General features: G+C 40.1%; 31 protein-coding genes (2 of these 31 running past the window's edge). 11 read left to right on the plus strand and 20 right to left on the minus strand.

Annotation, left to right across the window (positions count from 1 at the left end):
• Positions 1–397, minus strand: the 5' portion of a protein-coding gene (locus tag Q0983_RS00895) for a family 43 glycosylhydrolase (protein ID WP_299547322.1). It extends 611 nt beyond the left edge of the window; 397 of the gene's 1,008 nt are visible here — the first part of the coding sequence; the start codon lies at positions 395–397; its stop codon lies beyond the left edge, outside the window.
• 563 nt (positions 398–960) lie between these two features.
• Between Q0983_RS00895 and Q0983_RS00900 the strand changes: the two genes are divergently transcribed.
• From Q0983_RS00900 to Q0983_RS00915, 4 genes are all read left to right on the plus strand, one after another.
• Positions 961–3,708 (plus strand): right-handed parallel beta-helix repeat-containing protein, encoded by a 2,748-nt coding sequence (locus Q0983_RS00900; protein ID WP_299547325.1) that lies wholly within the window; start codon positions 961–963, stop codon positions 3,706–3,708.
• Entirely contained in the window at positions 3,705–4,412 is a 708-nt protein-coding gene (locus Q0983_RS00905; RefSeq protein ID WP_299547328.1) for a hypothetical protein, read from the plus strand. Before Q0983_RS00900 ends, Q0983_RS00905 begins: the two co-directional genes overlap by 4 nt.
• A gap of 117 nt (positions 4,413–4,529) precedes the next feature.
• Positions 4,530–4,793, plus strand: coding sequence for a hypothetical protein (locus tag Q0983_RS00910; protein WP_299547333.1), 264 nt, complete (start codon positions 4,530–4,532; stop codon positions 4,791–4,793).
• Between the two features lie 272 nt (positions 4,794–5,065).
• Positions 5,066–6,727 carry a sulfatase-like hydrolase/transferase gene (locus Q0983_RS00915; RefSeq protein WP_299547336.1) on the plus strand — a complete coding sequence of 554 codons (1,662 nt, stop codon included), beginning with the start codon at positions 5,066–5,068 and terminating at the stop codon, positions 6,725–6,727.
• 14 nt (positions 6,728–6,741) lie between these two features.
• Here Q0983_RS00915 and Q0983_RS00920 read toward each other — a convergent pair whose 3' ends face one another.
• The 16 genes from Q0983_RS00920 to Q0983_RS00995 form a co-directional block, all read right to left on the minus strand.
• Entirely contained in the window at positions 6,742–10,950 is a 4,209-nt protein-coding gene (locus Q0983_RS00920) for a two-component regulator propeller domain-containing protein (protein ID WP_299547339.1), read from the minus strand.
• Between the two features lie 252 nt (positions 10,951–11,202).
• A complete protein-coding gene (locus Q0983_RS00925) occupies positions 11,203–12,519 on the minus strand; it encodes a glycoside hydrolase (protein ID WP_299547342.1) in 1,317 nt (438 codons plus the stop codon).
• A 14-nt stretch (positions 12,520–12,533) separates the two neighbouring features.
• Positions 12,534–15,419 carry a T9SS type A sorting domain-containing protein gene (locus Q0983_RS00930; protein ID WP_299547344.1) on the minus strand — a complete coding sequence of 962 codons (2,886 nt, stop codon included), beginning with the start codon at positions 15,417–15,419 and terminating at the stop codon, positions 12,534–12,536.
• A gap of 2 nt (positions 15,420–15,421) precedes the next feature.
• Positions 15,422–16,642 (minus strand): family 16 glycosylhydrolase, encoded by a 1,221-nt coding sequence (locus Q0983_RS00935; protein WP_299547347.1) that lies wholly within the window; start codon positions 16,640–16,642, stop codon positions 15,422–15,424.
• A gap of 142 nt (positions 16,643–16,784) precedes the next feature.
• On the minus strand, positions 16,785–17,987 hold the full coding sequence (locus Q0983_RS00940; RefSeq protein WP_299547350.1) for a right-handed parallel beta-helix repeat-containing protein: 1,203 nt from the start codon (positions 17,985–17,987) through the stop codon (positions 16,785–16,787).
• A 10-nt stretch (positions 17,988–17,997) separates the two neighbouring features.
• The gene (locus Q0983_RS00945; RefSeq protein ID WP_299547353.1) at positions 17,998–19,830 is read right to left on the minus strand and encodes a sulfatase-like hydrolase/transferase; all 1,833 of its coding nucleotides are present in this window, start codon (positions 19,828–19,830) and stop codon (positions 17,998–18,000) included.
• 226 nt (positions 19,831–20,056) lie between these two features.
• Positions 20,057–21,889, minus strand: coding sequence for a sulfatase-like hydrolase/transferase (locus Q0983_RS00950; RefSeq protein ID WP_299547357.1), 1,833 nt, complete (start codon positions 21,887–21,889; stop codon positions 20,057–20,059).
• A 33-nt stretch (positions 21,890–21,922) separates the two neighbouring features.
• Positions 21,923–24,085, minus strand: a complete 2,163-nt coding sequence (locus Q0983_RS00955) for a hypothetical protein (RefSeq protein WP_299547360.1) — start codon at positions 24,083–24,085, stop codon at positions 21,923–21,925.
• Between the two features lie 192 nt (positions 24,086–24,277).
• Positions 24,278–25,888 carry a sulfatase-like hydrolase/transferase gene (locus Q0983_RS00960; protein ID WP_299547363.1) on the minus strand — a complete coding sequence of 537 codons (1,611 nt, stop codon included), beginning with the start codon at positions 25,886–25,888 and terminating at the stop codon, positions 24,278–24,280.
• A 64-nt stretch (positions 25,889–25,952) separates the two neighbouring features.
• Positions 25,953–26,282 (minus strand): hypothetical protein, encoded by a 330-nt coding sequence (locus Q0983_RS00965; RefSeq protein ID WP_299547366.1) that lies wholly within the window; start codon positions 26,280–26,282, stop codon positions 25,953–25,955.
• Positions 26,283–26,443: 161 nt separating this feature from the next.
• On the minus strand, positions 26,444–27,841 hold the full coding sequence (locus tag Q0983_RS00970) for a c-type cytochrome domain-containing protein (RefSeq protein ID WP_299547369.1): 1,398 nt from the start codon (positions 27,839–27,841) through the stop codon (positions 26,444–26,446).
• Positions 27,842–27,891: 50 nt separating this feature from the next.
• The gene (locus Q0983_RS00975) at positions 27,892–28,803 is read right to left on the minus strand and encodes a twin-arginine translocation signal domain-containing protein (protein WP_299547372.1); all 912 of its coding nucleotides are present in this window, start codon (positions 28,801–28,803) and stop codon (positions 27,892–27,894) included.
• A 4-nt stretch (positions 28,804–28,807) separates the two neighbouring features.
• The gene (locus tag Q0983_RS00980) at positions 28,808–30,298 is read right to left on the minus strand and encodes a DUF1501 domain-containing protein (protein WP_299547374.1); all 1,491 of its coding nucleotides are present in this window, start codon (positions 30,296–30,298) and stop codon (positions 28,808–28,810) included.
• The gene (locus tag Q0983_RS00985) at positions 30,295–32,910 is read right to left on the minus strand and encodes a PSD1 and planctomycete cytochrome C domain-containing protein (protein ID WP_299547377.1); all 2,616 of its coding nucleotides are present in this window, start codon (positions 32,908–32,910) and stop codon (positions 30,295–30,297) included. Before Q0983_RS00985 ends, Q0983_RS00980 begins: the two co-directional genes overlap by 4 nt.
• A 127-nt stretch (positions 32,911–33,037) precedes the next feature.
• A complete protein-coding gene (locus Q0983_RS00990) occupies positions 33,038–35,044 on the minus strand; it encodes a beta-L-arabinofuranosidase domain-containing protein (protein WP_299547380.1) in 2,007 nt (668 codons plus the stop codon).
• A gap of 16 nt (positions 35,045–35,060) precedes the next feature.
• On the minus strand, positions 35,061–36,473 hold the full coding sequence (locus Q0983_RS00995; protein ID WP_299547383.1) for a sulfatase-like hydrolase/transferase: 1,413 nt from the start codon (positions 36,471–36,473) through the stop codon (positions 35,061–35,063).
• A gap of 168 nt (positions 36,474–36,641) precedes the next feature.
• Between Q0983_RS00995 and Q0983_RS01000 the strand changes: the two genes are divergently transcribed.
• Positions 36,642–38,258: a tetratricopeptide repeat protein gene (locus tag Q0983_RS01000; protein WP_299547386.1), complete on the plus strand. Its 1,617-nt coding sequence runs from the start codon at positions 36,642–36,644 to the stop codon at positions 38,256–38,258.
• Between the two features lie 550 nt (positions 38,259–38,808).
• Here Q0983_RS01000 and Q0983_RS01005 read toward each other — a convergent pair.
• Genes Q0983_RS01005 through Q0983_RS01015 form a run of 3 tightly spaced genes read right to left on the minus strand, consistent with a single transcriptional unit; the run spans position 38,809 to position 44,611 of the window.
• A complete protein-coding gene (locus tag Q0983_RS01005; RefSeq protein WP_299547389.1) occupies positions 38,809–39,873 on the minus strand; it encodes a 6-bladed beta-propeller in 1,065 nt (354 codons plus the stop codon).
• Between the two features lie 5 nt (positions 39,874–39,878).
• On the minus strand, positions 39,879–41,321 hold the full coding sequence (locus Q0983_RS01010; RefSeq protein WP_299547392.1) for a DUF1501 domain-containing protein: 1,443 nt from the start codon (positions 41,319–41,321) through the stop codon (positions 39,879–39,881).
• Between the two features lie 11 nt (positions 41,322–41,332).
• Positions 41,333–44,611 carry a DUF1553 domain-containing protein gene (locus Q0983_RS01015; protein WP_299547394.1) on the minus strand — a complete coding sequence of 1,093 codons (3,279 nt, stop codon included), beginning with the start codon at positions 44,609–44,611 and terminating at the stop codon, positions 41,333–41,335.
• A gap of 85 nt (positions 44,612–44,696) precedes the next feature.
• Between Q0983_RS01015 and Q0983_RS01020 the strand changes: the two genes are divergently transcribed.
• The 6 genes from Q0983_RS01020 to Q0983_RS01045 form a co-directional block, all read left to right on the plus strand.
• Positions 44,697–45,905 (plus strand): hypothetical protein, encoded by a 1,209-nt coding sequence (locus Q0983_RS01020; RefSeq protein WP_299547397.1) that lies wholly within the window; start codon positions 44,697–44,699, stop codon positions 45,903–45,905.
• Positions 45,906–46,198: 293 nt separating this feature from the next.
• Positions 46,199–49,330: a DUF1553 domain-containing protein gene (locus tag Q0983_RS01025; RefSeq protein ID WP_299547400.1), complete on the plus strand. Its 3,132-nt coding sequence runs from the start codon at positions 46,199–46,201 to the stop codon at positions 49,328–49,330.
• A gap of 17 nt (positions 49,331–49,347) precedes the next feature.
• Positions 49,348–50,787 carry a DUF1501 domain-containing protein gene (locus tag Q0983_RS01030; RefSeq protein ID WP_299547403.1) on the plus strand — a complete coding sequence of 480 codons (1,440 nt, stop codon included), beginning with the start codon at positions 49,348–49,350 and terminating at the stop codon, positions 50,785–50,787.
• 264 nt (positions 50,788–51,051) lie between these two features.
• A complete protein-coding gene (locus Q0983_RS01035; RefSeq protein ID WP_299547406.1) occupies positions 51,052–54,120 on the plus strand; it encodes a type I restriction endonuclease in 3,069 nt (1,022 codons plus the stop codon).
• A gap of 29 nt (positions 54,121–54,149) precedes the next feature.
• A complete protein-coding gene (locus Q0983_RS01040; RefSeq protein WP_299547409.1) occupies positions 54,150–55,775 on the plus strand; it encodes a class I SAM-dependent DNA methyltransferase in 1,626 nt (541 codons plus the stop codon).
• Positions 55,765–57,671, plus strand: partial view of a restriction endonuclease subunit S gene (locus tag Q0983_RS01045; RefSeq protein ID WP_299547412.1) — the 5' portion only. Its footprint extends 25 nt past the window's final position; the window shows 1,907 of its 1,932 coding nt (coding positions 1–1,907); its start codon is at positions 55,765–55,767; its stop codon lies off the right edge, out of view. The genes Q0983_RS01040 and Q0983_RS01045 overlap by 11 nt, the downstream gene beginning before the upstream one ends.

Below are 57,671 nucleotides of genomic sequence, written 5' to 3' on the forward strand. Positions count from 1 at the left end.
CCTTATAATGAAACTTCGTTAGGGTCTCTTTAAAATTTGTATCTGATGATACGGCATGAAAGGATGCATACTCCCCTTCATGAATACTTCCCTTTAAAGGTTTTACATCAACTAAAGGATGCGTTATCCCAAACACATGCCATTTACCTGCCTCATCTTTTATAAAAGCATGGTCATTGGGCACCCATTCGTCGTACCATTTCCCTTCTTTTAAATGCTTGGTGTCCGGACCGAAAAAATAATCACCATCCGGTTTATAGATCCAAACAAAATTATTGGACTGCTTAGGGATTAACACTTTTTCTTCCACTACATTCTCGCATTGAAAAAAAGAAAGGGAAACAGCTAAAAAAAGGCTAAGTCTTAAACTTCTCATATAAAAATTACTGGTTTTCATCTGTTTATTTATGTTGCTTTTTGATGGTCTGATGTCATTCCTCATTGAATATAAAGGTTAGTATCGACATCCTTTTATGACGCATTTCAAAATATAAATCTCCTGGTCGACTTTATTTAAAATAAAGCAACAGTTGCATTATACAACTCGAAATTAATAACTTATCTAAGATTAATAAGACACATATCAATTGAAAAGCATAGGAAATGGTCAAAAGATTGTCCTTTGGGCAAAATTTAGATTAACTGATATTGAACATTATCCTTCCAAACAACTAATTAATACCAAAAAAGACTCCAGTTACATCGAAGCCTATTGATATCATGTCATCCGACTTCATTAATTCTCACCTCTCTTATTGTTGTCATATTTCTCGCAGTATTATGTAGCTGTGTACATATATTCTAACCTTATAGACTTATGTTCTACAATAGAAACCAACTACATTTTAGTTTTGCTTAACGATTGAACCTTATATCCGTAAAAATATTTGGTTTTCTAAAAAAACAAAGTGATGGGTTATCTGCAATGACACCAGTCACATGTGAAAAAGTAAATAAACTATGCTAGAAAAACTTAAAATTAATAAATCGATAATTTCAATACTCACCCTGTTTATATGCCTTGGCTCTTATGCAAAAGATATTTATGTTGCTAAAAATGGTGATGATAATAACGATGGGACCATAGATAATCCCTATTTAACCATTTCTAAAGCAGCAAGTGTGGCCGTGGCAGGTGATGTGGTCTATATAAGGGAAGGCACCTATGAAGAAACTTTAGCTCCTGCAAATTCCGGAACTCCCGGAAATCCGATTATTTTCCAATCCTATCCGGGAGAAAAAGTCATTATTTCAGCTATGCAAGCCTTATCCGGGTGGACCCAAGATAGCGGTTCCATTTATAAAACAACTATTCCCTTTACTGATTTAGGGCAGGATAACTTCGTTGTAAATGACAAAACAGCTTTAAATTTAGCCAGATGGCCTAATAAAACAAGTGACGACCCATTTGCGCTTAACTCCCTTAGAAATACCGGAGGAAGTAATGGCGATGTAATTAATGGTGCTTATTTAACAGAGTCTACAATTCCCGGAATAGACTGGACCGGAGGTGCCCTTTGGTTCTACGGAGACAGACCCGGTTCCGGTTGGTTGGCCTGGAAACGTACAATTACCAGCAGCTCTGCCGGAAGAGTTAATTTTAACTTTACCGCCACCGATACCTGGGTAAGAACCTTTCATCCACCGGCCGATTTGGGGGATTTCTATCTGGAAGGTGTAAAAGCTGCTTTGGATTATGAAAACGAATGGTACTATGACAACAATACTAATGAATTATTTGTTCAACTACCCGGAGGTGCTGCTCCGGAAGATGGTAAAGTACATATGCGCAGGCGTCGTGAAGCCATAAACATAAAAGATAAAAGTTATATCCAAATTAGAAATTTAGCTGTTTATGGCGGCAATATTAATATGGAAGATTCTTCTACATGGCAAGCTAATGGAAATAACCGCACCACTAACAATGTGCTTTACGGGGTTTCGGCATTTTATGCCAACCATACGCAAGGAGTAACAGACGGATCCCGAACTGGAAAAGCATCTGTTAAGGTTCAGGGATCTAATAATACTGTTGAAAAATGTGAAATTGCCTTTAATTCCGGAGCGGGATTAGACGTTAGAGGAAACGACCATACGATTAGAAATAATTACATCCATGATTTTGATTTTTTAGCAAGTTATGACGGCCCTTTGATTATCAGAGGAATACGTAACACACTGGTAGAGCGTAATACAGTTTTTAATGGAGGTAGAGATGCCATTCAATATAACGGAGACAGTAATGAGATAGCTTACAATGATGTTTACAAAAGTAATCGCTTAGCAGATGACTGTGCCTTATTTTATACGGTTGGCCCAAGAGAAGCACTGACAGAAATTCATCATAACTGGTTTCATGATACAGATTCTCCGGGAACCAAATACAAAGCAGCAGGCATTTATTTAGATAATAGTGCTTCAAAATATTTAGTGCATCACAATGTAGTTTGGAACACGGAATGGACAAACATTCAAATAAACTGGGATGGAGCGGATATTGAAATCTATAATAATACGCTTTGGAACGGATCTGAAGTCATGGGTGCATGGCATAAAGAGGGTACGCAGTTCACCAACGTAAAAGTTTGGAATAACTTGTCTGACGACGATAATTGGGAGCCTCAGTCTGATAAACAAAATAATTTAACGGTTACAGCCGATGTTTTTGTTAATGCCTCCAATGGAAATTTCCAATTAAAAGCAGGAGCTTCACCTATTGACCAGGGTAGAGAGATAGCAGGTATTACCGATGGCTTTAATGGTGCTAAACCAGACGTTGGCGCATATGAGAATGGAGGTAATAATTGGACCGCCGGAATTGATTGGGAGCCACTTTATAGCCCGACAGGGAATGGATGTTACGGATTACCGGGCGAAAATTGTATACCTTTTGATCCGAATGATGATGATAACGACGGTGTTGCTAATGCCGATGATTTATGTCCTGATACCCCATTAGGAAGAACCGTTGATGTTGATGGTTGCGAGATTTTTACCTTGGCTGCCGATAATTTCAGGGTCAAAGGCATGGGTGAATCGTGTAGAACCAGTGATGATGGTGCTATTTCAATTACTTCTATAGAAACAACGCTTCAGTTTACAGCTAAAATCACAGAAACCGGCGCAGAAAAGGATTTCACCACAAGCGTTGAGTTTACAGATTTAAGTGCCGGTAATTATACAGTGTGCATTACTACTACAGCCGATGCCAATTACGAGCAATGCTTTTTTGTAACTATTGTAGAACCGGAAGATCTGGCGGTAGTTTCAAAAATTGATAACTCTAAGAATCAGGTGACTTTAAATTTAAGCGGAGGCTCTACCTATAGTATCAATTTAAATGGCGAAATAACCTATACAAAGCGAAGCCAAATAACACTGAACTTATCAAAAGGTTTAAACAACCTTTCTGTAAAGGCAGATAAAGACTGTCAGGGGCAGTATGACGAAATGATACAGGTATTTGATGACATAACTATTTTCCCTAATGCAGTAAAAGATCATTTTACCATAGCATTTGCCAATGAGGTAAAATCATTGGTAAATGTTCAGGTAGTTTCAGCAACAGGAAAAGTAGTGATCAATAAAGCACAGCCAGTAACGGGTCAAAGCATAACCATAAATACACAGTATTTAAGTGCAGGTATGTATTTTGTATCTATAAAAGGCCAAAACATTAACACCCAATCTAAAATTATAAAACAATGATATATAGTAAATATTTAAAAGGAAGTTTATTAATAATACTACTAGCCCTTTTTAGCTGCAGTGGCGGTGGTGGAAGTGATGATGGTGGAGAAACAAAGATTCTTCCTCCGGAAGCGGCAGTCTTAGTCTCTCCGGAAAAGGATGAAGAGTGTAACCAGGGGAATGTGGTCTCTGATACAGAAAGCAGAGTCACATTTCGATGGAATGCGTCTGCAAACACTAATAACTATACACATGTTTTAAAGAATTTAGATACTGATGTTACTACCGAACAAAGCACGGCCACTACATCAATAACCTTAACAATTGGAAGAAATGTGCCTTATTCCTGGCAGGTTATATCTAAATCTAATAAAACGACTACTACCGCAACCAGTGAAACGTGGAAGTTTTATAACGCCGGTGAAGGTGTAGAAAATTATGCCCCGTTTCCGGCAGATTTAGTAGAGCCGGCTATGGGATCCGAAGTGCCATCTCCGGTTACGTTGAGTTGGAGTGGTAGTGATATTGATGGTGATATAGCTTCTTTTGATGTGTATTTGGGTACGGCCAACCCACCAACTACCTTACATGCTAACACAACAAATATGAGTATAGCGGACATAGCATTAAATGCCGATACTGTTTATTACTGGCGTGTCATAACTACTGACGAGGGTGGTTCTAATTCGCAATCACCGGTTTTTGAATTCAGGACAGAATAGCTGTTTCAGTCAGTTTGCTTTGAGGGAACATTAGCATGGTAATGTCTTCTGTCCGGGCGGACGTTAACAATGACGAGATCAACGAACACCTTTTGGTTGGTGAATGGATGCCAATAATTGGAGCGAAGTTTAAGACCTAAGGCCTTTGCCAAAGGAAATATTGGAGACCTCATTGGGCCAAAAGGCAAATCCGATTTTGGAATACGAGGTGCAAGCATTTGCGAACATCCTTTTGGAGGCAAAAACGAAAAACTCATCCCTAAGAATTTACCTGTTGACTATTCAGAAAGCTGTTATTTTGTTCCTTACATGGTAAAGGGCATTCAAAGTATTCAATTATCAAATCACAAAAAGGATCTAATCACAACTTCCAACAATTAAGAATTCACATGGCAAATTGACTATCAGCACATCTTCCATATGTATTGAAGGCCCCAGCCAATTGCCTCTTTTCCTTACAAAATGTCGGCAATAACAATGTATAGCCTTGCGAAAGCACATTAGTACTAATAATTTAGACATTAGTTTTAGTAGCCAACTCCATTCACTTTTAGCTTTGTTTAAAATCATTTTTTGAGCATTCCATTTTTGAAGGCTCCATCAATGAAAACAAAGTAATGAACAAAACACATAATTGTTGATCCTATAAGGGCATGCTAAAGCACATAATCACCATATTAATCCTAATACTTTTACTTGGTTCCTGCAGTAAAAAAGAAGCAGCGGTCATTAGCAAAAAGCCCAACATCCTGTTCATTATATCTGATGACCATACCACCAAAGCATTAGGCGTATACGGCGAGCGATTGGCCACTTTGAACCCAACCCCGTCTTTAGATAAACTGGCCAACGAAGGGATGGTATTCACCAATTGTTTTGTAAACAACTCCATATGCGTTCCCAGCAAAGCTTCCATTTTAACAGGTCAATACGGCCAAACCAACAAAATACTGGCCCCCGAAAACACCTTAAGTTCAGATAGGCAATATCTACCCATGGAAATGAAAAAATTAGGTTATGAAACAGCACTTATCGGCCATTACGATTTTACCGCTACACCTAATTTTGATTATTATAACATCTTGGCGCATACCGGAAATCAGGAATCCAGTTTTAATCCCTGGTTAACCGAAAATAGCCCAAAGTACAGTCCCGGAACCGATTATATGAAAAGGAAGCAATATAAGGGGCATAGTTCTGATGTTATAACGGATTTAGCTATAGATTGGTTAAAACATAAAAGAGACCCCCATAAACCGTTTATACTATTTCATCAATTCAAAGCAGCGGAAAACAATTTTGATTTCGCCCCGCGCTACAAAGACTATTTGGACAATTCCTATGTTCCCGAACCAGCCAGTTTATATCACAATGGAAATAACGGTTCTATAGCCACCAGGGGCAAAAATGACTCCTTAGTGCACCTAATAGGCACCTCACTGTCCGGTAGAAATAAAGGAGATCTTATCTGGACCAGAACTCCAGATACCTCCCCTACCGCATCTAATACCAAAGTCCAATCCACCGACACTTTTATTGATAATGAACACAGGCACCAAACTTACCAGGCATACACTAAAAATTATTTGCGGTATATCAAAGGCATTGATGATAACGTCGCCCGATTGTTATTATATTTAAAGGAAGCCGGTTTGGATGAAAACACCATAATCATTTACACCAGTGACCGGGGCATCATGCTTGGAGAGCACGATTATATTGATACGTCCTGGATGTATGAAGAATCTATTAGAATTCCATTTTTCATAAAATACCCTGAAAAAATAAAACCGGGTCTTAAAACCGATGCCATCGTCAATAATACCGATTTTGCCCCAACCATAATAGAGTTGGCAGGAGGCGCCACTCCCGAATACATGCAGGGGCATAGTTTCAAACACATTCTGGAAACAGGCGAAGAACCTAAAGGTTGGCAGCAATCCACTTATTATAGAAATTGGACGCATATGACTCCCAACCACAATAACCCTGCACATTTTGGCATAAGAACCAAAAAGCACAAACTCATTTTCTTCTACGGAAAAGACAGGACCAATGGTAACAACCCAAAGCACCAACAACATAAGGATAGTTCAAAAAACAAAACAGTTGCGAATACGCCCGTAGCCTGGGAGCTCTATGACCTAAAAAAAGATCCCGAAGAAATGAATAACATATACTATAATCCGGAATACAAGGATATTATCAGCGATTTAAAAAAACAATTGATCGCAAAAAGAAAACAGTTAAATGAAGAGGATTTTGAGACTTTCCCCCACATTCAAAAGATAATTGATCAACATTGGAATGATTAAAAGCCTCTAAAGATTTACTCTTCCTTTAAGTCCTCTTTTAAATCCGGGACTGATTTTTGCGAATTTTTCCCCACATATTCACTAGGCACCACACCAAACTGTTTTTTAAAGCATTTAGAAAAATAGGACGCGGTATTAAAGCCCGTCATAAACATAATTTCCTTAACAGAGTAGTCACTTTGTTCAAAAAGCTGAACCGCTCTTTTCAATTTAATATTCCTTACAAACTCACTTGGGGAAAGCCCTGTAATTTCTTTAAACTTAACGAACATACCACTTCGGCTATGCCCCATTTCTTTTACCAGCATTTCCACATTAAAATCAGGATTCATCATGTTTTCTTCCACGATATTAATAGCTTTTTGAAGAAACTTTTCGTCCATGGTCGTTACGGTGACCTCTTTAGGCTGCAGGTTTATCTCCCTGTTAAAACGTTTTCTTAAATCGTTTCGTTGCTTTACGATATTTGATAGTTTTAGCTCAAGCAGTTCTATGTCAAAAGGTTTGCGTATATAATCATCCGCACCAACTTTAGCGCCCTGGATTTCACTTTCCTGGGAGGACTTTGCCGTTAACATGATTACCGGTATATGGCTTGTATCAATCTGCGTTTTTAAAGTTTTACATAATTCATAACCATCCATGACCGGCATTAAAACATCTGTTAAAATGATACTTGGTTTTAGTTTATTGGCCAGTTCCAGCCCCATTTTACCATTATCTGCCTCAAAAACCTCATAGTCCCCGGATAGTGCATCCTTAATAAAACTTCTGATTTCGTCATTGTCATCAACAACCAATAAGACCGGGGACGATGATTTTCTATTTGAAAAATCCTGATCAATAAGTTCATCATTAAAGCTTATGGCTGCTATCTCAGATTCTGAGGACCGTACAAGAAAATCAACATCATCAGCTGTTTTAATTACAATTTCAGGAATATCGGCATAAGCCTCTTTATTCATAGGTAGCTGTACTGTAAAAACAGTTTCTACATGGGGTTCACTTTTAACATCTATGGTCCCCTGGTGTAAAAGCACTAAATTTTTAGTAAACGAAAGTCCAATGCCGGCCCCTTGTTGTTTTTTCCTTTCGGTACTATTCTCCGTATGGAACCTGTCAAAAATGCTTGCGATCCTGTTTTCTGCAATACCACTGCCATTGTCCTTAACCTTAATGACCGCATAATCTTTATCGTCAATAGAAATATCTACCTCAACCTTACCTCTTTTCCCTGTAAATTTAAAGGCGTTCGATAATAAGTTAAACATGATTTTCTCCAGGGCATCATGATCAAACCAGGACGCTATGGTTTCCTCTTTGGAATACACATTGAATACAATGTCCTGTTTTTGTGCTAAAAACTGAAATGGCTCACAGATTTCCTTCACAAACCCCAGTAAATTGCTTTTCCTTAGAACCAATTTCATTTTCCCCTGATTAAGTTTTCTAAAGTCCAGCAATTGATTAACCAATCGCAACAGGTATTCTGTGTTTTTATACATCCGCGTGTATTGCTTTTGAACGGCTTCTTCATCCAGATTACGGCTGTTTTTACGCAAATACTTTAAGGGGCCCTTGATCAGCGTTAAAGGGGTTCTAAACTCATGGGAAATATTGGTAAAAAACTCGAGTTTCATTCGGTTCAACTCATCATTTTTTTCTTTCTCCATATGTTCCAATTCCAACTGGTGTTTCTTTGTAGTTTTGATAATGGTAAAGCGCCTGTATACTAACAATAAACCAATAATAAATAATGAGTAGAGGAGAAATGCGAAATTGGTTTGCCAAAAGGGCGGTTTGATACGTATTTTAATCTGTGATGGTGCTGTTCCCCAAACACCATCATTATTGGATGCCTTTACTTTTAAGGTATAATTACCGGAACTTAAATTGGTATATGTAGCAAAACGCTTACCCGCACCGGTATAAACCCAATCTTCATCAAACCCCTCCAGCATATAGGCAAACTTGTTCTTATTGGGTGCGGCAAAATGCAGCGCTGCAAATTCAAAAGAAAAGCTGTTTTCATTATACTTTAGCGTTAGTTCTTGTGTTTTACTTATGACTTTGTCCAGTACAACCCTTCTATTAACGACCTCGCCTACCCCAATCTCTTTGTTCGAAATTGAAAAACTTGTTATTATAGGTTTGGCCTCAATATCATTATCAATAATATTTTCAGGAAAAAAGGCATTAAAACCGTTTACGCCACCAAATAGCATTTCACCATTGGATTTTTTTAAACAGGCCAATTCCTGAAATTCATCACTCTGCAAACCATCATTTTCGTCATAATTTTTAAAGGTTTCTTCAATAGGATCAAACTTGGAAAGCCCTTTATTGGTTGACAACCAAAGGTTACCGTCTTTATCTTCCAAAATCCCCTTGATAACATTGTTTGGTAGGCCGTCAATATCTAAATAGACCAAAAATTTATCGGCTTCTCCGTTAACACCCGGAATGTATTTGTTAAGTCCACCACCAAAGGTCCCTATCCAGATGGTGCCATCTTTACTCTCATAAAGTGACAGGATATAATTATGACTTATGCTATTCGGATCATTTGGTGCTTTTCTATAAACCTCAAATTTCGGATCTTTATTGAGCGCTTCATCCGGAATAAGTTTTGACAACCCATTACTGGTAGCAAACCAGATATTCCCATGGCTATCCTGTAAAATGTCCCGTATAATATTGCTGGAAATACTGTAAGGATTATTTCTATTGTTTACTAATAAGTCCTTTTTATAACTATTTGAATTTTGGTAATAAGCCCATCTGTGCAGGCCTTCATCATAAGTTCCTATCCACAAATTCTTATGACGGTCTTCCAATAACGAAAAAACGCTACTCCTAATTTCCTCGATCCCTATGATCCCTTCAGCATCCACCTTTAACGGATCCGTAATATCCAATTCAAAGAGCCCGGGAAAAGCTTCGGTCCCAAGTAACAATAGCTTTTTATTGTTCCGTTCTATTTCTATAATGTCAAAGGGCTTGGAGGGGCTGTTAAATTTTATAAAACTGTATTCGGATGCGCCTTCCTTTTGCTTTGGAAGCATATTTAATCCGCCCCCTTCGGTACCAATCCATAACGTGCCATTGCTATCTTCGTACATGGACCTTATTTTATCGTAGCTCAGACTCTCCTCGGCACTGGTCTTTTTTACATGTACAAACTGTTTTCTATTGGGATCCAATTTATTGACACCACCCCCGTTGGTTCCTACCCATATGATACCTGTTCGATCTTTATATAAAGACTTTACGATATCCTTAGTAAGACTAAAAGGATTTTTCGGATTGTACCTATAGGCCTCGACCAAAACCGGAAGGTCATTATTGGGAGCGTTATCAAAAAGCCGCAAACCTGAATTAGTACCAACCCATAATCTATTGTCATCCACTAACAAGGAACCACAAAAGGCACTATTAACGAACCGAACCCTACCTGAAGGCTGATTTAAATTAAGCTTATACAGTCCAGACACTGTCCCCACAAATAAATTACCACGCCCGTCTTCCGCTATACTTCTAACAGAAGTACTCGACATCCCAACGTCCTGATTCACCAGACGCAGATAGGTACTACCATCACTGCGCTCAGATAATTTATATAATCCATAGGCTCCTCCTACCCAAATATTATTTTTGCTGTCTTCAAAAACTGTATAAATAAAATTGGCTATATAATCCGTAGAATTTTCCTGGTCATTAAGGGCAAAGCGTTTAAAAACCACTTCCTCCTCATTATGAAAACCGGTTAAATCCAACAAATTCAGGCCATCCTTGGTACCAACCCATAACCTGTTCTTACTGTCTCTATAAACATAGCTAACCTGATTGTTGCTAAGACTTTTCTTGTTACCGGATTCGTGCTTAAAATGGGAAAACCGCTCTAAAGATTGATTAAAACAATTTAAACCTTCACCGGTAGTCCCGATCCATAAATTCCCATTGTCATCACTGGTTATAGTAAAAATTAAATTACTGGTTAGACTATTGGGGTTGTTACGTTCTAAGTTATAAATGGTAAAGTCATATCCGTCATATTTGTTAAGGCCATCATGCGTCCCAAACCACATAAAACCTTGATGATCCTGATATATACAGTTTACATCGTTTTGGGACAATCCATTTCCTGAGCTTATATGCTCGAAATAAGCTGAATTTTGTGCGAAGATTTTATAGTAGTTGCATACTAATAGTAAAAAAAGCACTAAACAAACCTTTGTAACATTCTTTTCCATTAAATATAAACGCAATATAATTTCTATTTTCTCAAAGGTATCAAATATTACAAATAAATGTATGTTATTGCACAAACTCCCTAAAAAAATGCACATATGTACAACATTTAGACCTTAAAAGCATTATGAGGATTTAAATAAGACAAAAAAACAACCCTAAACACGTTGTGCTTAGGGTTGAAACTTTTTTACAGCTAACGGGTTATTTTAGTAACCTTTAGACTACTCTTTTAGTTCTTTATTGGCCTTAGTTATTCTTTCCCGTTGCTCTTTACTTAAACCATGTCTGTACAAGGTTTCTATTTTAGGTTTATTATGGTGTCTTTTCATTCTGGGGTCGTGAACATCCAGACTGAGGTCACAATCAAATCTCAATAAGACGGCATGATTTTTTTTCCAATTGCCATGAGGCACTGTAAAATGGGATATTCCCCAGGTGATACCTCTTCCGTCTGTGGTATTTGTAAATACATCAGGAATAAATGGTCCTGCAGCATCCGGCATCATTTCCACAGTAGCGGCCACATCAAAGTTCACCCAATCCTTAGCATATTGAATGGTGTTCATCTCATTCCCATCCCTTATAGCAAATGCGGCCACTCCTTCTTTAAAAGGGAACAGAGTTGTTTCATGACCGGAATTCATAATAGGATTCAAGGGGTGCTTTTCAAATGGCCCAAGCGGATTGTCAGCTATAGCTAATCCATGCATACGTACCGTTTGTGTGGTATCACTTCTTCCGAAATCTGATTTGTAATATAAATAAACCTTACCGTCGTGGACCATAGGATATGGGTCATGAATGGAATATTGGTCCCATTCCCCGGGTGCTCCATTAGGAATCACATCTTTATTATAGGGTATCCATGGCCCATCCGGTGAATCGGCATACGATACAGCTACCGGACAATTATCACCGCCATTTTTACCCGGAGCTACGGAAAATGCCTGATAATATAAATAGTATTTCCCTTCCCAAACTAAAATATCAGTAGTTGTTACGGAACGATGTCCAAGGTTTGGTTTTTCAGCCCGAGGCACAGCTACGCCCTGCTCTTCCCATGTAAATCCATCTTCTGAGGTTGCGTAAAAAATATCGGCTAAATCCCAATCTGCCGAAGGAATACTATCGCTACTTAAATGGGCATTTGACACCCCTACAGGTGCTGCCGATGTTTCACGATGTGTGTACCACATGTAGTATTTACCATTGGCGAAAATCACTTTGGATGGGTCCCGACGTGTAATAGTGCCATCACCACCATTATAATCAAATCCCTTAAGCCTGGTATATTTAAATTGTGTAAACAACTCATTGGTTTCCTGGCGAGGCCCCATATAAGCATCATAATTTCTTTCTAATGCTGCACTTAAAGGACGATTAGGTTTTGTTTCAGGCAACATATAAGGGAAAGCACCTTCAACCTTCTCTTCATTCGAGCTTGTTTCTTTTTTCGCATCTGAACATGACACTATAAGGCTGATAGCAAATAGTATCAAAACAAAGGTTTTCAATTCAAAATTAAAATTAAATGTCATGATTAGTTTAAGTTTTAGTTCTTAATGATTTTGAAGTTCACTGGTTTATCCAACAATAATTTTGCAAAATACATGCCTGAGGTCTTTCCGTTTAGATTAAGCTGAATTTCCCCGGAATGAATGATATATATTTCTGAAGATATTAATTGCCCACGGATGTCATAAATTTCTATTGGAATGTTACCTTCCTGTATTGGTAAAGTAATTTTAAACACTCCCGATGTTGGATTTGGAAAAGGCCTAACATTTGAATAAAAATCAACAGACTGTATTAACTCGCCTTCGCAATCTTTATCTGTTTTCACTTTTACCGTATCCCCTTGATTTACATGAACCGCGAAAGATGGCGACATGGTTTCCAGAACTTGAGAGTTATTTATCCATACTTTATAAGGTGCTGTTCCGTTTGTTACATTTACCGCAAGTTGATTACTTTTTAAAACAGATTTTAGAGTTATCGCCTCTGCTTCGCCTACCTGAACCGTAAAACATTGGCTTTCCGGTTTTCCTTTAATGTTAATACAAATGTCGTAATCCCCCGGGGCGACATTCTCAAAAGCTCTTTCATTTGTAAACTCATAAGTATTTCCGTCAAAACTTACTTCATAATCAGCTCCAAAACTAGGAACGATACTCAAGGATCCATTGTTTTTATTTGGGCATGTTTCAGAAGTAGCGGCAATAGTAAACTTCACGTTCAATACGGAAATAGCCTGTTCCAAAAACTCAGGAACAACTAATGTAGATCCTGCATTTAAAACTCTGTTGCCACCTTCCAATGCACCGCAATCCGGATTTGAAGAACTGGTAATCCCCGGAATCTCAACACCCGCATTCTTAGCTGCGGAACCGTTAAGCAAAGTAAAATCACCGTTAGGAGCGTCAATAAAGTTATCTCCCTGGTTATTAAAATCTAATAGTATGTTATTTTGAGGATTGAACTTATAATTATAATTAGAACAATGCGAAGTATATTCATTCCAGTCTGTAGTCTGTAAGCTAGGACTTGGATTTAAGGAGACCCAGCCCAGGTTTCCTCCTGTAGGACTCAATATTTGACGCACATAACTTAGCCTGTAGATGGACTCGTTCATAAATACGTTATTGGCAAAATGTCCATCTTCCATACTTCCAGAAGCGTCCGCTTCAGCCAAGCCTAATTCTGCCCAATTATCTATTTCGATATTCCATATACTGCAAAATTCATCATAATTCCATACCGTATTATTATAGTAGTTTACCGGATTTTGCATTCTATTATAACGTGGTCCTAAGTAGAGAAACTCCCCAACTTCTTCAATTTCAACTGACCCCATGTAATTATCTGCTTTGAAATTGTAAATGAGATTATGGTGTGCCGTGTAGTTCTCTATATCTTCCATATAAAAAGCAACAATTTTAGCTTTATTGTAGTTTCCATCAGATACGGGTAGCCCGGTAACATCATGCACTTTATTATAAGCAATTGTACTTCCTTTTAAATCTATGGAACCAATTCTTCCGGTACTTGTCCCTTCTAATGGCCCGGCATCTTCCCCTAATTTCATAGCACCATAAAAATCAGAATCTAAAATATCAACTTTAGCGTCTCCACCATCAATTCGAATTTGAAACCTACACGCCTCACCAAAAGTACATTTACTAATACTGGTATTATCTGCCCTATTAACATGAATTCCGGAAGTAAACACGCCTACCCATCCAAAATCTTCTATAATACAGTTTTCGAAAGTATTATTCTGACCAAATTTCAAGGCAACCATATTACCCCAACTATGCCCTATATAAGTATTTTTAACGGTATTATCTGAACTGTTCTCGAAATATATTCCTTTACGGTCTGTATTTCCCTGCCCATATCCATTCGGTGTCCAAAATGGATGTAAGTATCTAAAAGAGCTTTCGTCAATTGTAGCACTATTAGTTGATTGTGCGTCTACATTTCCTGCCACAAAATTTATCCCATTAATGCTTACACCGCTTGTATTATTTAAAACAAGTACGCTTTCACGAGTTTGAAGCTCAACCCGACTTTCTTCCAAATTCTCACCTTCCTTTGGAAAATAAAAAAGATTATTCCCTTCTATAAAAAATTCTCCGGGAGTATCCACTAAATTTTTATGCAATACAAAACCCCAACTAAATTTAAAACGTGTAGAAGGAATAGCGCCTTCTTTGTACCAATCCGTATTATTATGAATGGCTTTAAAGGAAACGGTATTTCCCGAATTTGAAACAATATCACCGTACACGTAATTACGCATTTTACCTGTCATGGCCCTAACAATACCTCCCGTTAAATCTACATTTGGAAGTGTAGTTTCATCAAAAGTTATTTGACCTGTTGCTTGTACTCCCGCAGGCTTTGATCCATTAATCAAAGGGGCGTACCCACCATCGTTATTAGGGTAAATCACCTCCATCATTGGATCGATGTTCCTATTAGGGTGTCGTCCCAGTTTTTGTATTTTTCCGTTAACAAATAACTGGCTATAATCTGTTTCAATATTTAAACCGGAGATATCAACAACTTTCACTCCCGAGGTCATGCCAGATGCATCAGACCAAGTGCCCGAAACAACCTCCGCCCCGGTGACCAAGACATATTCATTGTTGAAATTTTTAATAGTTAGATTGTTTTTATTTACTAAAATACGCTCCCTATAAATCCCTTCGTGAACTATAATAATATCTCCGCTTGATGCCTGACCAATAGCCTCATTGATGGAATAAACTTTACCGGGGTCTTCAAAAATTGTACCCTGGACCCAGGGAATTTCCGTTGAATAAACATGAATTTGATTTTGAGCTGAAAGCCCTGACAGATTAAAACACAGCAACCCAAATACCAATATTTCTCTCATGATGCCTGGTCGCTTTTTTACGGTTTGTCTTTTCATGCCTATTTCTCAAGATTAACAATTAAGGTATTAGTATCTAAAGTATTTTTTTTGTCACCACCAACCGGAACCAGATGGGTTGTTAACTTGTATTTGCCTGCGGAAGGTTTCTGATCCAGTTTCAAACTGAATTCGAGATTGGCATACCCGGCCAATGCTTTTGTCCTAACTTCCTGAACTTTCTTGTCTTCAGCATCCACTAATCTCAATATAATGTCCCGGTCTTCATTAGCTTTATAACTTAAAGGAATTAGTAATGATTCTGAAGCTTTTAAATCGATCTGATGATTATCAAAAAGTACCATTTCATGATACAATCCAATTTCAGATTCCAGCTTTGAGTCATTGGCTTTATTGACATCGATCAATTCATAGCCCCGAACCCAGTCATAATACACTGTGTTTTTGGTATTATCAGCCAATTCTTCATCGGTTGGTAATGATATCCACGGGAACGGATAGGTTTCGTGCACCAAACGCATAAACATGGGTTTGTCCATAGGCTTATCCGTTATTTTATCATAGAACCTTTGGTGTTTTGGTTCCTGGTTGTCATAATAATAACTGGCCGATATTTCATCACGCCACCAGCCACCATACACGTGAAACTTTTTTGAGGATACTTCGTTATCTTCAAACCTTACCTGAGCAGCTCTATAATCGTGCCTTTTGCCATCACAATCGGTGTACCAATAATGCGCATTGGAATGCATCCCACTTGCAAAATACTTACCTTGAAAATCGCCTTCACGACCAATAGATTCATGTATATCCCATTCCTGATGGTACCTATCGCATCCTTTGGGCCCAACACCGCCGCCGCCTGAAAACCAGAACGTACAAGACATGGTTGTTGCCGCAGCTTTTACACGGCACTCATAATACCCCAGGTAAACGGCTTTCTTTGAAACCACCGCTGCTCCTTTTATATTAAATGTGCGGTTATCAACTATGGTGTCATTTTTCATCTTTTCCCCTTTAAGTTGAAGATACCCGTCTGCAACGGATACCTGTGACCGCATAAACAACCCCGGGGCTCTTCCCTTCCAGGTGGGATGATGGTCTAACCATTTGGTGGTATCCAGTTCAGTGCCGTTAAACTCATCTGAAAAATCAGGATTCATTACCCAACGTTTACCCACGGGTGGTTTTGGTGGACCTGATTGTGTGTAAGCCATGCCTCCCAGGCATAGTGTTAATACTATAACAAGATATTTTTTCATAATCGAATTAATAAAGCAACAAGTTGCGCAAAAATCAATGCGATCATGGAACTATATGATTTAATATATAGAATGAATGTTCTATTTAGGCTTTGTATAAACTTTCTATAGAAAAAATGGGATTATCAAAAGTTTCAATTATTTATTTTATGATTCGAAAACCACCTTCAATTTTTTCAATCTTAGGTTTTACATAGGCATTATCTTTAATGATAGAGGTTCCATTGCCACCTCTGTCACTCACACCTTCCTTACTGGAACTATGGTACATGGCATTTTGGGAGATGACACTTCCCTTAAGATTTTTTGCTATAATGCCGTAAAACGGATAGGGGAATTCAAATTTGTATTCTTTTCTATTGTACCAACCCCAAATCATATTACCGGTAACTGCTACTCCCTTTACATTTTCAAGCCAGATCTGGGAACAAGCATCGTCTTTGGCATCTACCCCGTTACTTCTAAACAAATTTCCCGAAATGGTGTGGGCGGTTCCATTGGAAATTTTAATGCCCGGACCAAAGTTATGATCTACCGCACAACCCGTTATTTGCATAGAGTTAGAGCCGTTTAAATAAACACCTCCTGATTTATTCCACTCAATGCGATTAGCGGTAACCATAACGGAAGCCCCTCCAAAAAACTTTAAATCTTTAATCTCTTCCTCCGTTTTATCCGGATGTGGCTCTCCTCTTGCAAACAGACCGTAACCCTTGTTGGCAGTGAGTTGATTGTCAATAATCCAACCATCATAGCCTCCCGTAACATCCACACCATGTTCCTGGTTAAACATCAGGAGGCAACGACGCACCGAAAACACCCAGGAACGTTCCAAACGAATCCCGGAACCACTAAAATGCTGTATGCGGCAATCCTCTATATTGTTATGTTGCTCACTCCCTAAATGACGTGCATAAACCCCGTGCATACGCTTTCCTTGTCCTCTTCCATCAAGAGTTAAACCAATAATTCGAATACCCCGATTACTGCCCAAATCAAGCAAAGCACGGGCATCACCCGATTGTGCTGTTAAAATAGTTTTACCAATATAATCTTTATCCTTTTGGTCCTTATTGGCATAGGCCCAGGCCGAGTAGCCTAACAGTGTAATATGGTTAGGAACTTTTACCGGATGGATTAGATAATTCCCATGTGGAAAATACACAGTGCCTTCTGACTTTGTAGCCGCTTCCATGGCTTTTAGTAACGCCGGCGTATCATCTGTCTTTCCGTCTCCTTTTGCCCCAAAGGATTTGATATTAAGATATGTGGATATACCGGAATCTTGTGAGGACATATGTATGCTCGCAAGTACAACTATAAGCAATAACCCTATTTTCTTCATTTTAACCCTTTTAAAGTTTCAACTTATAATCATGTGCCCCCGGGGCAAAATTGCTTCTGTATACCGTGGTTCCGGTTACATTACCGCCTTTTCCCCAGCCAACTTCAACTCTATTGTCTCCAAGCACAATGTTTATAAGCTTTTCTTTCATCTTCTCAGCTATTTTTTTGTACTTCTTATTGAATGCTAGATTATTAACCTCATGAGGATCCTTATTGGTATCATATAAAGCAGGGTCTAATGCTTCATAAGAAGCCTTAAGTGCCCAATCCATATCCTTACCCCTGTTTTTATGCGGCCGTGTTTGCATTGAGAACACGTAATCTTTTGTTCGGATAAAGGCTCTGGGCCCTGTAACGGCATGCGCTTCGCCAATGATATAATCTCTTTTTGCTGCTTTTCCCGAAACCACATCGGCCATATCCAATCCGTCTAAATATTCAAATTTTTCAGCTTTAAGATTGGCGCCTCCAGCCGCTAATATGGTTGGAGCTATATCTACAAATTCGGTATAATCCCTTACCACTTTCCCTGCCGGAAATTTCTTTTTATCTGAAGAGACCACGATAATGGGATTGTGTGTATCGATTTCCCATGGGCTGAATTTTGACACGGATCCGTGATCGTTTAATTTCCAACCATGATCACCTACCACGTACATCACCATCCAGGGCTGCTTATGTTTTTCGCTATAAGCTATAAAATCGTCAACAGCCTGTCCTACCAAATCATCCCCATAGGCACAAAATGCGTAATAATCCTGAATCATAGCTTGCTTTTCGGCGTCTGTAAAATGATCGGTATAGCCATTCATGACTTGTTTCTTTTGTTGAGCCGGCATTGTTTTCAACTCGCTTTCATCAAACTCCGGCACTTTGTACTTGTGTTTTTTAAAGCGTTCCCTGTAGCTTGCAGGTGGTAATACCGGCGTATGCGGAAAGTCATAGCCTATATGACAGAATAACGGTTTATTGGTATCTACACCATCAAATGTTCTGGAACCCGCTTTAAAGGTTTTGTTTTCACTTTTAAGGAAATCCTCGAAAATTGAGGAGTAGTAACCATCTCTGGTTTTCCCTGCTTTTCTTGAACTGACGCCAGCTAAAATTCCGGATGAAAACTCGGTTTGTGGTCCTTTCTTTTTATTGTAATGCCTAAGAAGATCGTATTTTTCCATAGCATTTTTAGCGGTGCCGGCATACTTTGGAAACTCCTTTTCAAGTCGTTCCGATATGTATTCAAACGCGCCGTCTTCGGTTACAAAGAACTCCATACTTTTAAAGGGTTCTTTCAGCTTTTTACCGTCCATTTCATGAAACCAGTCTTTACCCCAACCGGTTAGCCCATCTTTTCTCAATTGCTTAAAGTTGATATCGGTTTGATATAATTCATGAGGTACGGCTCTCCCGTTTTTGATCGTCTTAATTCTGACGCCTAATTTGCCTAAATGTACGGTTTGGTAGCCCAGGCTTTCCATTTGTTCCGGTAAGTAAGGCTCACAATGTTCGGCATTATTGTTATAATATTCAAACTCATAAACCCCTGAACGGAACGGATAACGACCGGAATGCATAGAGGTTCTGGACGGTGCGCAGCCCGCCGCCTGACAATAGGTATTGATAAAGGTTGTGCCCATTTCAGTTAATCTGTCGGCCTGTGGGGATTCTACGTATCCCAATTCACTGTTCTCCCGGCCGTGAAGCATTTTATTAAAGGCCTGAATGGCATCATACCTGTGGTCATCTGTTAGAACCCAAAGGATATTAGGCTGTTGCTCCTGTGCGTAACTGAATTTTAATGATCCCACTAAAAATAGTGCTATAACAGCAATTTTGTTTTTCATTATACTTGTTTTATATATTTGTTTTAACTCATCTAAAAAATCAAAAGTTGTCAACCTGAACTTGCCTGTGCTGAACTTGTTTCAGTATTTCAGGTTCTCATAATCATAGCAGTAATTAAAAGACGAGATTCTGAATCAACACTTCGACTGCGCTCAGTGTGACACGCCCAATGTAACAGTTCGGAAGAACAAAATGTTAGTCTTTTAGGCAATCCTCTTACTAGTTTCAAAGCTTCAGTTTATAATCATGGGCTCCGGGGGCAAAATTGCTACGGAAAATTTTGGTTCCTTCTCCCCATCTTCCCCAGTTAATCTCAACACGATTATCTCCCAGAACAATGTTCAATAATTTGTCTTTCATCTTTTGGGCTACTTTTTGATATTTCTTATCGAAAGCCACATTATTGATCTCTCCGGGATCTTTTTTTGAATCATATAATGCAGGATCTAGGTCTTCCCATGAAGCGGATAAGGCCCATGTCATGTTTTCACCTTCCTTTCTTGAAGGCCTGGTTTTTAAAGACAGTACATAATCCTTAGTTCTAATAAAGGCTCTGGGACCTATAACCGCATGTGTTTCCCCAACAATGTAATCTCTTATCGGTGCTTCTTTTGAAACGGTTTTTGCTAAATCCAAACCATCCAGATAGGCAAATCTTTTATCCGATAAATCAGCTCCCGCCGCCCCCAAAGCCGTAGGGGCTATATCAACAAATTCAGTAAACTCCCTTACTATTTTTCCAGCCGGGAATTTCTTTTTATCCGAAGACACCACAATCATAGGGTTATGGGTATCCCATTCCCAGGGTGTGAATTTTGAAGTGGCCCCATGTTCATTTAACTTCCATCCATGATCGCCGCATACATAAATAATCATCCAGGGTTGGTTATGTTTTTCGCTATAAGCAATAAAATCGTTGGCTGCTTTCCCTACCAGTCTATCTCCATAAGCACAAAAGGCATAGTAATCCTGGATCATTTTCTGCAATTCCTCTTCACTCATATGATCCGTATATTTATTATTGAGAAGTCTTTTCACCTGCTCAGAAACACCCTGCAACTCCTTATCAGTTACTTTTGGTATGTTGTAAGTATGTTTTTGAAACCGCTCGCGGTAATCTGCCGGCGGTAACACTGGTGTGTGCGGAAAATCGAATCCGATATGAGCAAAGACCGGCTTTGAAGGGTCAACCCCTGTAAACTTTAATTTCCCTGCATGGAATGGCTGATTTTCATTAATTAGGTATTCATTCAAGAAATGCGCGTAGTAACCATCCCTTGTTTTTCCAGCCGGTTGCGGGCTCACCCCTGAAATTATCATGCCTTTTGAAATAGATTCTTTTGTCCCTTTTTTATAGTGCCTTATCAAATCATACTTCTTTGTAAGCTCTTCTGCAACAGCTTTATATTCTTTTCGTTGGGCTATTAACTCATCACAAACATATTCAAATTTGCCTTCCGGAGTGACAAACAACTCCACCCTATTCACCGGTGGATCAAGCGGTTTTCCATCTATTTCTCTAATACTTCCATAGCAATAATCCGTTAAGCCTTCAAAACCTAATCTCCTGAAATCCATATCGGTTTGATATACTTTATGGGCTTTTGCTTTTCCGGTTTCGGTCAACCCTTTAAGTCTGTAACCTAGTTTACCAACATGAAATGTTTGATACCCCATTGTCGCCAATTGCTCCGGTAGCGAAGGCTTCATATGTTCGGCGACATTGTTATGCCATTCAAATTCATAAATCCCTGACCTAAAAGTATAGCGGCCCTGATGCATTACCGCGCGAGATGGCGCACACCCTGATGCCTGGCAGTAGGTATTTATGAAGGTGGTCCCCTGAGCAGCAAGCTTGTCTACTTCGGGCGATTCAATATAACCGAGCTTACTCATCTCCTGACCGTCGATAGCTTTGTTAAAGGTTTTTACTGAGTCGTATCTTTGGTCGTCCGTCAGTATAAACAGGATATTGGGCTGTTGCTGCTGAGCCAACATTGGTACCTTACCAACCATTAGTAAAGCTATGATCAGCCACGTGATTTTGTTATTGTTCATAGTATATTTAGTGTTATCAGTTGTTTATAAATCTTAAAATTTTACAGCTTCTGCTATTTCAATGTCTTTTAGCACACGCGGATAATACATCTCCCATGAAAATTTAAATGACCTGATATGGAGTAGCGACACTTCCTGATATTGTTGTGTTGAATCTACAAGGCCCAACCAGTGTTTTGAGGCGTTCCTGAGATAGTCAATAGCCTTGTCCTTTTTTTCCTGACTTTTGGTTTTGACGGCTTCATCTAAATAAATACCTGCCCTGAGCTTGTCGGCAAAATACAGGCTCAGGTTAGCCCATGCTTTGACATCGTTTCGTTCTATATTGAAATTAGCAATGTCTTTTACGGGTTGTCCTTTCATTTTTTCGCACAACTCCAGGATCTTCAATCCGTTTTGCTCCATTTCTTCGGCAATTTCAAGTGGTGTCACAAGTTCTTCGGAAATGGGCTTGCCTTCTAATTTGAGATTATTGTAGTCATCAATATTGAGGTAGAGTGGATCCAACGTTTCATGGGTAATCATTTCATCTATCCGAATAAACGCATCTTCGGCCTCTTTGTAATTTCTGTAAAGTTGTTTCCCGTTAAGGAAGCCTTCGCTGTAAATGGTAAAGTCCCAGGTGCCTTTGTAGAATGTTGAAAACCACAAGGGCATTTCACTGCCTAACTGCAAAGCTTTAAACAAGGGTTCGCCAACGGCATCGCCATAGCGGTGTTTAAAATTCTGAATAAAATAATCGTCACTGGTATTGGGGTTGTACATTAAGCGTCCCCACATTTGGTAGAATTCCCAATCCTTTTCATAGGCATATGTCCAATTATAATTACTATCGGGACTCATGCGATATTCCTTAGCCGGAATATAGGTTTCAGACCCTATAAAATAACCCATAGTGATATCCGGAAAATCATTCACTTTAATATGCTCTTTGATGAATTCCGTATGGCCCCAATTCAGCATAATGAAGTCCTCGTTACGCATCATCCAGGCCATTTTGTAATTGGATGGTTTGGGGTTCCAATATTGATCCGACACCTTCCCGCCATGGGTAATGGCCAGGTTGGGTGTGGAATGTCCATGGGACCAGTTAAACTTGAATTCCATGATTATAGGTCCTTCAGTTCCTGTATAAGACTCTATGTATTCCCGAGCAATCTCAGGCTCTACTTTAAAGGGTGCACGATGTATAAATTTCACTTTACGATTGGCATTTTTCATGCCTGCCACAAAGGTGTTTTTCACCCATTTCATGGCATCTTCCATGGGCATTTGCATCCGCTCGCCTATACTTACGCCCAGGCCGGTTAAATTAGGATATTCATTAATGGTCTGGGTAATGGTTTCCCTCATGTAATCCACAATCACCCGGGAGGTGTCTGCCGGGGTAAATCCGTAGTGCCACTCCAAATCGTCCTTATAGTTGGCTACGTTGTGAGTTTCAGTCAATCCAGGCGAAGTAATGATATTCCAGTTTACAATATAGGTTTCAATGCTTCGGTCTTTAGCCATTTTAAATAGGGTGCGCCAGAAGGTTTGCCAATCCTTAAACTCCTGACCTGTGAACTGAGTGGCCTCAGGAAATTTTTCGGGTTGGATCATAAAGGTGAATGGATGCAAATTCCACAGAGTCAAGGCATTTAACCTGTTCTCTGCCATCATATCTAAATAGCCTTTCCAGAACACCGTATCCTTGACCGTTTTCATATGAAGATGCAGCGACTCACCAATTCGATAGGAGGACCAGGGTAAATTAAACTTAACTGCCCTGAAGGAGAAATGCGGGTTTTCCGTTTTCTCTTTAAATTTTGAGTTTAGACCATAAAGTTTAAGCTGGTCTTTTAATTCTAAAATCCCGTACATGAGTCCGGCATCATCAGAGGCCACCAAATAGGTATCGTTATCTTTAGTTATGATCTGAAAGCCTTCCGATTTAATATCAGCGACCTTAAGCTTAAACTTTTTTATCCAGGATTTATCATTTTCGGTATGGAGTAAAATGATCTTTGAATCTAAGGCTTTAGCCTTTTTTACCGCTTCAAGATTAAATTTTGAAAAGCTGATTTCAGTGGCCAGCTTTTCCAGGGCTATTTTAGTGATTTCGGATTCCGAAGACCTAAAGACGCCCCCGGACTGTGCATTCACAACCCAACAGAAACACCCGGCAACTATTAAAATCAAACTTTTTAAATTCATTGGTCTCAATCCTTAGTTAAAACTATGCTCTTCTAGTACAAGATTTTCAGCTTCTACAATTTTTATACTCATTTCGTTTTTTCGCATTCCAATTATCCTGTTATGGATTCCTGCCTTCGCAGGAATGACAACAATTTCATTGTTGTTAAAAGCCTATAAACTTTATGCCCATGGTGCTTGTGTTTATTACTATTAATTATTCCTAACTAATGGGTCAACCTTACCAATACCGCCTTTCGGGGCATCATGTGCTGTGGCATGCTGATCAAATCTCGGAACGATCTTTTTTAGCTTATCACGTTCTTGCCTATGGGCTTCAGACACTAAGCTCCAGTCTTTGATCTTTGGAAAACTGATCAAATCATCCGGGTATTCGCTGACATCATACCAAACATTGTTACCGTCTTTCATTACCAGATCACCACGAATAATGGTTGTTTCTTTATGATATCCGTATACCCATTCCCGGTGTTTTAGTTTACCGGTTGTTAAGAAAGGTACTAAACTTTCGCCATTAATTTCATAAGACTCCGGAATGGTAATACCGCCTAAATCGGCAATGGTTGGTATTAAATCAGACATATTTGCCAAGACATCCTGAGCGCCTTTTTTAGTCAGGTTCATTCCGGGAGCGTATATAATTAATGGTACATGGGTTCCTTTTTGCGATACCGGACTCGACTTACCATAACCACTGGTTCCGTTATCGGCGCAAAAGATAAAAATGGTGTTGTTTTCAATACCCAATTCTTTGAATTTATTAAGGTATTGCCACACCTGATAGTCTAAATAATTAACATGTGTATGAATGCCGCTTTCGGTAATGGTTCCGTAAGTATTATAATCCCCGTTATCTCCGGTTACTTTAGGAGTTACCCGAGTATATTTTTTACCATCCCAACTGATTTTAGGCGTTCCGGGCCATTTATTCCCTGATGACGGATTTAAAAAGTCCCAGGCATCATGTCCTAAGTGACTGGTGTGATATACAAAAAACGGCTTTCCTTCTTTAGCCTTTCTTTCCATAAATTCAAAAGTAAATTCCAACTCCACATCCGGTCCATAGGTGTGCAATCCATAGCGCTTTTTGGATTCCTTAGTATTAGGCCACCATTCCAATCGTTTGGAGGATGACGGGTGATTCATCAATTGCACATGGGGCTTCCAGTACCACCCGGATTGCACATAGCTTTTTTTATGGATGGGCTTATTGGTATCGGCATTAAATATGATTTTCTTGCCATCCACTTTTCTCATTTCCAATCTAAAATCCGTAGTATGAATCGGTGTATTATAGGAACCTTCCCCTGGAGTGAAACAACCTTCGTCAAATGGAAATCCGTCAATTTTCATTTGGGTTTTTCCCGCCCAAAACGTAGCATACCCACCTGCTTTGGCCACATGGACTATGGAGTGCGGCGAGCTGTCATATAAATTCCAGGTTCCTTTGCCGTTTGGTGCTTTTCCCTTGTCTTTATTATGCCACCATTTGTGTAAATGTGCATAACGCCCCGTCATCATCATGGCTCTACTGGGGCCACAAACCGTAGAGGCCCAGGCTGTTTTAACATAACACCCTGCTTCGGCAATTTTATCCAGTACCGGGGTTTGGGCTTTATATTTTAAATCGGAAGTATCCCCGCCTTTTGGCGGACTCCAAACGGTTGATCCGTAAATGGGCAATTCCCTCGCACTGATATCATCTGCAAAAAGCAGAACAATATTCGGTTGTTTTTGGGCAAATCCAAATGCCGTTGAAAAGGCTATAACTAATGCTATGTAATATGTTTTAATAGTCTTCATCTGTTTAATAAAAGTGTTATTCTATAACTAATGGTTTTTCTTTTTCAGCTTTTTTATCATAATATTATTCTTTTAACCAGGGTGCTTTTGAATCATTTAAATAAGCTACAAACCAGCCACAGCCCCAGGAAGCGCACCATAATACGTCTTCGTTATAGGGATCCGGTTTTACATCTACTATCTTATCGGGTTGCCCCAACTCTTTATTGATCTTTGTCCAGGATCCTCCTCCATCTTTGGATAAATACACGCCCGGATTCATAAACTCATGAGCCTCACTTACTGCTTGTCCGGCAGCACTTATAACCAATAAATTTGGATTTAAGAGTTGCGCATTTAGATTGAAGCCTAAAAACAGTAAAAACAGAAAATAAATGTGTTTAATTGCTATCATTTCTTCAAATGGTTTATCAGGAAAGGTGCATGCAAATCTAAATGAATGACGTGCCTTCCCGGGCCACAAATGATTTTGATTTGTAAAGAAATGGTTTAGTGTAACTAATATAGAGCATATTAGCTTATCAAGGCACTACACAATTATTATACAAGTTCTTTTTAAATGTCTGAAGCGCTATTTTCAGGAATGCCAATTACCTCAACATCCGGCAACTGTTCCTTAAGCGCTTTAACTCCTTCCGTAGTCACCTGTGTTTGCCATAAATACAATCGTTTTAAACCGGACAGGCTTTCAATTGTTTTTAAGCTTTCGTCGCTAATATCGGTTCCATATAAATTCAGAACTTCCAAATGCACCAGTGCTTTTAAATTAGGGATACCGGCATCTGTGATTTCTGAATTACTGAGATTTAACCGCGTTAAATTTGTCAATTGGCCAACGGTTTTTAACATGGTATCTTCAACGGGATTTCCACTTAGATCCAACCAGGTGATCTGTTCTTTCGCTTTTAGCAAGGTTTCAAATGTATCTGTCGATAAGTCGCCGGCCCTGAAACCGGCATCCATCATGCGATGGCCGTCTGACAAAAACGACACCATCCAACCGGCCTGCTCTAGTTCCAGAAGCGTTTCCTCCGATAGCTGCGGTACCTCAATGGTATCAAAATAAGGTTTCGGCTTGGTATCGATATCAAAATCCCTTAATAATAACTGTTTGACATCTTCCGGAATATCATAAGCCGTTATGGCATCTTCAAACGAAGCCCCTTCTTTTATCCACCATTCAATGAGTTTCAACTCACTATAAGTTAAGGGATCCCCCTTTGGCGGCATGAACTTTTTACTGCTTTGAGGCAGGGTGGCTCTTTTAAACAAACCACTTTCCAAAGGTTTTCCAGCCGTAATGGCATGACCGTCATCACCGCCTTCCAGAATCCCTTCCTGCGTATTTAAAAGTAAATTCCCGCTGGACTTTGATTCACCATGACAACTTACACATTTCGCATTTAAAACGGGTTGAATCAAGTGTTTATACACCTGAATAGAGTCAGGCTTTGAAGGGATCTCCAAAGCTACTTCACTGGTCGAATTACCAAATGCCTTTTTTATAAATCCGGGTGCATATGCTGTTAAATAATCGCTACCGTGCGTTAGGTTTCCGCCTAAATGACCGGTAATGGAAATAAGAATAATTAGTACGATCAGAATGACTTTTGAAGATAAAAACCCAAGTTTTAATCGCTCCGTTTTAACAGTCCAACCTACAAAAGACAAGACTCCCACAACAATGCCCAACCACTGATGCCAAAATAAAGTTTGATCATTATAGCCACCCTGTTTTGACAGCATAAACCCTATAGCTACCGACAATACAGCACCTATAGCGCCACTAAATATGGTAATAGCTATAGCCTTATCCAACCCGTCAAACTGTCGTTTTTTAAAATATGACAAGCCTTCCATAATGGCTGCCAGTATAATAAAGCCAATAGGTAAATGCACAACAAGCGGATGGAACCTCCCTAGAAAAATTACAAAATCTGAAGTCTCGTTCATGGTTTAGTGTTTAGTTGATGGTATCAAATTTAAAAATTTATGAAGACGAATTACAAATATCTTTTTCTCCACGCATGCATCATCTCCACATTGATGTGCCATTGGTCCGCCACCGGCATGCCTGTATAAGGCATTTTCCACATATAATCGGTGGGCCCAAATTCCGGAGTAACAGTTAACACTTCATTGGCTTCTTTCTTTAATCTCGCCACCTCATCCCACCATGCAAAATGGGCTTCTGTTGCTTTTTTCCATTTTGGATCCCTGAAATCCGGCACCTGCGGACCTTCTTGAAAACCTACGCGTGCATGGATATGGTCTACCCGTTTAAGGACTTTATTTACAATCGCTTTTTGATCATCTAATAACGATTCTGCCACATTACACCAATGTGAAATATCCAACGTAAGCCTTAAATCGGGGATTTTATTTAAAAAGTCCTCACTCAAATGTGCCGCAAATAATGCTCGTCCTCTGTGTGTTTCCTGGTAAATGGGAATACCACTTTGTTTGGATTTAGCAATACCCATTTCAAAAATTTGCTTGTTTTGCTCAAACGTGAAATAATCTTTCCCGGCATGGCAATTTACATAGCGTGGTTTTATTGCCAATATGTTGTCAAGGCTATTGGCATAGGTTTCCAAATGTTTTTGGAAGTTATTACCATGCCCGCTACTGGAAAAACCTCCCAGGGCCAAATTATATTTATCAAGCGCTTCAAATAATACTTCCCGTTGTTTTTCGTCTTTAGGTGCCCCCACAGCAATCCCGTCAAACCCTTCTTTTTTTGCCGCTTTTGCAAAGGCTTCAAAACCACCCTTAAAACCCCATTTAGTGCAAAATACCATGAGTTTAAAACCGGATCCCGGTTTGGTTGCTGCCATTAGCGGCAAACCGGATAGCATTAATCCGGCACCGGCTGCTGAAGTTGCTTTAATAAATTGTCGTCTTGTCTGTTGCATAATTCTAACTTAAAATATCTTTTACTACATGCCCGTGCACATCAGTTAAACGATAGCGACGTCCCTGATGTTTAAAGGTAAAATGTTCGTGGTCTATACCCATGAGGTGCATCACCGTTGCCTGGAAATCGTGTACATGTACCGGATTCTCAACCGGATTAAATCCGAAATCGTCAGAAGCGCCGTAAGTGAATCCCGGCTTCACACCGGCTCCTGCCATCCACAACGAGAATACATAAGGGTGATGGTCCCTCCCCCAGTTTTTATAATCTTTGATATTCCCTTGCAGGAACGGTGTACGACCAAACTCACCGCCCCAAATGACCAAAGTATCTTCTAACATGCCTCGTTGTTTAAGATCTTTTATCAACGCCGCACTCGGTGCATCGGTATCATCGCATTGAATCTTCAACTGATGATTTAAATTGGTATGTTGGTCCCATCCGGCATGCATGCATTGAATAAAACGAACCCCTCTTTCGGCCAGTCTTCTCGCCATAATGCAATTATAGGCGTAGCTTCCTTTGCGGTGTACTTCGGGTCCGTACATATCCAGTACATGCTGTGGCTCATCTGAAAAATCGGTTAGCTCCGGCACACTCATTTGCATTTTATAAGACATCTCATATTGGGCTATTCTGGTCAGGATCTCCGGATCGCCATATTCCCGGTGATTCATCTCATTAAGGGCCTGCATGTCATCTAACATCTCCCTGCGCATACTTCTGCTCATCCCTTCCGGGTTTTTAAGGTATAACACCGGATCACCGCCACCTCTGAATTTAACGCCCTGGAATTTACTTGGTAAAAAACCACTTCCCCAGTAGTAATCATAAAAAATTTGTCCGCAACTGGCTTGTTTATCCCTGGAGGTCATGGCCACAAAATCGGGTAGATCTTTGGCCGTACTTCCCAAACCATAGGTTAACCAGGATCCCATACTTGGCCGTCCGGGTTGTTCAGCACCGGTAAGGAAAAAAGTTATGGCCGGCGCATGATTCACGGATTCGGTGTACATAGATTTAATAAAACAAAGGTCGTCTATAATTTCAGCTGTTTTTGGCATAAAATCAGATACCCAGGCACCACTTTGCCCGTGTTGTGCAAAATTGGAAATTTCACCAATCACCGGACGTGCCGTTTGTCCGCCGATCATGGTTGAAAAGCGTTTTCCATGCGTGAGTTCATCCGGGATTTGCTTCCCATGCCATTTGCGTAACATCGGTTTATAATCGAACAAATCCAAATGCGACGGTGCGCCATTTTGAAACAAATAAATAATGCGTTTTGCTTTCGGTGGAAAATGCGGCAACCCAAAATCATTTGCCAAAGGCGCTCCACTCATACCTGAGTTCGATCCAAATAACAAATTTGGATTTAGCATGGTTCCCAAAGCGGCCGCGCCAATACCTTTTGCCATTTTACCAAAAAAGGCACGCCTTGTAATGCCTGCATTATAAGCCTCGAAAGGATGTAATTTATCTTTGCTCATCATTGCCTGGTTATGGTTTCATCTAAATTTAATACTATGGAACTCACCACCGCATAAGATGCTAATTCCGGTATGTCCAAATTGTCATCCACATGGAATTCGCCTGCAACGGCAATCTTCCTGGCCTCTTCAACATGCCCGGTATATTCCTGCTGTAACGCCATCAGTCGCTTTTGAAGGACGTCCAATTCCTTTTCACCGGGTTTCCTGGAAGTGACCTGTAAAAATATATGCTCTATTCTCTCCTTTTCCGAAGTCTTGGAAGCTATGGCATTAGAAGCTAAAACTCGCGAAGCTTCCATATAAGTGACGTCATTCAGCGTATTTAAAGCGTGTAACGGTGTATTAGTACGCTGTGGTTTAACGGCTGTTTTATTACGTGTTGAATTGTCGAACAACATGGTTGGCCCCACAATACGCCTCCAAAACGAATATAGAGTCCTTCTGTATAAGGCATCGCCGTGGTCCTGATCGTATTTTATTTTACCAAAGGTGGCCTCAGACCAAATCCCTTCCGGTTGATAGGGTTTCACAGGTTTACCTCCTAAGGAATCCACCATTAAACCACTTACTAAAAGCGCCTGATCGCGTAACATCCAGGAAGGTAATCGCATTCTGGTGGCTCTTGCCAACAATTTATTTTCCGGGTCTTTTTGTAATAAACTCTCATCTACTTTTGAGGACTGACGATAGGTGGCGCTCATCACGATCTTTTTAAACAGCGCTTTTAAATCCCAGCCGTTTTCCTGAAAATCTACCGATAACCAATCTAATAATTCCGGGTGTGTGGGCAGTTCGCCCTGAACGCCAAAATCATCAGCTGTTTTTACAAATCCGTGTCCGAAAAAGGCCTGCCAATAACGGTTTACCGTTACTCTGGAGGTTAAGGGTTGTTCTTTAGACACCAGCCACTTTGCAAAAGCCAGCCTGTTATTTTCCATATTTTCCGGAAGCTCGGGTAAAGCTTTGGGAACATTCATGCTCACCGGTTCTTCCAAAACCGGATTGTTATAACCGCCTCTGTTTAAAACATAGGTTTCCCTGGGCTCTTTGACCTCATCCATTACCATGACCCGTAACATTTTTGAGCTCAGATCATCCAGCTTTTCTTTATTTTCAAAGGTCTTTTTAAGTAGCGCTCCGTACTCATTTTTATTAAAATACTTCGTCAATTGTTTATACTGCCATTTACCTCTTAATTTGGCCGGCCTTGCTAAAATTCTAGGGTCAAGTCCCTTAACATTTTGTGCTACTTCAGATTCTGATGCGGCCAATCCTTCTGCTCTTGGAAATTCCGTTAATTCTGCTTCATCGATCGCATCAAAAAGTGTCTCTAAATAGGCTTCTATATGCTCAATGGTTTGCTCCTGTTCCAAAGTTCCAATGTTTAAAACCGGTTTTATCTTTTCATCCCATGCTCCGCCCTCTTCCGAGGTTTGGTTGAAATAATCGTATAACTGGTAATATTCCATTTGAGAAACCGCATCAAATTTATGGTCGTGACAACGGGCACACTCCAAAGTTAATCCTAGCCAAACGGTTCCCGTGGTCTCCACCCTATCAAATACATTCACTACACGGGTTTCCTCCGGAATGGTCCCTCCCTCGGTATTATAAGGGTGATTTCTGTTAAAGGCTGTGGCTAAAATATCGTCTTTGGAGGCATTCGGTAAAAGATCGCCTGCCAGTTGTTTTATGGTGAATTCATCATAGGGTATGTTATTATTAAAAGCCTGAATCACCCAATCGCGCCAGGGCCACATATCCCTGGAAAAATCACCCTGAAAGCCATTCGTATCGGCATATCGTGCCACATCCAGCCATTCCCAGGCCCAACGTTCCCCATAATGGGGTGAGGCCAAGAGCCTATCCACTAATTTTTCATAGGCATCTTCTGAATTGTCATTTACAAACTGTTCAACTTCTTCCGGGGTGGGTGGCAGGCCTGTTAAGTCAAAACTTAAGCGTCTTATTAAAGTGACTTTATCAGCTTCCTCCGAAGGTTTTAAACCATTACTTTCTAAGGTTTCAGAAACAAAAAAGTCAATTTCATTTCTGGCCCAGGACTCGTTTTCAATTTTTGGTAGTTCAACCTTTTCCGGTTTTATAAAGGCCCAATGGTCTTTCCAGGGCGCTTTCTGCTCAATCCATTTAATCAGAATAGCTTTTTCTTTAGCCGATAAATCTAATTTTGAATCTGCCGGTGGCATGACCAATTCGGCATTATCAGACAGGATCCGGTTCACCAATTCACTTTCCCAGGGTTTCCCCGGAACAATGGCATGGGCATCCTTATCTTTTAATTTGGCAATGGCATCTTCCCTGACATCTAATCTTAAATCTGCCGAGCGTCCTTTTTCATCCGGACCATGGCAATGAAAACAACGGTCTGATAAAATAGGCCTGACGTGAAAGTTAAAGTCTATGTCCCTGGGCAATGCTTTATAGGCCGTCTCCACCTCATCGGTCAATCCGGAATTACAACTTAACATTAAAAAGCCGCAAAAAATCACAAACCCCATACTGCCATTCGATATAAAAGATGTTTTTATCACCTTTGACCACCCCGGTAGCATGGCTCTAAAATTCCAATAATTTAAAGCGCTGTTACTCATACTCATACCTTACCTTAATTTCAAATATAGTCAGTTTTTTAACTGTTAAAACCCCAATAAACAGTTTCGTTAACTGTTAACAAACCGGTTAATTGCCACTCCAATCCCTTTCATAAATCCATTATTATTAAAATCGGGCTTTCGGAAACTCTGTAATTCTTAAGATGCTGGTAGCTTCAGGTACTAATTCCACCTCTAACGCTTCTCCGGTTTCCACTTTATCGGGATAGGCCGTTGGTTCCACCCAGTTTTTAAGTTTCCAATTCAGCACTTTTTTAGCCTTTACCCTTAGTTTAATCGGGCTGTTACCATAATCCCAGGGATACCCGGTAACATGGGTTTGTATCACCTCTATATCATCTGCTGAAATAGCTTTATCTAAAGCTACGGCCCATCCGGAGTTCATTATTTCCTTTGGAAAATACTCATAGGCCGGAAACTCAGGACTCGACTTGTCACCGGAATCATAAGTACTCTTTCTAACAATGCTCTCTATTGGGTAAGAGAACACCAAAGGACCATAATTAACAGCAACACCATTGCCTCGATCGTCAATCTTAGGAGCCGTTTTAAAAGCTACTTCAATCACATCACCTGTTTTGAATCTTCTGGAGATAGTTTTAAAAAAGGTATGATCGGTTCCTTCCAGAGACGTTTTACCATTCAGATGGATAATATAGGCATCCGCCCATTTTGGAATTCTTAAACCAAGACTTACTTTGCTCGATGGTGCTTTATCAATTTTTATTTTCACCTGATGATCGAACGGATAATTAGTTTCCTGGGTAAAACTAAAATCGCCTTTTTTCAATGGTATGGTTATGGTTCCCGGCATGTACAAGGCCAGTTTAACAACATTATCTTTTACCATACACGACCTGTTGATAAAGGTTGGTAACATACGATGAATATTCCCGGCGCAACATTCGGTATCATGCCCCGGACGGTAGCACAAACGCCCTTTTGCTACTGAGCCCCAACCCACATCGTCATTGTAAAAACTGGAGGCATTGGTGCTTATCAATAAGTTAGGCATTTGGTAATACTGGTAGGCCTTAAAATCTTTTGAGATCAGACTGAAACTTGCATTATAAAGCACCTTTTCCATTTTATCAGCAAAATAGGGATCTTCAGTTGCCAAAAGCGACCACCCCGTTGTCCATCCAAAATCGATCAGGCTACAGGCCTCCGTACTTTCGTTAGATCCTTTACCTGACAGCCCTTCATGATTACTATAACCGCCATCGGCCAATTCATGGGTGTCTTCTAAAAGTTGATAGGCTTTGTAAAGGGCCTTTTTATATAATTCTTTACCCGTAATTTGATATAATACTGCGGGAAGTTTTAAGAACTCATGATAGGTAACCGCATGCCCGGCAGGCACCACACCTTCCTGCATGCCTTTCGCTGAGGTCCCATAACTAGTTTTATTTTTTCCAGCTTTTTCCAGGACTTTTTCCTGAAACACTCCATACAGCTTTTCAGCGGTTTCAACATACCATGTATCGCCGGTAATCACATATAAATGCGCTAATAATTCCACATGTAACACCGGTCGGATCTCAAAACCGCCTTTATCAACAGCATCGAATATGTCCTGCTTACCAAAGACAGCCTTGTAATGTTTATCAATGGCTTCCAGGAGCTCCGCATCTTGCGTTACTTCATATTTTTCAACAAGCATCCGCATAATGACCACCATAGGCCAGCCTTCTTTATCGAGCCCTATTTTGCCTGCGTGCAAAATCCCTTCATCATCTGCATTAGCTAAAATATAACTCAGGTTTTCATTGGCTTTTTGTACTAAGGCTGATGTCCCGGTCATAGTGCCGCAACGAAGTATCCCATCCAGATAATATCCGGTTTGTTCGTAGGGCCACCAATCACTTCCTCCGGCATACTCCCTATCGCGATAATCCATGTTTTCGGTCCACATGCCTGTATTAAACGGGAATCCGCTTTCTTCAGGATGACTGCCCAAACCTGCCACCTGACGGTTTAAAAACTCTTTGACCCAACCTTCGGGTTTATATTGATTAGATGCTATGTCAGTTGTGAATTTGGATTGCGCATTAGTCATACCAACACCAATCAAAAGCAATAGCACCAAATTAAAATATATTTTATAACTCATTTCTATCTAAAATTCATTAATATCTGATTTCTCCGGCACTCGCTTTGTCAACAAAGGCTTCCCTGGCCTTTTTCATCTTTAAGATGTTTGGTAAATGCGGATCGGGCCACAGGTTTTCTACATTATCGGTATTCCATGCTTCATAATCAGCCTGTAACTCGGCTACCTTTTCCGGCATAGCCTTAAGGAGATTATCTTGCTCATAGGGATCGTTTTTTAAGTTGAACAGAAACTTTTCCCCCCGAACCTCTTCTTTGACCAATTTATAATCACCTTTTCGAACGCAATACCCGGCACCATCGGAATATCTCCAGAATAACTCTTTATGAGGTGCTCCATTTTTTTCACCTTTGACATATGGCAGTAAATTGGCACCATCCAATGCATCAGCTTTTTTATAATTGATATTAGCCGCTTGTAGAACGGTAGTGAAAATATCGTACGCAATTATAGGCTCTTCATATCTGCTTCCGCCTTTAAACCCGGCCGGCCAAGACATTAAGAAAGGCACCCGAATCCCACCTTCAAATAACAGGCCTTTTTGGCCTCGGTAAGGATCCTGACTGGAACCTTTTCCATGGCCGCCATTATCGCTATAGAAGAATATAAGTGTATTGTCATACTCCCCGGTTTCCTTAAGTTTTTTTATGACTTGTCCAATACCGACATCCATCCCGGCTACCATGGCGGCATAAGCTGCTCTATCTCCTTGTTCAATATGGTCAACTAAATCTAAATGCGCCTGTGTAGCTTGTATAGGCGCATGCGGCGCATTATAAGCCAGATACATAAAAAACGGCTTATCTGATTTTGAGTAAGCATCAATATAGTTGACAGCTTCCCTTGAAAAGTCATCGGTTAAATGGCTCAGGTTTTCAAGCGGTTCGGGTTTGCCATCCCGCATGATCTGATGCCAGGTGGTGAAGTTCTTTTCCCAGGATTTTCCCCAGTAGTTTCTGGAGCCTCCTGAAAAACCAAACCAATCGTCATAGCCTCTATTATTGGGCCAGTACTCCGGCGTGTGTCCCAAATGCCACTTCCCAATGGCACAGGTTTGATAGCCATTGCCTTTTAAAACTTCCGAGATCATGGGCTGATCTAAAGGCAAGCCCATTACCGGTCCTTCAAAATCTTTGCCTATATTATTCTCGCATCCAAAACGCTGTTGGTATCTCCCCGTTAGTAATCCTGATCTACTTGGGCCACAATAGGAGTGGGTGGCGTAGCCTGCAACAAAGCTTACCCCATCATTTGCCAAATTATCTAAATGGGGTGTTGGGATATCGGTGCAACCATTAAAACCTACATCACCCCAACCCAGATCATCGGCCAGGATGATGATGACATTAGGTTTTTCACTTCGCTTTTGGGCTTGAAGCTGAATCGTTATTAATGCGAATACGCACGGGACAATCAGTTTTTTTATCATTATTTAGCAGTTTAGTTTAATTTGGATTGTAAAATTAAAACTCAAAAACACTAAATCACGGAATTAGGTTGTATTATAACTACACATAATTAATTTTTAACTACATTTAAACTACATTTGCTCATTTCATAATACGCCACAACCTTCAAGGCCAATATTTGTTTTGCTATGAAAATCAGCTATTTAAAAGACATAAGACGTTTTACCATCATCTGTTTTGGACTGGTTTTTACTTTCATATCTACTGCACAGATCATAGATACCACTGCATTTTCCATTCAGACCTTTCCTGAAGAAGGTTTTACCTTAGCTATGAGAGACCAGGGCAAAGCTTTGAAATATTTTAAAGATCGGGCCGATCATTATTTGACCGAAAAAGACACCGCCAATTACATCCATTGCATGGTAGGATTGGCTCATATAGAACAGAATAGGGGGAATTACAATAAAGCCTTTGACATTGTTTGGAACACGTTGCCATTAACCAACGACGTTCCTGACAAGTTCCCCGTTTTAAAATTATACAGAAAGCTTGGCTTATTATATGGCATATATGGCAAAGACAGCCTGGCACTCCATTATCTAAACAAAGGCTTAGAAATAGGCAAGGTATTTCATAATGCCAAAGAAAATCCTCTGGCCAAATTAACATCGGGATATTTTAGTATCGCGAACCAGTATATCAAGATGAATGACTACAATACCGCCTTAACATATTTAGATTCTTGTTATATAGACCAATCATCGGACCAACGACATTATTATGCAGACGCCTTGTACGGCCATGTTTATACCCAAAAAGGCAATTATCTTAAGGCCGAAACATATCTCAATAACATCATTCCCTTTTTTGAGCAGCAGACCCACGGTTATCAGGCCAAAGCCAATGCCTATATAGCGGACTTAAAACTAGCTACCGGTGAACAGGACAGTGCCATTTATTATTATGAACGCTCCCTTCGCGCCATAGATTCGTTGATGGTTCACAATGAGATCAAACCAGATGTATTAGAAAAATTAGCGCTTTTATATTATTCAAAAAACGACAGATCCAAGGCGTTTAAATATATGCAAGGCGCCAAATTTATGTCGGATAGCCTGTTTAACACCCAAAGCAGACATAATAAATCCCTGTTTGAAATTAAGAACCAATACCAGAAAGACCTCTCAAAACAAAAGGAATTGATTTTGGCTCAAAATAATTTACTGGAACTAAAGGATAAAGCCGGATTTAGGCTAAAGCTCCTCATCGGCATCCTGCTCGTTTTGATCATAATAACTTTAATTACCTACAGGCTAAAAACCCGCATGAAGCGCATGGTTTATGAACAGTCTGTGGTCCAGGAAAAAAATGAAGCCATTCTGGAAGCTAAAAACAAAGAACTTACCGCCAATGCCCTCCAGATCATAGAAAAGGAACACACTGTTACAGAATTGCTGGATGCCCTTAAAGCGAGTGACCCGGACAAGTATAGAACCCTGAGCAGCCAGCATAAACGGGACAATAAAAAACTGTGGGAAGACTTCAACCTGCGTTTTGCCAAAGTGAATAACAAATTCTATGCACGCTTACTGGAATTGCATTCTGATCTAACACCAACGGACCTGAAGCTTTGCGCCTTGATAAAATTGAATTTTGACAGTAAGGAAATGTCGCAGATCCTGGCTATTTCCACCCATGGCGTCCATACGGCGCGCTCCCGGGTGAGAAAGAAATTAGGGCTTTCCAGGGAAGATAGTTTATCTAATTATATTGCTACTATTGTTCAGAAAGAGGCTTCGTAAATGGGGTTAGGCACCAGTTATAGAGATGTAATTTGTAACCTTTTAGTTTGTTTAGAACTTTATTGTGGATTCCTGCCTTCGCAGGAATGACAAGCCTTTGCCTAAACAGTCTAACTTCTGTCACTCCTGCGAAGGCAGGAGTCCATTAGATGAAATCGTCCCCTTGAGGGGACTTTAGGGGTGTTTGAAACCAACCTTTATAATAACAATCTCCTATCCCCATAATTTAGAACGGGTAACGCGAGCAGATCCTGAAACTAGTTCAGGGTGACAATGTAAATTTACTTCTCGATACAATCACGCCTTAGCGTGATCACTCGAAGTGACAGCAGTAATGATATGTAGACCAAGCTTGTCATTCCTGAGCAGGCAGGAATCCATTAGATGAAATTGTCCCCTTGAGGGGACTTTAGGGGTGTTTGAAACCAGCCTTTATAATAACAATCTCCTATCCCTATAATTAATACGGAAAACGGGAATAGACCCTGAAACAAATTCAGGGTGACAAAGCAAATTTGGAAAGACTACGTTCTAAGAAGTACGAGTCAGGTTAAATTCTATGCAATTTATACGGATACACACCCCCGGCATTCCATTGGCAGACATACAGATTTTTATCATCATCTACGCATACATCGTGGCAATGCTTAAAAACGGGTTCGGCCTGGTACATCAGTTTTAGTTTCCCGTTCTTATACTTTGGCTTGGTACCACCCGGATTAGAAACCACCTTGTTGTCTTTATCCAAAATAGTCACAAAACCTTTGTTCATCTTCATATTGTATTCGCCTCTTTCCATACCAAAGCAAACCCCTGAATAGAGGTTATCACCATCAATCACCGGACGACTGACATAGGCGCCGGGTAAATAGTAGGTTTCTAAATACTTACCGTCCAGACTGAAGCGTTTAAAGGCATTTTTAATTCGCGCCGAACACAATAACGTTGGATTATCAGGGTCGCGGGTATCCAGGGCTACGCCATGGGCTTGCTTAAATTTGGCTTCCTGTAAAAAGCTATCACCCCCGAATTTTCTAATAAAATTGCCTTTGGCATCATATTGTAAGATGAATTGGGAGCCATAACCATCGGCAATATAGATGTCGCCGTTAGGGCCAATGGCGGTTTCGGTTGGCCTAAAATGCATGCTTTCCCTATAGGCTCCTTCCTTGGCAGGATGTTTTAAGTCCATTATGATTTTACCATCCAAAGTACATTTTAAGACCTTACCCTTATTGGGATCTGTAATATACAGGTATTCCGAATCCCCTTCATCATGAAGCATCAACCCATGACCTCCCGGTAATTTTAAGGTCCAACTGTCCAATAATTTACCTGATTTATCATAAATAAGAATATTGTTCTTAACATGATCGGTCAGCATGATTAACCGGCCCTTTTTGTCCATCACCATCTCGTGACAGTTTTTAACCGGATGGGTTTTAGGGTTCAGGTTCCCCCATTCCCGTTCTAAGCGATATTTGAAATCGCCGTGCCCCAGTATAATATCTCCTAATTTTGGTTTGGAAGCCATAATATGAAATGGTACGGCTGACGCTATGGTTGTTGCCGCAACAGCCCTGGTGGATGTTTTTATAAATGTTCTTCGCTGCATAAGGTTTATGATAAAATGTCTTTAACTACATGGCCGTGTACATCGGTGAGTCTAAATCGACGCCCCTGATGTTTAAAAGTAAGCCTTTCATGATCCATTCCCAAAAGATGCAAAAGCGTTGCCTGAAAGTCATGTACATGTACCGGATTCTCTACCACATTATAACTGAAGTCATCGGTTTTTCCATAGACCATCCCTGCTTTTACACCGGCTCCGGCCATCCACATTGAAAAGCATCCCGGGTGATGATCCCTTCCGTAGTTGGTTGCGGTTAAGCGCCCCTGCGAAAAACTGGTTCTTCCAAACTCACCGCCCCAGACTACTAAGGTATCTTCCAATAGACCGCGTTGTTTTAAATCCTTTAAAAGACCGGCCGTTGCCTGATCGGTGTCCCTGGCCTGTCGTTTGATGCCTCCCGGCAAATTACCGTGCTGATCCCAGCCCATGTGATAGAGCTGAATAAACTTGACATCACGTTCTGCCAAACGGCGGGCTTGTAAACAATTGGCAGCATAGGTTCCCGGAATCCGGGCATCTTCGCCATATAATTTGTAAATATGATCGGGCTCATCTTTAGTATCAACCGCTTCCGGTACGGAGCTCTGCATCTTATAGGCCATCTCATATTGATTGATCTTGGATTGGATTTCCGGATCATTCCAAAGGCCATATTGCCGGTCGTTTAAGGCTTTTATATAATCCAGGGCCCGTCTGCGGTCTTGGTCGTGTACCCCATGCGGATTATTCAAATACAATACCGGATCTTTTCCGGAACGAAACTGAACCCCCTGGTGATGCGAGGCCAAAAACCCGTTGCTCCAGGCTGCAGAACTCAGGGGTTGGGCGCCGCCGCCTTTAGATACCAATACCACAAAATTGGGTAAGTTCTTATTGTCACTTCCTAACCCGTAGCTTAACCAGGAGCCTATGGACGGACGCCCACTCAACTGGGAGCCTGTTTGCAAAAACATTACGGCAGGCTCATGATTAATAGCTTCGGTATACATGGAATTGATAATGCAAAGCTCATCCACAACCTCAGCGGTATATGGAAAAAGCTCGCTCACCCAGGCACCGGACTGTCCATGTTGCTTAAAATTAAAAATGGATTGCACCAAAGGAAAGGTGGATTGGTCAGTTACCATCCCTGAGTTCCGTTGGGTCCCTTTAACCGATGGTGGAATTTCTTTTCCATGCCATTTGGCTAAAGCCGGCTTATAGTCCCAGGTTTCAATTTGCGAGGGTGCCCCGCTCTGGAACAGGTAAATGACCCTTTTAGCTTTTGGTAAAAAGTGAGGTCCGTTCATCCCACCCATAAGCGTATTTCCGAAAGCGGATGCCGGTGCCAACATAGAACTCAAAGCTATGGAACCAAAACCTAACGACGCTTTCTTTAAAAACCCCCTTCTGGATTCTGCAAATTGTAATTGTCTTTTTATGTCATCCATGATATTTTCTTTTATCGTAATGTGTAAGCATCGGTGGTATTCATAATACCATTTATAACCGTTGCCAAAGCAGCGGCTCGTACTTTATTGGTTTTATTATTTATAGGTGTTTCACCAATATTTAAATAAGCTAAGGCATCGTCCTGTTCAGTTTCAAATCTACTCAGCTCATCCCTATAAAATTTTTCTAAAATATTTAATTCATGAGCCGCCGGTGTTCTTCCTGTTCCCAGCTTAAAGGCATGTTGCAATTGTGCTGTGGTATCATGCGGGTGCTGTTCCATAAGATTTTCTGCCAAAACCCTGCCGGCTTCTATGAATTGGGGATTATTAAGCAGTGCCAGGGCCTGTAAAGGCGTACTGGTTTGTCGTCTTTTTACAGCACATACACCGCGATCGGCTACATCAAAAATGCTCATACCAGGTGGTGGGGAGGTACGTTTCCAAACAGTGTACAAGCTTCTTCGGTATAGTCCTTCACCCGGTTCCTGAAGATATTTATAACGCCATTTCTTATTGCTCAATGCATCCCAAAGCCCTTTGGGTTGATAAGGATATACACTGGGGCCACCAATCTTATCAGACAACAGGCCACTAATGGCAAGGGCATTGTCACGTATCATTTCGGCGGGTAGCCTAAAGCTTGGCCCTCTGGCCAATAGGACATTTTCCGAATCTAACTCGAGTAACTTGTTATCCACTTTAGAACTTTGTTGATAGGTGGCAGACATCACAATTTGCTTATGCAAAGCCTTGATATCCCATCCGGATTCCATAAAACTTACCGCCAGGTAATCCAACAACTCCGGATGCGATGGTAAGCTTCCCTGACTTCCAAAATCATCGGCCGTCTCTACAATCCCCCTTCCGAAATGCATTTGCCAAATCCTGTTTACAAAGACCCTGGCTGTTAAGGGGTTTTCCTGACTAAACAACCACTTGGTTAATCCCAATCGGTTTTTAGGAAGTTTATCATCAAAAGGAAGAATGGCCTCTGGCACTCCCGGAAACACTTCTTCGGTTGGAGCATCATATTGTCCGCGATCAAGCACAAAAGTTGGTCTTGGTTCCTTTAAATCACCTAAAACCATAATTTCCGGAATACTATCCACATGCTGAGTGAGCTGTTTTTTCAATCCTTGCAATTGCCGTTTTTCAACTTCGAGAGGCGTGTGGAAATTGGCAAAATAATAATCGGATAGCCGTTTTTTGTTGGTATCAGCTGTCTTAGTCTCAAGTATTTCTTTTAATGCCTTTTGGTCTTCAAGGTATGTTATCTCAACTGCAGACAATGCTTTATTATAAATCTTCAAATTGTCAATACCACCGTCCACAAAAGACCGCATACCATCACGTCTTCCAATCCGGAATCCATGAAACCCATAGGTATGGAGATCCCACTTAAAAAGAATGGATTTATAAAGATGGTCCATATCAATGTTCACCGGAATTTCTTCTCCATCTTTAAACAAGCGAATGCCTTCGGCCCTTCCGGAACCATCATAAGATATGGTGATATTGGCCCATTCTTTCTCTTTAATGGGAGCCTTAGAGCTTATTTGAATGGCATTGGAAGGCCACGAGAACGCCATAATAAATTTTAAATGGTTGTTTTCCAAATGAAACGAATAGCCTTTATACCCATTTCTGATATCTTCACAATGGTTGAATACCATGGCATCTTCATAGACCTTATCCGGAAAAATGGACAAACTCACAGAAAAGGGATCGGTATGGTCAAACCAACCCACTTTTTTAGGCAAATTAAAATTGGTAAAATCATTTAAGAACAAGGCTTTCCCTTTCTGTCCGTCTTTAATTACGGGGTCTTTTGCACTGGCCGCTTCAATACTGTTATTAGCAGGAATATTATATGTGTTTTTCCCTTTAGGAATAAACTTATCAAAGGCATACTCAGCTACTAAGCTGTTTTGCGTTCCATTGACTACGCTTTGGTAGATACCGGCATTACCCTTATCCAGCCAACTATTAAAATCTGACTCACTTTGTTCCTTTATAGCCTGAAGTTTGGCTGTCGATTTATCAATATCCCTTTCTAAAAATTCAATAATTTGTTGCTGTTCCTTATTGGTAAGTAATAAGGAGGGGCCGGGTGTTTGGTCGGGGCCGTAAACCGCCGTTCCTATTTCGTTCGTGCTGTTAAAAAAGGCTGCTAATTCATAGTGGTCCTTTTGGCTAATAGGATCATATTTATGGTCATGACATCGGGCGCATTCTACCGTTAAGCCTAAAAACGCCTTGGACATGGTAGCGGTTCTATCAGCTACGTACTCCGCCCTGAACTCTTCAAAAACGATCCCTGCTTCGGAATTCTTTTTATGGAGTCTGTTGAACGCTGTTGGAAGTACAGTTTGAACATCAGCATTGGGCATTAAATCTCCTGCCAATTGCTTAGTTACAAATTCTTCATAAGACATATTCCGATTAAAGGCACCAATCACCCAATCTCTATACGGACTAAAATCACGGTGCTTGTCATCTAAATACCCATCACTATCGGCATAGCGTGCCACATCCATCCAATCAGCTGCCATACGCTCGCCATAGGCAGTAGTTCCCAACAAGGCGTCCACCAGGTTCTCATAGGCATCGGGCGAGGTATCTTTGACAAAAGATTCGATCTGCTCAACGGTAGGCGGCAATCCGGTCAAACTAAATGACGCACGCCTTATCAATGTTTCTTTGGTAGCCCTTTCTGATGGCTTTAGACCATGGCTTTCAAGATTAGCAGCTACATAATGGTCAATCTCATTTTCTACCCATTCCTTATGTTTTGTTTTTGGTAAGCCGGATCTCTCAGGTTTGATAAAAGACCAATGCGGTTTGTATTCCGCGCCCTGTTGAATCCATTTAATCAATAAGGCTTTTTCCGTATCAGTTAAGGTCAAATTAAATTCGGGCGGTGGCATGACCGCATCTTTATCCGGTGACAAAATTCTATCTACCACATGGCTTCTACCAGGCCTTCCGGGAACAATCCCATGGATCTGCTCCTCACCCAGGGTCATAAAGGCATGCTCCGAGGTATCCAGTCTCAGATCCGATTTCTGATTATCGGCGTCCGGCCCATGGCAGGCAAAACACTTATCCGATAAGATCGGTTTGATATGATAATTAAAATCAACCGTCTCCGGAATACGTTCCATAGCCGGTATAAGTGCGTCTGGTGTTCGCCACCCACAACTGTATACCAGCATTAAAATTATTAAACTTAATGCGTTGAATCTCATACCTTTTAAATCGTCCTGAATTCCAAATATAACCATCATTATTAACAGTTAATACGTGAATAAACTGTTTTATTAACTGTTAATAAATTATTTGTTACCTTTAAAACCTACACTAAAACACTGCATGGAACCGCAAGATCATCATAAGCTTCTTGAACGTATTATTTCCAGTAAATCCTTTGGAAAATCGGGCACTTATGCTAATCTGTTAAAGTACCTGGTGAACTGTACCTTAAACCAAAATGTTCCCAAAGAGACGACTATTGCCTCGGAAATTTTTGGAAGAACTGATTTTGATCCCTCACAAAACACCTTGGTGCGCGTGTATGTGTATAACCTGAGAAAAAAGCTTGAAGTCTATTATGAAAACGAAGGGAAGCATGAAAAAAAGCGCTTAAGGATCCCCAAGGGCAGTTATGAAATTGAATTTGTTGCAAACAAAGCGACACCAAAACTCAAAAAACAATATCCCTTAAAGACTATTATTGGTGTCTTATTATTTTTATTATTACTATCCCTGTTCTTTAACCTGAAAACTTTAAATGGAGCATCAGAATCTGTTTTTAATACATCCGAATTATGGAAAGGGGTTCTGTCAGACCAACAACCTTTAACCGTTGTTATAGGCGACCTGTTTATTTACGATGAAATTGACACTATAAACAATACGGCTAAAACCATACGCCATGCACGCGTGAACTCCGTAACCGAATTTGAAGACTTCGTTTCCAAGCGCTCAACCGAACATGTAACCTATGAAGCCGGCGAATATACGTTTCTCATTTACAACAGTGCTTTATGGATCAAGGACCTCACCAATATTTTCGCCAAAAACGATAAAATTTTTGCAGTGAGGAATATGGCACGTTTTAACCCGAAAGCCTTACAGGACGGGGATTTTATGGTTTTAGGCATGATCAAGACCTTCGGTTTATTCAGGGATTATACCGAAACCACGGCATTCCCCTACAACACCGAAGAGGATGCCATTGTTTATACCGATAGTACCGGCCAAAAAAAGTTACTTCGTCCCTTTGGTGATCCCAACGCCTATCATACCGATTATGGCATTATTATGAAAATACCGGGCTCAAACAGCAATGACATTTACCTCTTTGGCGGCATATGGGATACCGGTGCCTCACAGAGCTTAAAATATTTTACCGATGGCAGTTTGCTTACCGAACTGGAGGATCAGATGCTGGCAAAGTTTGGAGCCATTCCCCAATACTATGAGATCCTTTTTGAGGTTAAAGGCATCGATCGTATGGAATTGAATCCTACCATTCTTGAGATCAACAAAAAAACAGCCGGTGACCTGTTCAGGAACTAAACTAAAATAAAACCATTGGCACTGTTTATTATAGATGCAATCGATTGTATAAAATCAAATAAAACTTTATCTTACAGCACCTTTTTCGTATTTTGAATGAAAATAGTATTCGACGTCAGTTCGAGTGGTCCCGTCCCGATAGCAATCGGGATTAATTGGGATTGTATCGAGAACTCCTTAAAAAGGTAAAATTTACTTGAATTGACAGCATTTCATCGAAAAACAAAACTGGTGTCGCAACAGTCGACTAAATGGGTCAGGTATTTAAACACTATTTTTTAGGTTAAAAAGAAATGAAAATAGCACTTCTAAAATTCTGCATAGGTAGTATGGGCTTTCTATTGTTGTATTCCTGTATGACTAATCTACCGGAAAACGTTGCTAAGGAATACGAAGCGATTACTGATGATGTGGCCTTTAATATAGACATCAAACCTATTTTATCCGATCGCTGTTTTGCCTGCCATGGCCCCGATGAAGAAAACCGAAAAGGCGATGTGCGATTAGACACAGAGGACGGGTTATTCGCAAAAAGTAAAAACGGGAACAAGGTGTTTGTCCCTAAAAATACAGCCTCCAGTGAAGCCATTAGCAGGATCTTAACAAACGACCCGGAATTGATGATGCCACCTCCGGATTCCAAACTCCAGCTTAGCGACAAGGAAAAAGCCCTTTTAGTGAAATGGGTAGAGCAAGGCGCCGAATGGAAAGAACACTGGGCCTTTATCCCACCTAAGGAAACGCCGGACATCCCGGAAGCCAAAAAAGATTGGCAACAGCATAACGAAATTGATCATTTTATTCAAAACGAATTGCCCAGGTATGACCTGGAACCGGCTCCCGAAGCTGATAAGCTGCAATTGCTCAGAAGGGTCACGATGGATCTGACGGGGCTTCCTCCCACGTTGAAAGACATTGAATTCTTTAAAAATGACTTAACCGACGATGCTTACGAACGCCTGGTGGACCGCCTCATGCAAACCGATGCCTTTGCGGAACGTTTAACCTTGGAATGGCTGGACATTGCCCGTTATGCGGATTCGCACGGCATTCATGCCGATGGGATCCGAACCGCTTACCCCTGGCGCGATTGGGTCATTGATGCCTTTAAGGCCAATATGCCCTTTGATCAGTTTATCACGGAGCAAATGGCGGGCGACCTGATACCCAATGCCACCCGCGACCAAATCATTGCCACGGCCTTTAACCGCAACCATCCCATGACCGGTGAAGGTGGCGTGATCGATGAAGAAGTGCGCCTGGAATACGTGGCTAACAGAACCAACACTATGGGAACAGCCCTGTTGGGCCTTACTCTGGAATGTGCCAAATGCCACGATCACAAGTTTGATCCCATTTCGCAAAAAGAATACTTCCAGCTATCCAGTTTCTTTAACAATATCAAAGAATTGGGCATGACGGGTAACGACGGTGATTATGGCCCTGTGGTGTACCTGACCAATGACGAGCAGGATAAAATCATTGCATATATCGACACGCAAATAGCCGACCTGGAGCAAAAGGCCGTTAAGGAAATACCGAAACCGCTTAAACCGGTGATCTATCACGGCTTTGAAACCATAAAGAACAAGCATATTGTTGATAACAGGTCGCAAAGCAAGACCACCGGTGAGGTAGATCTCATCCCCGGGAAAAAAGGGAAAGCCGCCAATTTAGACCATATGGATGATTCCATCCGGTTAAACGGTTTGCCTCAATTTGAAGGGAACGAACCTTTTACGGTAGGCTTGTGGACCTACCAGGAAAAGGATAACCATAAGACCAAAACCTTAGTCGGTAACGGGGGTTCCAAAGACCAGAAATGGCGCGGCTGGGAAGTGTATCTCGACAGTATGAACCGGGCGGCGTTCCGCATTGTAAGCGTCCTGCCACATGATTACCTGCACGTTACCAGTGAACAGGCCGTTCCGCTCAACGAATGGACGCAGATTACCGCTTCCTATGACGGTACCATGAAAGCTGATGGTGTAGCTATTTATATTAATGGAAAAGCTGTTCCCACTAAGATCTATTTTGATCAGTTAAGCGGTTCCAGTTATCCCATCAGCGGGCGTTTTTCAAAAAACAACAGAGACCTTTCGGTTGGCAAAAGTTACCGGCGTTTTACGGGTGATGACGGCATCTATACCGGGGCTATTGACGAATTATATGTTTATAACGGGGTTATTTTACCCGGTGAAGCTAAAAAACTTTATGGAAGATCACCTCAGGAATCCCGCATAGGTGTTAAAGGTTTTGATCTTAGTTCAGGCAACAGAGGTGCCATAGCCGCTTTAAGAAAAGAGCGCCTCCAACTTTACGATACCGTCCCCAATTTAATGGTCATGCGCGAAGCTCCGGGCATTAGGAAAACCCATGTCCTGGGCCGCGGGCAGTACGACAACAAAGGCGAAGAAGTTCATCCCGGAACCATTTCCAAAGTGCTGCCGTTTGACGTCACAAAATATAAAGAAAACCGACTTGGTTTAAGCCAATGGCTCTTTGATGCCGACAATCCGCTGACGGCCCGGGTAGTCGTAAACCGCTACTGGCAGATGCTCTTCGGTACCGGTATTGTAGCCACTACAGAGGATTTTGGGAACCAGGGGGCTTTGCCCTCACATCCGGAACTTTTGGACTGGCTGGCGGGCGAATTCAAAGCCTCAGGCTGGGATATTCGGGCGCTTATCAAATTGATAGTTATGAGTGCTACCTACAGGCAATCGTCTAAGATCACAGAACAAAGTTTAGCAGTAGACCCCGAAAATAAATGGTTATCAAGGAGTCCGAATTACCGCTGGCAGGCCGAATTTATCCGGGACAATGCCCTGGCGTCCAGCGGACTGCTATACAACAAAGTAGGTGGTAAAAGCAGCAGACCTTACCAGCCACCGGGATTGTGGATAGAGATCGGTAACTTCTCCCCGGCCCTGATGTATTTTAAAAAGGATGCCGGCTTTGAGCAGTACCGCCGCAGTATGTACACCTTTATCAGGCGTACCTCGCCGCCGCCGTTTATGACCATCTTTGATGCCCCTAACCGGGAAGTATGTACCGTAAGACGCGAACGCACCAATACGCCTTTGCAAGCCCTGGTCTTGCTGAATGATCCGCAATTTGTCGAGGCTTCCAGAGCCCTGGCCTGCCGGTTATATGAAGATCCCGAATTAGCTTTTGAAGACAAAATAAAAAAGGGCTACCTGCTCACCTTAACCAGGGAGCCTCAGGATGATGAGATGGCTATATTGAAAGCCCTGTACCGGGAGCAACTGGAGTATTTCAGCAAGAAGCCCAAAGCCCTGGACCAATACCTGAACATCGGGGATTTTAAAGTCCCTGAAGTTTTGGATAAACATAAGATCGCTGCCCTGTCGGTAGTCTGTAACACCCTGTTCAACATGGATGAAGTGTATACCAAACGCTAGATAAAACACACTGTATTATGTGCGACCATATTAATAAATCATTTACCAGACGTGATTTCCTGTCTAAAACCTCTTTAGGACTTGGAGCGCTGGCTATGAGCCAGATTGTGAATCCGCTACATGCCATGACCTTTAGCAACCCCGGAAACGGTATTTTAGGGCAGCCGCATTTCCCGGCGAAAGCCAAACGGGTGATCTACCTGCTACAAAGTGGTGCCCCGGCACAAATGGACCTGTTTGATTACAAGCCTCTACTGGATAAGATGCACGGCCAGGAATTGCCGGACAGTGTACGTAAAGGCCAGCGTTTAACGGGTATGACGGCAGGACAAACCAATTTACCCTTGGCACGCTCAGTTTTTAACTTTAAACAACACGGTAAAAGCGGCGCCTGGGTAAGCGACCTGATGCCGCATGTAGCCGAAATTGCCGATGAGCTGACCTTTATAAAATCCATGTACACCGAGGCCATTAACCATGATCCGGCCATCACCTTTTTCCAGACCGGATCGCAGTTTGCGGGACGGCCTGCCATTGGTTCCTGGGTGAGTTACGGCCTGGGCAGCGATAATGAAAATTTACCGGCCTTTGTGGTGCTGGTGACCAAAAACAAACGCGGGCAACCTCTATACTCCCGCCTTTGGGGGAATGGTTTTTTACCATCGGAACACCAGGGCATCCAGTTTAGAGCGGGTAAAGACCCTGTGTTATATTTAACCAATCCGGATGGCGTGTCGTCTGAAATGCGCCGTGGCCAGCTAAAGTCTTTAGAGGAATTACAACGCATTCAGGCCAACATTACCGGCGACCCGGAAATTGATGCGCGCTTAGCGCAATACGAGATGGCTTACCGTATGCAAACCTCGGTGCCGGAAGTGACCGATACGAGTAACGAACCGGATCATATCTATGAGATGTACGGCCCTGACAGCCGGAATCCGGGTACCTATGCTGCCAATTGCCTGTTAGCACGCCGCCTGATAGAAAAGGATGTGAAGTTTGTACAGTTGTACCACCAGGGCTGGGATACCCATAACAACCTGGTACCACAGATTAAACGACAGGCTAAGGAAACCGATCAGCCTACAGCGGCCCTAATTAAAGACCTGAAACAACGGGGCTTACTGGAGGACACCTTAGTGATCTGGGGCGGGGAATTCGGACGTACCAACTATTCGCAGGGCTCTTTAAAGTATAATAGTTTTGGCAGGGACCACCACCCGAAATGTTTTACCATCTTTATGGCCGGTGCCGGCGTGAAGCCCGGTATCACCTACGGAGCTACCGATGATTTCTGTTATAATATCACCGAAAACCCGGTACATGTTCATGATTTCCAGGCCACCTTAATGCACCTCTTAGGTATTGACCACGAACGCCTCACCTTTAAATACCAGGGCCGCCGGTTTAGACTCACCGATGTGCATGGGCATGTGGTGAAGGATATTTTGGGGTAATAATAGTAATAAATTTTATTAATGCCAATAACATCCGCTTTTGGCATTTTACACTTCTACTAGATTTGAGAACTAGCTAAATTTCACAATTCGTCTAGGAAAGTATGGTATTAAAGAGAAGACTTATTAATATTTTTTGAAAGAAATTTCGTTTAAGTTATCAAACTTCATTACCTTTAGTCCATCTCTCGAACTAGGGTAAGATAGCATTCTATTAAGTTTACCTTAATCATTAAATGTAATTGAAAATTGCAGAGGTTGTAAATGAAGTTTAACGAAGACTCTAGAGTAAAAATACCGGCTATTTTACATCTGGTCCGTTTGGGCTACAAATACTTATCCTTAAAGGAGAATAGTTGGGATGAATCAACAAATATCTTTACCGATATATTTACGGAATCTATAAGTAGAATAAATCCAGATTTATCTAAAGATGATATCAATCGATTATTTGATGAGCTTTCGTTAATACTAGAGAATGAAGACTTAGGTAAGGCTTTTTATGAAAGATTGGTATCAAGGTCCGGAATAAGACTAATTGACTTCGAAAAATTTGACAACAATGATTTTCATGTTGTTGCAGAGTTGCCATGCATTAAAGATGATGAGGTGCTCAGACCAGATATAACACTTTTAATTAATGGGATGCCATTAGTTTTTATTGAGGTTAAGAAACCAAATAATCCAAAGGGGATTCAAGTTGAGCATGAAAGAATGGCAATGCGCTTTCAGAATAAAAAATTCAGAAAGTTTATTAATATTACGCAACTCATGGTATTCTCAAACAACATGGAATACGATGATAGTTCCCCGGTGCCGTTGCAAGGAGCGTTTTATTCATCCTCATCTTATAGTAAACCAATCTTTAATTATTTTAGAGAAGAGGAAGAGTTTGATTTATCATCAATCTTAAAACCTGAAGACGCAGCAATAGAAGAGTTTGTGCTAAAGGATAACAACCTTGTATCTATCAAGAATCAAACGGAATTTCTAACAAATAAGAATCCTAAAAAACCAACTAATAAGATTTGTACATCTTTGTTTAAAAAAGACCGCTTGGCATTTATTTTACAATATGCCATGGCATATGTGAAGACAAGGGATGGTTTACAAAAACATGTGATGCGCTATCCTCAGTTATTTGCAACTAAGGCTATCGAGAATAAATTAGAGGAAGGAGTTAAGAAAGGTATTATATGGCATACTCAGGGAAGTGGCAAAACAGCTTTAACATACTATAACGTTAAACACCTAACAGATTACTATCAAAAGAAATCGGTTATACCTAAGTTTTATTTTATAATTGATAGAATTGATTTGTTAATTCAGGCAGGAAGAGAGTTTTCAGCTAGAGGGTTAACGGTTCATAAGATAAACTCCAGGGATGAATTTGCCAAGGACATTAAATCGACTAGTGTCATTCACAATAGTTCGGGAAAGGCTGAAATAACGGTAGTTAATATTCAAAAGTTTAAGGATGACCCTACGGTGATAAAGAACATGGACTATAATGTAAATATTCAGCGTATTTATTTTATGGATGAGGTTCATAGGAGTTATAACCCCAAAGGAAGTTTCTTGGCTAATCTTAATGAATCTGACCCTAACGCTATTAAAATTGGATTGACAGGAACACCGCTATTAGGTAAGGATTATAATTCTCGCTCATTGTTCGGTGGTTATATTCACAAATACTATTACAACTCCTCAATTATTGATGGTTACACATTAAGGCTTATCCGTGAAGAGATTGAGACCAGTTATTCCCTGCAACTAAAAGAAATTCTGGACAACATTAGAATTCAAAAAGGGTCGGCTACCAGCAAGGATATTTACGCCGATTATCGCTTTGTAGAACCCATGTTAAAATATATTGTCGAGGACTTTGAACGAAGCAAAATCTCAAAGAATGACAACTCTATCGGAGGTATGGTAGTTTGTGAATCTTCGGAGCAGGCTAAAATGATGTATGAGTTATTTAAGAGTAATTACGCTTCTGGCGAAACATCGGTTTTATCAACAGCTGCCGAACCTGATGCATCTTATTCAAAGAAAAAGAAGTCTGAACGGAAAGTAGATTCTGCAGCATTGATTCTTCATGATATTGGCACCAAGCAAGACAGAAAAGATTGGGTAGAGGCTTTTAAAGATGGGAAATACGACCTATTGTTTGTATACAACATGCTTTTAACTGGTTTTGACGCCCCAAGACTTAAGAAACTGTATATAGGTAGAATCATTAAAGCTCATAATTTGCTTCAGACTTTAACTAGGGTTAATAGGACTTATAAAGACTTTAGATTTGGTTATGTAGTTGACTTTGCTGGTATAGAGGAACAGTTTAAAAAGACAAGTCAAGATTATTTCAACGAGCTACAGAATGAATTAGGTGATGAATTGGAATCATATTCCAACTTGTTCTTAACTGAAGAAGAGATTACAAAACGTATCAACCAAATAAAGGACACCCTCTTTCATTTTGATACGGTTAATGCTGAAAACTTTTCAGCCCAAATTTCTCAAATTTCCAATAGGGCTCAAATGTTAGGAATAACCAAAGCTTTGAATGATGCCAAGAGCCTATATAACCTTATCCGTTTATCTGGCAATTATGAAATACTACATAAATTAGATTTTAAAAAGCTTAGTATATTAGCACGCGAAGCAAACAATCATTTATCACTTATAAATACTAAGGAAGCACTTGAGAACAATGTAGATACCACTAATTTACTTAACGTGGCGTTAGAAGATGTTTTCTTCACCTTCACCAAAGTTAAAGAGGAAGAAATGATTCTTGCTGACAAATTGAGAAGTACTCTGCAAAGAACAAGAGAAATGTTGGCAGGTAATTTTGACCAAAAAGACCCTGAATTCATTTCATTAAAAGAAGAGTTGGAGCGCCTATTTAAAAAGAAGAATTTAGCTGAAATTGAAGCAGAAGAAATGAAAACTAATATTGATGCTTTAAACACTATTTATAATCAGGCTAAGGAGTTAGAAAGAAAGAATCAATTACTTAGAGCTAAGTACGAGAATGATGAGAAGTATACTAGATTACATAAACGCTTAATGGAGAAAGACCCATTAACGGAAAGCGAATCAAAATTATTTGAAGCCTTACAAGGCTTAAAAAAAGAAATAGATGCTCAGGTATTACAAAACTCCCAAATGCTAAATAACGAAAGCTACGTGGAGCGTATGATGATGAGAATCGTTATTAGTGAGCTTAATAAAAAACACCATTTGCAGTTAAATCCTGAAAGAACAAGGAGGATTAACGGTTTATTGGTAAAAGAATATATGAATGAATACCACGGAAGAGTAGCTTAGGTTAGTATTAGTGTGGTAAAATGGATGGTATGACAACTACAATTGAATTTGAAAAAAAGACTAAAGCACTCATAGATGACCTTAAAAGTGTCTGTGCTAATTATGGTCTTGGAAATGACGGAAACGAGTTTAAGATAATTACACAAGTCTTTTTGTATAAGTTTATGAATGACAAATTCATTCATGAGGTTAAAAAGGCAGATGACAGTTTAGCTAAAGATGATAATCTAGACGAAGCACTTTCTAAAATGAGTACTGATGATTATCAAATGTTGGAAATGCAATTAGATGAGAACACAGCTTTACTAAGGTCAGAGCATTTCATAACTAGTTTATTTCATAGGCAAAACGAAGATAATTTCGCAAATATATTTGATAATACCTTGTTAAGTATTGCCGCCTTAAATAGTGATATCTTTTCGGTAATGACTGAAGGGGGCGAAAAGATTGTTCTGTTTGAAAACCTTAGCAAATATGTTACAGACAAACGAGATGATTTCTGTAAAGCTATAATCAACAAGCTTGTTAATTTTAGCTTTGAGCATATTTTTCATGAGAAGTTTGATTTCTATGCGACCATTTTTGAATACTTAATAAAAGATTATAATACGAATAGCGGGGGTAAATATGCGGAGTATTTTACACCGCATGCTGTTGCAAAAATCATGGCAAGATGTCTTGTTAAAGAGGATGTTCAAAACGTTACTTGTTATGACCCCTCGGCAGGTTCTGGAACTTTACTTATGAACTTAGCACATCAAATAGGCGAAGATAAGTGTACTATTTACTCACAAGATATTTCTCAAAAATCTTCAAACTTATTAAGGTTGAATTTAATTTTAAATGACCTGGTACATTCCGTTCCAAATATTGTAAAAGGCAATACCGTTATAGAACCTTATCATAAGGAAAATGGAGAATTGAAAAAGTTCGACTATATTGTTAGTAATCCTCCATTTAAACTGGACTTTTCGGACTATCGTGATGACCTAGACACTAAAGAAAATAATGAGCGATTCTTTGCAGGAATACCTAATATCCCTAAGGCAAGTAAAGATTCAATGGCTATTTACCTAATGTTTCTTCAACATATAATATTTTCTTTGAAAGAAGATACAGGAAAGGCCGCAATAGTTGTTCCTACAGGATTTATAACTGCCCAAAGCGGTATTGACAAAAGAATACGTCAAAAGTTAGTAGAAGAGAGAATGTTGGCTGGAGTGATATCAATGCCAAGTAACATTTTTGCCACTACTGGTACAAATGTCTCAATGTTATTTCTAGACGCTACCAACAAAGATGAGGTCGTTTTAATTGATGCCTCAAGATTAGGAACCAAAATAAAGGAGGGAAAAAGTCAAAAGACCGTATTAAGTTATTCTGATGAGGAAACAATAATTGAAACCTTTAATAAAAAAGAAATTAAAGATGATTTTTCGGTAGTGGTTTCATATGATGAGATTAAAGCTAAAAACCTTTCTCTAAGTGCCGGACAATATTTTCAGGTCAAAATTGATTATAATGAAATTTCACATTCAGAGTTTAGTGAATTAATGGAAGGGCATGAAAGTAGACTTTCTGAGTTATTTGCTAAATCAAGTGTTTTAGAAAGCAGAATAATAAAAAATATAAAGTCGATGAATTATGATAATTAATATAATCGAAACGACCTTAGAAGATATTGCTTCGCCTGATAAAAAATCCATCATCTCAGGGCCTTTTGGGTCAAATATTAGTAAGAAGTATTTTAAAGAGGATGGTATTCCAGTTATTAGAGGAAACAATTTAAGTACCGAAGGGATAAAATTCAAAGATTCAGGCTATGTTTTTGTGACTAAGGAAAAAGCTGATAAATTGAATTGTTATGCCGTCAAAGACGATTTAGTATTCACTGCGGTTGGGACATTAGGCCAGGTTGGAATTATCCACGATGAAATGCTTTATAAGGAATATGTTATTTCCAACAAACAGCTTAGGTTAAGAATTGATAAAGAAAAAGTAAGCCCACTTTATGCTTTTTACTGGTTTTCTTCAAAATGGATTCAGAAACTTATTAACCAAAGAAATGTAGGAAGTACTGTTCCTCTAATAAATCTAACAGTACTCAAGAAATTGCCAATACATTTTCCGGAATCACTAAAAACTCAGAACAAAATAGTTGAGATTTTGGAATCTTTAAACACCAAAATTGAAGTAAATAAAAAAATCAATGCTGAGTTAGAAGCCACGGCAAAACTCATCTATGATTATTGGTTTGTACAGTTTGATTTCCCAAATAAAGATGGAAGACCTTATAAATCATCTAGAGGTAAAATGGTTTATAATGAAACCTTGAAACGGGAGATTCCTGAAGGATGGGAAGCGAAAGATTTAAAAGGAATTGAATCAAATATTATTACAGGAAAAACACCTTCAACTAAAATCAAAGAAAACTTTGGTGGAGATATCCCGTTCATTACTATTGATGATATAAGACAAAACCGATTTATTTATACAACAGAACGAACACTTACTAAGCAAGGTGCAGAAACCCAACAAAAAAAATATATAGAAGAAAATGACATTTGTGTTTCTTGTATAGGAACTGTAGGAGTGATTGGCTTTGCTGGAAAAAAATCTCAATCCAATCAACAAATAAATACAATTTCAAATATAAACCCAATAAACCGTTATTATCTCTATCAATATTTGAATGACTACTTTAATTTTAATGTGGCTGCGAAAAAAGGGGCTGTTTTGAGCAATATGAACAAAGGGGAATTTGAATCAATACCTATTTTGAACCCTAATGAGGAATTAAAGAAACTTTACTTCGATAAAATTGATGATGTTTTTAAATCAATATCAAATAATATCAAACAAAACCAAAAATTAGCTTCTTTACGAGATTGGTTATTACCAATGTTAATGAATGGTCAAGTTACTATTGGAGAACAAAAAGATGAATTAAATATAGCTGCAGAACTAGGTGCGGTTTATGAAAAAGATAAAGTTTCTTTGGATAGTTTGTTTGAAACTATCAATTATGACTATGAGGTTGCTGCTATTGTATTACTTACCAGACAGATATTAGATAGAACCTACGGCAGAAAGTTTATTCATAAAATGTTTAGTAACATTCAATTTTTAGAGTCATTACCCGTATTTAAAGAATTAGAATTTCAAGAAAATGGTTGGGGTATGTATTCCTCTATTATTAAGAAAACTATTGAAAACAACAAGTTCATTCGTTTTGATGAAATAAATGAAAAAGTAAGTGTTCTTAATTTTAACTACAAGCATATTAAGGAAGTTTCTAACTGGATGAAGGATGAGGAAAATCAAGACTTTGTTTCTCAGGTAAAGCAAATGCTTAAAATTTATCAAAAGCCTTTGATAAACAAAGATATGGACCGTATAGAGCTTCTCAATACAGTCCTAGAATGTATGAATGTTTTAGATACAGATAATTTTGATTCCATTTATAGCAAAATGAAAAAATGGCCAATGCGTGAAGACGGATATAAAAACAAAGCTGAAAAGTTTACACCTCAAGAAACTAGACTGATGAT

Source organism: Seonamhaeicola sp. (assembly GCF_028281565.1).
Classification (GTDB): domain Bacteria; phylum Bacteroidota; class Bacteroidia; order Flavobacteriales; family Flavobacteriaceae; genus Seonamhaeicola.

Bases quoted from the DNA above. Each gene is read 5' to 3' on its own strand.
- Q0983_RS00900 (WP_299547325.1), top strand. From the start codon at position 961: ATGCTAGAAAAACTTAAAATTAATAAATCGATAATTTCAATACTCACC.
- Q0983_RS00905 (WP_299547328.1), top strand. From the start codon at position 3,705: ATGATATATAGTAAATATTTAAAAGGAAGTTTATTAATAATACTACTA.
- Q0983_RS00915 (WP_299547336.1), top strand. From the start codon at position 5,066: ATGCTAAAGCACATAATCACCATATTAATCCTAATACTTTTACTTGGT.
- Q0983_RS00925 (WP_299547342.1), bottom strand. From the start codon at position 12,519: ATGACATTTAATTTTAATTTTGAATTGAAAACCTTTGTTTTGATACTA.
- Q0983_RS00930 (WP_299547344.1), bottom strand. From the start codon at position 15,419: ATGAAAAGACAAACCGTAAAAAAGCGACCAGGCATCATGAGAGAAATA.
- Q0983_RS00935 (WP_299547347.1), bottom strand. From the start codon at position 16,642: ATGAAAAAATATCTTGTTATAGTATTAACACTATGCCTGGGAGGCATG.
- Q0983_RS00940 (WP_299547350.1), bottom strand. From the start codon at position 17,987: ATGAAGAAAATAGGGTTATTGCTTATAGTTGTACTTGCGAGCATACAT.
- Q0983_RS00945 (WP_299547353.1), bottom strand. From the start codon at position 19,830: ATGAAAAACAAAATTGCTGTTATAGCACTATTTTTAGTGGGATCATTA.
- Q0983_RS00950 (WP_299547357.1), bottom strand. From the start codon at position 21,889: ATGAACAATAACAAAATCACGTGGCTGATCATAGCTTTACTAATGGTT.
- Q0983_RS00955 (WP_299547360.1), bottom strand. From the start codon at position 24,085: ATGAATTTAAAAAGTTTGATTTTAATAGTTGCCGGGTGTTTCTGTTGG.
- Q0983_RS00960 (WP_299547363.1), bottom strand. From the start codon at position 25,888: ATGAAGACTATTAAAACATATTACATAGCATTAGTTATAGCCTTTTCA.
- Q0983_RS00965 (WP_299547366.1), bottom strand. From the start codon at position 26,282: ATGATAGCAATTAAACACATTTATTTTCTGTTTTTACTGTTTTTAGGC.
- Q0983_RS00970 (WP_299547369.1), bottom strand. From the start codon at position 27,841: ATGAACGAGACTTCAGATTTTGTAATTTTTCTAGGGAGGTTCCATCCG.
- Q0983_RS00975 (WP_299547372.1), bottom strand. From the start codon at position 28,803: ATGCAACAGACAAGACGACAATTTATTAAAGCAACTTCAGCAGCCGGT.
- Q0983_RS00980 (WP_299547374.1), bottom strand. From the start codon at position 30,298: ATGATGAGCAAAGATAAATTACATCCTTTCGAGGCTTATAATGCAGGC.
- Q0983_RS00985 (WP_299547377.1), bottom strand. From the start codon at position 32,910: ATGAGTAACAGCGCTTTAAATTATTGGAATTTTAGAGCCATGCTACCG.
- Q0983_RS00990 (WP_299547380.1), bottom strand. From the start codon at position 35,044: ATGAGTTATAAAATATATTTTAATTTGGTGCTATTGCTTTTGATTGGT.
- Q0983_RS00995 (WP_299547383.1), bottom strand. From the start codon at position 36,473: ATGATAAAAAAACTGATTGTCCCGTGCGTATTCGCATTAATAACGATT.
- Q0983_RS01000 (WP_299547386.1), top strand. From the start codon at position 36,642: ATGAAAATCAGCTATTTAAAAGACATAAGACGTTTTACCATCATCTGT.
- Q0983_RS01005 (WP_299547389.1), bottom strand. From the start codon at position 39,873: ATGCAGCGAAGAACATTTATAAAAACATCCACCAGGGCTGTTGCGGCA.
- Q0983_RS01010 (WP_299547392.1), bottom strand. From the start codon at position 41,321: ATGGATGACATAAAAAGACAATTACAATTTGCAGAATCCAGAAGGGGG.
- Q0983_RS01015 (WP_299547394.1), bottom strand. From the start codon at position 44,611: ATGATGGTTATATTTGGAATTCAGGACGATTTAAAAGGTATGAGATTC.
- Q0983_RS01020 (WP_299547397.1), top strand. From the start codon at position 44,697: ATGGAACCGCAAGATCATCATAAGCTTCTTGAACGTATTATTTCCAGT.
- Q0983_RS01025 (WP_299547400.1), top strand. From the start codon at position 46,199: ATGAAAATAGCACTTCTAAAATTCTGCATAGGTAGTATGGGCTTTCTA.
- Q0983_RS01030 (WP_299547403.1), top strand. From the start codon at position 49,348: ATGTGCGACCATATTAATAAATCATTTACCAGACGTGATTTCCTGTCT.
- Q0983_RS01035 (WP_299547406.1), top strand. From the start codon at position 51,052: ATGAAGTTTAACGAAGACTCTAGAGTAAAAATACCGGCTATTTTACAT.
- Q0983_RS01040 (WP_299547409.1), top strand. From the start codon at position 54,150: ATGACAACTACAATTGAATTTGAAAAAAAGACTAAAGCACTCATAGAT.